General features: G+C 42.8%; 52 protein-coding genes and 1 riboswitch (1 of these 53 only partly in view). Of the genes, 20 read left to right on the top strand and 32 right to left on the bottom strand.

Annotation, left to right across the window (positions count from 1 at the left end; all coding sequences use genetic code 11):
* Positions 1 to 70: 70 nt before the first annotated feature.
* The 7 genes from ACI882_RS06125 (at position 71) to thiE (ending at position 9,478) form a co-directional block, all read left to right on the top strand.
* Positions 71 to 475, top strand: a complete 405-nt coding sequence (locus ACI882_RS06125; protein ID WP_411743927.1) for a CBS domain-containing protein — start codon at positions 71 to 73, stop codon at positions 473 to 475.
* Positions 476 to 644: 169 nt separating this feature from the next.
* On the top strand, positions 645 to 3,680 hold the full coding sequence (locus ACI882_RS06130; RefSeq protein ID WP_411743928.1) for an FAD-binding and (Fe-S)-binding domain-containing protein: 3,036 nt from the start codon (positions 645 to 647) through the stop codon (positions 3,678 to 3,680).
* Positions 3,681 to 3,866: 186 nt separating this feature from the next.
* Positions 3,867 to 3,969, top strand: a riboswitch (TPP riboswitch).
* 98 nt (positions 3,970 to 4,067) lie between these two features.
* Entirely contained in the window at positions 4,068 to 5,984 is a 1,917-nt protein-coding gene (thiC, locus tag ACI882_RS06135; RefSeq protein WP_411743929.1) for a phosphomethylpyrimidine synthase ThiC, read from the top strand.
* The gene (locus ACI882_RS06140) at positions 5,981 to 7,045 is read left to right on the top strand and encodes an FAD-dependent oxidoreductase (protein ID WP_411743930.1); all 1,065 of its coding nucleotides are present in this window, start codon (positions 5,981 to 5,983) and stop codon (positions 7,043 to 7,045) included. The genes thiC and ACI882_RS06140 overlap by 4 nt, the downstream gene beginning before the upstream one ends.
* Positions 7,029 to 7,223, top strand: coding sequence for a sulfur carrier protein ThiS (gene thiS, locus ACI882_RS06145; RefSeq protein WP_411743931.1), 195 nt, complete (start codon positions 7,029 to 7,031; stop codon positions 7,221 to 7,223). Before ACI882_RS06140 ends, thiS begins: the two co-directional genes overlap by 17 nt.
* Position 7,224: 1 nt before the next feature.
* Positions 7,225 to 8,010, top strand: coding sequence for a thiazole synthase (locus ACI882_RS06150; RefSeq protein WP_411743932.1), 786 nt, complete (start codon positions 7,225 to 7,227; stop codon positions 8,008 to 8,010).
* Positions 7,997 to 9,478: a thiamine phosphate synthase gene (gene thiE, locus ACI882_RS06155; RefSeq protein ID WP_411743933.1), complete on the top strand. Its 1,482-nt coding sequence runs from the start codon at positions 7,997 to 7,999 to the stop codon at positions 9,476 to 9,478. The genes ACI882_RS06150 and thiE overlap by 14 nt, the downstream gene beginning before the upstream one ends.
* Before the next feature lie 3 nt (positions 9,479 to 9,481).
* Here the strand turns inward: thiE and ACI882_RS06160 are convergent, their stop codons facing one another.
* Together ACI882_RS06160 and ACI882_RS06165 are read right to left on the bottom strand one after the other, a co-directional pair.
* Complete coding sequence (locus tag ACI882_RS06160; protein ID WP_411743934.1) at positions 9,482 to 9,679, bottom strand: hypothetical protein; 198 nt, start codon at positions 9,677 to 9,679, stop codon at positions 9,482 to 9,484.
* Positions 9,680 to 9,709: 30 nt separating this feature from the next.
* On the bottom strand, positions 9,710 to 10,147 hold the full coding sequence (locus ACI882_RS06165; protein ID WP_411743935.1) for a YqaA family protein: 438 nt from the start codon (positions 10,145 to 10,147) through the stop codon (positions 9,710 to 9,712).
* Between the two features lie 267 nt (positions 10,148 to 10,414).
* Here ACI882_RS06165 and ACI882_RS06170 point away from each other — a divergent pair, with 267 nt between their 5' ends.
* The gene (locus ACI882_RS06170) at positions 10,415 to 10,684 is read left to right on the top strand and encodes a DUF3461 family protein (RefSeq protein ID WP_411743936.1); all 270 of its coding nucleotides are present in this window, start codon (positions 10,415 to 10,417) and stop codon (positions 10,682 to 10,684) included.
* Positions 10,685 to 10,794: 110 nt separating this feature from the next.
* Entirely contained in the window at positions 10,795 to 11,412 is a 618-nt protein-coding gene (gene yfbR, locus ACI882_RS06175; protein WP_411743937.1) for a 5'-deoxynucleotidase, read from the top strand.
* Here yfbR and ACI882_RS06180 read toward each other — a convergent pair.
* From ACI882_RS06180 to ACI882_RS06190, 3 genes are all read right to left on the bottom strand, one after another.
* Complete coding sequence (locus tag ACI882_RS06180) at positions 11,409 to 12,071, bottom strand: TetR/AcrR family transcriptional regulator (RefSeq protein ID WP_411743938.1); 663 nt, start codon at positions 12,069 to 12,071, stop codon at positions 11,409 to 11,411. The two genes, yfbR and ACI882_RS06180, sit on opposite strands and share 4 nt — an antisense overlap.
* Positions 12,072 to 12,145: 74 nt before the next feature.
* Positions 12,146 to 12,820 carry a sensor histidine kinase gene (locus ACI882_RS06185; RefSeq protein WP_411743939.1) on the bottom strand — a complete coding sequence of 225 codons (675 nt, stop codon included), beginning with the start codon at positions 12,818 to 12,820 and terminating at the stop codon, positions 12,146 to 12,148.
* The gene (locus tag ACI882_RS06190) at positions 12,820 to 14,487 is read right to left on the bottom strand and encodes a response regulator (protein ID WP_411743940.1); all 1,668 of its coding nucleotides are present in this window, start codon (positions 14,485 to 14,487) and stop codon (positions 12,820 to 12,822) included. Before ACI882_RS06190 ends, ACI882_RS06185 begins: the two co-directional genes overlap by 1 nt.
* A gap of 306 nt (positions 14,488 to 14,793) precedes the next feature.
* On the opposite strand from ACI882_RS06190, the gene ACI882_RS06195 reads away from it, so the two are divergent.
* The 4 genes from ACI882_RS06195 to ACI882_RS06210 all read left to right on the top strand — a co-directional run bounded on the left by ACI882_RS06195 (position 14,794) and on the right by ACI882_RS06210 (position 18,784).
* Positions 14,794 to 16,191, top strand: coding sequence for a tetratricopeptide repeat protein (locus tag ACI882_RS06195; RefSeq protein ID WP_411743941.1), 1,398 nt, complete (start codon positions 14,794 to 14,796; stop codon positions 16,189 to 16,191).
* A 181-nt stretch (positions 16,192 to 16,372) separates the two neighbouring features.
* A complete protein-coding gene (fabA, locus tag ACI882_RS06200; RefSeq protein ID WP_411746028.1) occupies positions 16,373 to 16,891 on the top strand; it encodes a bifunctional 3-hydroxydecanoyl-ACP dehydratase/trans-2-decenoyl-ACP isomerase in 519 nt (172 codons plus the stop codon).
* A 9-nt stretch (positions 16,892 to 16,900) separates the two neighbouring features.
* Positions 16,901 to 18,118, top strand: coding sequence for a beta-ketoacyl-ACP synthase I (gene fabB, locus ACI882_RS06205; RefSeq protein ID WP_411746027.1), 1,218 nt, complete (start codon positions 16,901 to 16,903; stop codon positions 18,116 to 18,118).
* A gap of 156 nt (positions 18,119 to 18,274) precedes the next feature.
* Positions 18,275 to 18,784, top strand: coding sequence for a VOC family protein (locus ACI882_RS06210; RefSeq protein WP_411746026.1), 510 nt, complete (start codon positions 18,275 to 18,277; stop codon positions 18,782 to 18,784).
* An 8-nt stretch (positions 18,785 to 18,792) separates the two neighbouring features.
* Here the strand turns inward: ACI882_RS06210 and ACI882_RS06215 are convergent, their stop codons facing one another.
* The 4 genes from ACI882_RS06215 to ACI882_RS06230 are packed head-to-tail and all read right to left on the bottom strand — an operon-like array spanning position 18,793 to position 21,999.
* On the bottom strand, positions 18,793 to 19,182 hold the full coding sequence (locus ACI882_RS06215) for a DUF3224 domain-containing protein (RefSeq protein WP_411746025.1): 390 nt from the start codon (positions 19,180 to 19,182) through the stop codon (positions 18,793 to 18,795).
* Between the two features lie 23 nt (positions 19,183 to 19,205).
* Positions 19,206 to 19,745, bottom strand: a complete 540-nt coding sequence (locus tag ACI882_RS06220; protein ID WP_411746024.1) for a DUF924 family protein — start codon at positions 19,743 to 19,745, stop codon at positions 19,206 to 19,208.
* Positions 19,746 to 19,789: 44 nt separating this feature from the next.
* Positions 19,790 to 20,815 (bottom strand): L-threonine 3-dehydrogenase, encoded by a 1,026-nt coding sequence (gene tdh / locus ACI882_RS06225; protein WP_411746689.1) that lies wholly within the window; start codon positions 20,813 to 20,815, stop codon positions 19,790 to 19,792.
* Positions 20,812 to 21,999 carry a glycine C-acetyltransferase gene (locus ACI882_RS06230; protein WP_411746690.1) on the bottom strand — a complete coding sequence of 396 codons (1,188 nt, stop codon included), beginning with the start codon at positions 21,997 to 21,999 and terminating at the stop codon, positions 20,812 to 20,814. The genes tdh and ACI882_RS06230 overlap by 4 nt, the downstream gene beginning before the upstream one ends.
* 393 nt (positions 22,000 to 22,392) lie before the next feature.
* On the opposite strand from ACI882_RS06230, the gene ACI882_RS06235 reads away from it, so the two are divergent.
* Positions 22,393 to 22,578: a hypothetical protein gene (locus tag ACI882_RS06235; RefSeq protein ID WP_411746691.1), complete on the top strand. Its 186-nt coding sequence runs from the start codon at positions 22,393 to 22,395 to the stop codon at positions 22,576 to 22,578.
* Positions 22,579 to 22,640: 62 nt separating this feature from the next.
* Here ACI882_RS06235 and ACI882_RS06240 read toward each other — a convergent pair whose 3' ends face one another.
* The 5 genes from ACI882_RS06240 to ACI882_RS06260 all read right to left on the bottom strand — a co-directional run bounded on the left by ACI882_RS06240 (position 22,641) and on the right by ACI882_RS06260 (position 28,844).
* On the bottom strand, positions 22,641 to 23,063 hold the full coding sequence (locus tag ACI882_RS06240) for a hypothetical protein (RefSeq protein ID WP_411746692.1): 423 nt from the start codon (positions 23,061 to 23,063) through the stop codon (positions 22,641 to 22,643).
* A gap of 69 nt (positions 23,064 to 23,132) precedes the next feature.
* Positions 23,133 to 23,720: a lysophospholipid acyltransferase family protein gene (locus tag ACI882_RS06245; protein WP_411744531.1), complete on the bottom strand. Its 588-nt coding sequence runs from the start codon at positions 23,718 to 23,720 to the stop codon at positions 23,133 to 23,135.
* A gap of 242 nt (positions 23,721 to 23,962) precedes the next feature.
* Positions 23,963 to 26,626 (bottom strand): TRAP transporter large permease subunit, encoded by a 2,664-nt coding sequence (locus ACI882_RS06250; protein ID WP_411744532.1) that lies wholly within the window; start codon positions 26,624 to 26,626, stop codon positions 23,963 to 23,965.
* A gap of 12 nt (positions 26,627 to 26,638) precedes the next feature.
* Positions 26,639 to 27,652: a TRAP transporter small permease subunit gene (locus ACI882_RS06255; RefSeq protein WP_411744533.1), complete on the bottom strand. Its 1,014-nt coding sequence runs from the start codon at positions 27,650 to 27,652 to the stop codon at positions 26,639 to 26,641.
* 97 nt (positions 27,653 to 27,749) lie between these two features.
* On the bottom strand, positions 27,750 to 28,844 hold the full coding sequence (locus tag ACI882_RS06260; RefSeq protein WP_411744534.1) for a TRAP transporter substrate-binding protein: 1,095 nt from the start codon (positions 28,842 to 28,844) through the stop codon (positions 27,750 to 27,752).
* Positions 28,845 to 29,232: 388 nt separating this feature from the next.
* Between ACI882_RS06260 and ACI882_RS06265 the strand changes: the two genes are divergently transcribed.
* Positions 29,233 to 30,780, top strand: a complete 1,548-nt coding sequence (locus tag ACI882_RS06265; protein ID WP_411744535.1) for a Re/Si-specific NAD(P)(+) transhydrogenase subunit alpha — start codon at positions 29,233 to 29,235, stop codon at positions 30,778 to 30,780.
* Positions 30,780 to 32,168, top strand: coding sequence for a Re/Si-specific NAD(P)(+) transhydrogenase subunit beta (pntB, locus tag ACI882_RS06270; RefSeq protein ID WP_411744536.1), 1,389 nt, complete (start codon positions 30,780 to 30,782; stop codon positions 32,166 to 32,168). The genes ACI882_RS06265 and pntB overlap by 1 nt, the downstream gene beginning before the upstream one ends.
* An 82-nt stretch (positions 32,169 to 32,250) precedes the next feature.
* Here pntB and ACI882_RS06275 read toward each other — a convergent pair whose 3' ends face one another.
* The 6 genes from ACI882_RS06275 to ACI882_RS06300 form a co-directional block, all read right to left on the bottom strand.
* Positions 32,251 to 33,663, bottom strand: a complete 1,413-nt coding sequence (locus tag ACI882_RS06275; RefSeq protein WP_411744537.1) for a hypothetical protein — start codon at positions 33,661 to 33,663, stop codon at positions 32,251 to 32,253.
* Positions 33,664 to 33,869: 206 nt separating this feature from the next.
* Positions 33,870 to 34,199 carry a DMT family transporter gene (locus ACI882_RS06280; RefSeq protein ID WP_411744538.1) on the bottom strand — a complete coding sequence of 110 codons (330 nt, stop codon included), beginning with the start codon at positions 34,197 to 34,199 and terminating at the stop codon, positions 33,870 to 33,872.
* 196 nt (positions 34,200 to 34,395) lie between these two features.
* A complete protein-coding gene (locus ACI882_RS06285) occupies positions 34,396 to 35,250 on the bottom strand; it encodes an ABC transporter permease (RefSeq protein ID WP_411744539.1) in 855 nt (284 codons plus the stop codon).
* A gap of 5 nt (positions 35,251 to 35,255) precedes the next feature.
* Positions 35,256 to 36,812 (bottom strand): ABC transporter permease, encoded by a 1,557-nt coding sequence (locus ACI882_RS06290; protein ID WP_411744540.1) that lies wholly within the window; start codon positions 36,810 to 36,812, stop codon positions 35,256 to 35,258.
* 65 nt (positions 36,813 to 36,877) lie between these two features.
* The gene (locus ACI882_RS06295) at positions 36,878 to 37,972 is read right to left on the bottom strand and encodes an extracellular solute-binding protein (RefSeq protein ID WP_411744541.1); all 1,095 of its coding nucleotides are present in this window, start codon (positions 37,970 to 37,972) and stop codon (positions 36,878 to 36,880) included.
* Between the two features lie 108 nt (positions 37,973 to 38,080).
* Positions 38,081 to 39,172 (bottom strand): ABC transporter ATP-binding protein, encoded by a 1,092-nt coding sequence (locus ACI882_RS06300; protein ID WP_411746699.1) that lies wholly within the window; start codon positions 39,170 to 39,172, stop codon positions 38,081 to 38,083.
* Positions 39,173 to 39,507: 335 nt separating this feature from the next.
* Here ACI882_RS06300 and ACI882_RS06305 point away from each other — a divergent pair, with 335 nt between their 5' ends.
* Together ACI882_RS06305 and ACI882_RS06310 are read left to right on the top strand one after the other, a co-directional pair.
* Positions 39,508 to 40,887 (top strand): FAD-binding oxidoreductase, encoded by a 1,380-nt coding sequence (locus tag ACI882_RS06305; protein ID WP_411745461.1) that lies wholly within the window; start codon positions 39,508 to 39,510, stop codon positions 40,885 to 40,887.
* A 48-nt stretch (positions 40,888 to 40,935) separates the two neighbouring features.
* The gene (locus tag ACI882_RS06310) at positions 40,936 to 41,643 is read left to right on the top strand and encodes a gamma-glutamylcyclotransferase (protein ID WP_411745462.1); all 708 of its coding nucleotides are present in this window, start codon (positions 40,936 to 40,938) and stop codon (positions 41,641 to 41,643) included.
* Between the two features lie 46 nt (positions 41,644 to 41,689).
* Here the strand turns inward: ACI882_RS06310 and ACI882_RS06315 are convergent, their stop codons facing one another.
* Positions 41,690 to 42,136, bottom strand: coding sequence for an MbcA/ParS/Xre antitoxin family protein (locus tag ACI882_RS06315; protein WP_411745463.1), 447 nt, complete (start codon positions 42,134 to 42,136; stop codon positions 41,690 to 41,692).
* Positions 42,137 to 42,263: 127 nt separating this feature from the next.
* Here ACI882_RS06315 and ACI882_RS06320 point away from each other — a divergent pair, with 127 nt between their 5' ends.
* A complete protein-coding gene (locus ACI882_RS06320; protein WP_411745464.1) occupies positions 42,264 to 43,406 on the top strand; it encodes a beta-ketoacyl-ACP synthase III in 1,143 nt (380 codons plus the stop codon).
* Here ACI882_RS06320 and mazG read toward each other — a convergent pair whose 3' ends face one another.
* From mazG to cysM, 4 genes are read right to left on the bottom strand one after another with little or no spacing between them, the layout of a single operon-like run.
* Positions 43,407 to 44,219, bottom strand: a complete 813-nt coding sequence (gene mazG / locus ACI882_RS06325; protein WP_411745465.1) for a nucleoside triphosphate pyrophosphohydrolase — start codon at positions 44,217 to 44,219, stop codon at positions 43,407 to 43,409.
* The gene (relA, locus tag ACI882_RS06330) at positions 44,212 to 46,458 is read right to left on the bottom strand and encodes a GTP diphosphokinase (protein ID WP_411745466.1); all 2,247 of its coding nucleotides are present in this window, start codon (positions 46,456 to 46,458) and stop codon (positions 44,212 to 44,214) included. Before relA ends, mazG begins: the two co-directional genes overlap by 8 nt.
* Entirely contained in the window at positions 46,458 to 47,723 is a 1,266-nt protein-coding gene (locus ACI882_RS06335) for a class I SAM-dependent RNA methyltransferase (protein WP_411748451.1), read from the bottom strand. The genes relA and ACI882_RS06335 overlap by 1 nt, the downstream gene beginning before the upstream one ends.
* Positions 47,720 to 48,613 carry a cysteine synthase CysM gene (cysM, locus tag ACI882_RS06340; protein WP_411745080.1) on the bottom strand — a complete coding sequence of 298 codons (894 nt, stop codon included), beginning with the start codon at positions 48,611 to 48,613 and terminating at the stop codon, positions 47,720 to 47,722. Before cysM ends, ACI882_RS06335 begins: the two co-directional genes overlap by 4 nt.
* Before the next feature lie 193 nt (positions 48,614 to 48,806).
* Between cysM and ACI882_RS06345 the strand changes: the two genes are divergently transcribed.
* Positions 48,807 to 51,671 (top strand): response regulator, encoded by a 2,865-nt coding sequence (locus ACI882_RS06345; protein ID WP_411745079.1) that lies wholly within the window; start codon positions 48,807 to 48,809, stop codon positions 51,669 to 51,671.
* Between the two features lie 9 nt (positions 51,672 to 51,680).
* Here ACI882_RS06345 and acpS read toward each other — a convergent pair whose 3' ends face one another.
* The 7 genes from acpS to lepA form a co-directional block, all read right to left on the bottom strand.
* Positions 51,681 to 52,052 carry a holo-ACP synthase gene (gene acpS / locus ACI882_RS06350; RefSeq protein ID WP_411745078.1) on the bottom strand — a complete coding sequence of 124 codons (372 nt, stop codon included), beginning with the start codon at positions 52,050 to 52,052 and terminating at the stop codon, positions 51,681 to 51,683.
* On the bottom strand, positions 52,049 to 52,735 hold the full coding sequence (recO, locus tag ACI882_RS06355) for a DNA repair protein RecO (protein ID WP_411745077.1): 687 nt from the start codon (positions 52,733 to 52,735) through the stop codon (positions 52,049 to 52,051). Before recO ends, acpS begins: the two co-directional genes overlap by 4 nt.
* Positions 52,736 to 52,743: 8 nt before the next feature.
* Positions 52,744 to 53,652, bottom strand: a complete 909-nt coding sequence (gene era / locus ACI882_RS06360; protein WP_411745076.1) for a GTPase Era — start codon at positions 53,650 to 53,652, stop codon at positions 52,744 to 52,746.
* Positions 53,649 to 54,335 carry a ribonuclease III gene (gene rnc / locus ACI882_RS06365; protein WP_411745075.1) on the bottom strand — a complete coding sequence of 229 codons (687 nt, stop codon included), beginning with the start codon at positions 54,333 to 54,335 and terminating at the stop codon, positions 53,649 to 53,651. Before rnc ends, era begins: the two co-directional genes overlap by 4 nt.
* A gap of 2 nt (positions 54,336 to 54,337) precedes the next feature.
* The gene (locus ACI882_RS06370; RefSeq protein WP_411745074.1) at positions 54,338 to 54,703 is read right to left on the bottom strand and encodes a DUF4845 domain-containing protein; all 366 of its coding nucleotides are present in this window, start codon (positions 54,701 to 54,703) and stop codon (positions 54,338 to 54,340) included.
* A gap of 21 nt (positions 54,704 to 54,724) precedes the next feature.
* Positions 54,725 to 55,828, bottom strand: a complete 1,104-nt coding sequence (gene lepB, locus ACI882_RS06375) for a signal peptidase I (protein WP_411745073.1) — start codon at positions 55,826 to 55,828, stop codon at positions 54,725 to 54,727.
* A 92-nt stretch (positions 55,829 to 55,920) separates the two neighbouring features.
* Positions 55,921 to 57,671, bottom strand: the 3' portion of a protein-coding gene (gene lepA, locus ACI882_RS06380) for a translation elongation factor 4 (protein ID WP_411745072.1). 52 nt of this gene lie beyond the right edge of the window; the window shows 1,751 of its 1,803 coding nt (coding positions 53-1,803); its start codon lies off the right edge, out of view — the gene reads right to left on this strand; it ends in the stop codon at positions 55,921 to 55,923.

Here is a 57,671-nt window from a genome sequence, read left to right on the forward strand (position 1 = left end):
TCCAGTCTACTATTTCGATATCACCTGAATTAGCTCAGGTCAGCAAAATAAAAAAAGAAGGATACACATTATGAGCAAAATCGCGATGACAGTGGCCGATTGCATGGTGCCGGCACGTTTAACGCTAACTCCGCAAACGACGATCCGTAAAGCCGTTGAAGAGATGCTAAGAACACAGCTCATTAGTGCGCCAGTCCTGGATGAGGATGGCCGAGTTGTTGGCTATCTTTCAGAACAAGATTGTCTACGCCACATGATTAGTGGCACCTATTACAACGAAGAAAGCGGATTCGTCAGTGACGTCATGCAGCATGATGTACTTTTTGCCGAAGCTACCATGGACATCCTAGATTTAGCACACCTTATGTGCGGTGCTAAACCCAAAAAATACCCTGTTTGCAAAGATGGCAAGCTAATCGGCGTGATCAACCGTTCGCACATTATGAAAGCCTTGATTGAAACCAGCAATTCTTAAATTAGAATAGCCGTCCAATGCAACATGGGCGGCTTTGAACTTCTTATACAATCCCTTCTCTACAAGCGACATTGTCAAAGAAAACCCACTTAGACCTGTATCAACTCGTAATCGACTCGAATATCATTAGAATACCTTTCAGTTTATGAATTCTCGGAGTTTGCCGTCGATGTTGCCTCGTTTGCACCAACTTACAGCTGTTCAAAGCATGTACTTAGATTACCTCAGCGCTGTTGCAGCCGCCGGATTTATCGGTGACTTAGCACCTGACTATGCAAACAGAACGGTACTGTCAACTGACAACTCAATCTATCAGGTATTGCCACAAGCGGTGGTTTATCCAAAAAATACCGCTGATATTCAAATACTGACTCAATTAGTTCAGCAAGATCAATGGTTTGAAATTGTATTGTCCCCTCGTGGCGGAGGTACTGGAACCAATGGTCAATCTTTAACCGATGGTATCGTGGTCGATTTATCGAAACACATGAATAACATCTTAGAAATAAATGTCGACCAAGGTTGGGCGCGCGTCCAAACCGGCGTAGTTAAAGATCAGCTAAATAAAGAATTGAAAAAACACGGTTTATTCTTTGCCCCTGAACTCTCTACGAGCAATAGAGCAACCATTGGTGGAATGATCAATACTGACGCAAGTGGCCAAGGTTCTGTGCTTTATGGTAAAACACGCGACCATGTACTTGAACTATCAACGGTCCTCGTCGGTGGAGACGTCATCGATACTCAATCGATATCAAAACCTAGCATGCCGACCAGCGGTGTTGAAGCAAAACTATATGAAACCGCCAGCGACATTGTAGCCCGCCGCAAAGAAGACATATTGGCCAAATTTCCACCCCTAAACCGGTGTTTAACAGGTTATGACTTAGCCCATATAGAAGACAACCAAGGCAATATCAACTTAAATAATATTCTGTGTGGCTCAGAAGGAACCTTAGGTTTTATTGTCGAAGCAAAAATAGCAGTCTTGCCTATTCCTAAATACGCGGCCCTGGTTAATGTTTTTTACGACAGTTTTGAATCATCTTTACGTGATGCTCAACACCTTATGTCGGCAACCCCCTCTTCGATAGAAACCATCGATAGCACGGTCTTAAAGCTTGCTCGCGAAGACACTAGCTGGGCAACAGTCGAAAGCTATTTTGATGCGCAAGGTGCACAAGTTGAAGGTATTAACTTAGTTGAATATACCGCAGACAGCGAAGCAGACCTTAAAGCAGGCGTTGCTCGCTTAACCGCCATTCTTGATGATGCTAGCTCTGCAAAATCTGTTGGCTATTCTACCGCTTGGGGAGAGGATGCCGTTGAGAAAATTTGGGCCATGCGCAAAAAGGCCGTCGGTTTATTAGGTAATGCTAAAGGCGAAGCACGCCCAATCCCCTTTGTTGAAGACACGGCAGTACCACCTGAAAACTTAGCCGATTTCATCATGGAGTTTCGTGCTGTACTTGATGCGGGCAACCTACGTTATGGCATGTTTGGTCATGTTGATGCTGGAGTTTTGCACGTACGGCCCGCTCTAGATCTAAAAGACAAGCAACAAGAGCTTGAGGTACGGAAAATTACTGACCAAGTAGTCGAGCTGGTTAAAAAGTATAATGGTCTGTTATGGGGCGAACATGGCAAAGGTGTCCGCTCTGAATTTTCACCAAAATTCTTTGGTGATCTATATCCTGAATTACAATTAATTAAGCGTACCTTTGATCCAAACAACCAGCTTAACCCAGGTAAAATAGCAACCCATAGCGAAGACGTTCAACTGTTAAAAATAGACGAAGTGACTACTCGCGGATCGCTCGATAGAACGATTCCCCATGAAAGTTGGGTGCAGTTTAAAGACGGTATGTTTTGTAACGGAAATGGGGCATGCTTCAATTTCGACCCAAACGATGCCATGTGTCCTTCTTGGAAAGTGACTCACGATCGTCGGTATTCACCCAAAGGCAGAGCATCATTAGTTAGAGAATGGACACGTTTACTGGGCAACCAAGGTTACAACACTGAACAGCTCGCGAATCAGGAAAAAGCTAAACTTCCACTTTGGCATTTTATTCCGCGGGCATGGAATACCCTAGCAAAACGCCGTGGTGAATATGATTTCAGCCATGAAGTTGCCGAATCTATGGAAGCTTGCTTGTCCTGTAAATCCTGTACTGGACAATGCCCTATCAAAGTCGATGTGCCTGAGTTTCGCGCTCGCTTTTTACAAATATATTATGGCCGTTATTTACGCCCGCTTAAAGACTATGTTGTTGGTTTACTCGAATTCATCATACCAATCATTACGCTAGCCCCCATCAAAGCGCTTTATAACTTTTTCATGGGCAACGGTTTCGTCACCAAACTGCTAAAAAATGTTGTCGGCATGGTTGACAGCCCTTTGCTACATAAGCTCAACATTCGCAAAGAACTGCGTAAGCGAAAAGTCATGTATGCTGATGCGAGCATGTTAAATGGTCTTAGTGAGGCTGAAAAACTACGCTCGGTTGTAATCGTTCAAGATGCATTCACAAGTTTCTTTGAAACCAATATGGTGGTAGAAACAGTTGAGCTTTTACAAAGCTTAGGCTTCCGTGTTTGGATGATGCCTTATCAAGCCAACGGTAAACCACTGCATGTTCACGGTTTTCTGCACACATTTAAATGGGTAGCAACTCGCAATCAACGCAAATTAGCTGCCATAGCATCAAGCGGTGTCAAGTTAATGGGTATAGACCCAGCAATGACATTGGCTTACCGTGCTGAATATGCCAAATATGTTGAAGCAAGTATGCCTGAGGTGTTACTAATTCAAGAGTTTTTAGTTAAACATCTTGATAAATTATCGGCGCAAAAAGATAATTTCAAGGTCGGCAATGCAAAAATGCTTGGCCATTGCACAGAAAAAACCAATGCACCTGCCTTCGCCAGCCAGTGGTCACAGGTTTTTAGCGCACTAAACCAAACGCTAACGCAAGAAGCTGTTGGCTGCTGCGGCATGGCGGGGACCTTTGGTCATGAAACAAAAAACCGCGAATATTCCGTCGGAATTTATGACCTATCGTGGCGCGATGTCATTGCAACTCAACCCGTTGAGTCTCTCGTCGCCACTGGCTATTCCTGCCGCAGCCAAGTTAAACGTTTAGATCAGGAGCAAGTCAAGCACCCGCTGCAATTTTTACATGCACAGTTAGTAAAAAGATAACCTTTTGGTTAAATAATATTTTCTATTTTCAACTAAAAAATATTCAGTCGCATTAATTTTTTCCAATTGACAACTGAGCGCAAAGCCTCAATTACCGGAGGCTTTGTCAGTTTTTGCGCATCGAAATAAATTCAAATAAAAAAATACTACTTGCTTAACTCTAATTGGCACCGCTATACTTTTTCCATCGTCTTGTCGGAGTGCCCTTATTTGGGGCTGAGACTGCTAAGCAGAATCCGCGGAACCTGATCCAGTTAATACTGGCGTAGGAATCAAGATCAAGCATTGTTGTTACCCTATAATAGGGTAATTTTTTGCTATATCCCCTTCGCAGTTAATTGCATCTTCCCTTCGGCAGACACTCACTTAATCTCAGTGGTGGCCATAATGTCGAAAATAGAAAATCTATCTGAACTTGTTAGTTTTAGTCAGTCTTTTATATCAAAGCTAAATGATCAGCCCTTCCCTGCATCAACAAAAGTCTTCTTTGGCTGTTCCCCAGATGTACAAGTACCTATGCGAAGGATCAGCCAAAGCGATACGCTTATTGAATCTTCATTAGGAGAACTTAGCTATGAAAAAAATGAAGATATTTTCGTTTATGATACCACTGGACCCATAACCGACGACAATATTCAGGTCGACATTGAGGTAGGACTTCCACAACTGCGACAAGCATGGATAGAAGAACGAAATGATAACGTGCTAATTTTTAAAACTTCTGATCAAACAAAACCTAAGACACTTCGTGAGACTAAAAGCGGTTACTTACGCGCACAACAAGGCAAATCTGTGACTCAAATGGCCTATGCACGAGCCGGTATTGTAACGAAAGAAATGGAGTTTGTGGCTATTCGAGAGAACTTAAATCGGCAAGCCTACCAATCTGAAGTACTGAAAAACCAACACGCAGGAAATGCATGGGGCGCCCATACACCTGAAGATATCACGCCTGAATTTGTGCGTGAAGAAATAGCCAACGGACGAGCAATAATACCTGCCAACCTAAACCACCCAGAACTAGAGCCAATGATTATTGGCCGAAATTTTTTAGTGAAAGTTAACGCCAATATCGGCAACTCTCCAGTACTCTCCAACATTGAAGATGAGGTTGAAAAGCTGGTTTGGTCAACTCGTTGGGGAGCTGACACCTTGATGGATTTATCAACTGGCGACAATATCCATCAAACTCGCGAATGGATTATTCGCAATGCACCCATTCCAGTTGGAACAGTACCTATCTACCAAGCCTTAGAAAAAGTAAATGGCATTGCTGAAAACCTAAGCTGGGAAATATTTCGCGATACAATTATTGAACAGGCCATTCAAGGCGTCGATTACATAACGCTTCATGCCGGTGTTCTATTGCGTTTTATACCGATGACCGTCAACCGTTTAACCGGCATCGTTTCTCGTGGTGGTGCCATCATGGCAAAGTGGTGTTTAGCACATCATCAAGAGAATTTCATCTATAGTCACTTTGAAGAACTGTGCCAAATATTAAAACAATATGACGTGTCAATTTCATTAGGCGATGGCTTACGTCCTGGCTCAGTTTACGACGCCAATGACGAAGCCCAGTTTGCTGAACTACGCACCTTAGGTGAGCTCACCCAAATAGCCTGGCAACACGATGTGCAGGTTATGATCGAAGGGCCTGGTCACGTGCCATTGCAACTAATCAAAGAAAACATGGATGAGCAACTGCGCCATTGTTATGAGGCACCATTTTATACATTAGGCCCGCTGACCACCGACATTGCTCCGGGTTATGACCATATAACCTCAGCACTTGGAGCGGCAAATATTGGTTGGTACGGCTGCGCAATGCTTTGCTATGTCACTCCCAAAGAACACCTAGGCTTGCCCAATAAAGAAGATGTTAAGCAAGGGCTGATCGCCTATAAAATTGCCGCACATGCAGCCGATTTAGCGAAAGGCCATCCTGGTGCTCAAATACGAGACAATGCTTTATCGAAAGCTCGCTTTGAATTCCGCTGGGAGGACCAATTTAACTTATCAATGGATCCAATGACTGCCCGCGATTTTCACGATGCGACATTACCTAAAGCGTCTGCAAAAAAGGCCCACTTTTGTTCTATGTGCGGACCTAAATTTTGCTCCATGAAATTAAGTCAAGATTTAAAAAGAGACCACAATAAAAAACAAGTCACATTAGAAACGGTCAACGGTACTGACATTAAGCTCAACCAAAGCCCTAAGAACCTAGGCTTACAATCCATGTCAGAAAAATTCAAAGCACAAGGGTCGGAGTTATATATTAATGCGGACAGTGAATCATGAAAGTAGCCATTGTCGGTGCTGGCATCGTTGGGCGTTTAACTGCCTTACAACTTATTAATGTTGGCGTTAAAGTCACTTTATTTGAAAAGCATCCCCTCATTGCGCCCGTTAACGCTGCGCATGTGTCTGCAGGAATGCTGTGCCCACTCGGTGAAATAATTCACGCACCGCAGTCCATCATAGACATGGGCATGTGGGGTTTGTCGCAATGGCCAAAGCTATTAAGCCTATTAAAATCACTAGACCCTGAGCATCAATCTGTTTTTTTTCAAGCTAATGGAAGTTTGGTGGTCGCGTTTGAATCAGACCAACAATGCTTTGAACAGTTTCGATATGACCTCAAACACAAAGCAAGCGCCTATGCAGATAATATTCATTGGTTATCTCAAGATAACCTACATGCACTTGAACCGTGCTTAACAAATTTCAAACAAGCTAGTTTAATAGATTTAGAAGCACAGCTGTGTAACCGATCTTTTTTATCTTCCTCAGCCCGAGCATTAACTGTTCACAGTGAAATATTTGATGATGAAGAGCTAAGCGTCAAAAAAATAAGTAGTTTAAGCCATTCTTATGATTGGGTTGTCGATGCACGCGGTGCTATGGCGGTTGGAAAAGAGCACCACAGTTCAAAAAGCAATCCACTGCGAGGTGTTCGAGGCGAAGTCATTCGTATTGAATGTCCTGAAGTAAAGCTATCTCGACCTATTCGAGTATTGCATCCGCGCCATCCAATCTACATTGTACCAAAACCCAATGGTGAATTTGTAATTGGCGCCACTGAGATCGAGTCGAACAGTGAGCATAATATTACCGTACGCAGCACCCTTGAATTGCTCAATACCCTTTACAGTGTTAACCCCGCATTTTCTGAGGCTCGTATTCTCGAAGCAAACATTGGAATCAGAGCCGCTTATTTTGATAACGAACCAAGAATGTCCATTAAAAACAACATCATTGTTGCAAATGGTCTTTATCGACACGGTTGGTTAGTCGGCCCAGCCCTTGTAGAACAAGTATTAACTTCAATTTTAGGAACCCCTAATGACCATATTCATTAACGGTGAATGTCACCCTCTAGTGTCGAATAATTTATTGGACATACTAAACCAGCATAATTTTAAATCACCTTATGCGATTGCCATCAATAAAGTCTTTGTACCAAACCATCAATATTCAACTACACGTCTGGAAGTTGGTGATGCACTCGATGTCGTCTCTCCCATTCAAGGGGGCTAAAATGGAAAAGTTGCGAATTTATGATCGAGTCTATAATTCAAGGTTGATATTGGGTACTTCACGCTTTCCTTCTCCGGCGATTCTTAGGTCGGCCATTATTGCATCGGGCACGGAGCTGGTGACCGTTTCATTACGTCGGCAACAATCTAACCCAGATGCTGCACAACAATTTTTGACGCTCATTAATGAATCTTTAGTCGATGTATTACCCAATACTGCAGGTTGTGAAAGCGAGCAAGAAGCGCTGATGCTAGCAAGGATGAGTCGTGAAATATTCAAGACTAATTTAATTAAATTAGAAGTCATTGGTGACAACTATACTTTGCAACCCGATATGGAAGAAACGCTGTTGTGCGCGAAGAAACTGATAGATGAAGGCTTTCAAGTTTTGCCTTACTGCACTGACGATTTAGTGATATGTAAAAAGCTAGTCGATCTAGGTTGCCAAGTGATAATGCCTTGGGGTTCACCAATCGGCAGTGGTAAAGGGTTAAACAACCCTTACCAATTATCTATTTTACGCCAGCGACTGCCTGAGACAACCCTTATAGTTGACGCAGGTTTAGGTAAGCCCTCTCATGCCGTTCAAGCTATGGAGCTGGGTTTCGATGGCATTCTGCTGAATACCGCCATAGCCAAAGCACATGAACCCGTATTAATGGCAGAAGCCTTTTACCATGCTGTCAAATCTGGGCGCTCCGGCTACCACGCCGGTTCTATACAAACACAGGAATTTGCTAGCCCAAGCACTCCGGTGATAGGAATGCCATTTCGTGTTAACGATTAAGAAAAAGTTGCTGATTATTTCAGGGTTTGAAGCAAATGGTTTTGCTGGCGCAGTCCGTGACGTTCAAGTCGCTTCGGCACTAGGCGTTAGTGCATCCATGTTGATCACCACCTTAACGGCACAGAATTCAAACCACATGTCGGCTAATCACGCTGTTCCTGCAGATGTAATAACCAAACAACTTAATAGTTTACTTATTGCACCGCAGGTTTTAAAAATTGGTGTGCTGCCCAATAGAGAAGTATCCATCTCGATTGCGACCTGGCTTAACAAATTCAGTGACAAAAAACCTTATGTGATTCTCGACCCAGTCAGGCTCAATAGTGGCGATCATTTAGCCTTCGCTTCTGAAAATTTATTATCTGTTATTGAACCGCTACTGCCCTTTGTTGATTTACTCACACCAAATTTAGCTGAACTAGGAACTTTGGTATCTCAAGTTGACCATAGTTTGTCTGCTGAAGAAGTTATAAGTCAATTTTTTAAAATGCAGCCCGTATTTCAAGGCAAGCTATTGGTTAAAGGTGTTATGGAAACTTTACCTTTAGCGCATTCAATTGATATTTTGGGCACAGCATTAGGCACTGATAATTTTACTTATTTTTCACAACGAAAACATAGCCTAAACATGCGAGGGACCGGCTGCCTTTTATCTACCGCTATCGGTTGTGCGCTTTGTGAAGACCATCCTGTGGAGAGTGCTATCGCGTTAGCCAGTGCTTACTTAGCTCAAGAGTTTAAAGCTCATGAAGATTCAGTCCACCCTTCTAACTTGCTGCCCAAAACCGACTGGCCTGACAACATTCACTATTTCCCAAAAGTAAATCATAATATCTCAGTACCCATACAAGACAGCCCATTCCAGCCGTTAACAATAACTCAAGGGCTTTACCCCATTGTTGATTCCAGTACTTGGGTAGCAAAACTGGCTGCGCTAGGTGTAAAAACCATTCAGTTACGTATCAAGAATGAATCTATGAAAGAGATTACTACAGAAATTCGGCGGGCCATTGAAATCAGCCGCCAATATTCACTGCAATTGTTTATTAACGATTACTGGCAGATCGCTATTGAGCATGGTGCCTATGGCGTTCACCTCGGACAAGAAGACTTACAATCGGCGAACTTAGCTTCGATACAGGCCGCCGGCATTCGGTTAGGCGTGAGCACCCATGGAGACTATGAATTTTTGATCGCTCACCAATTACGACCATCATATATTGCCGTAGGCGCAATTTATCCCACCCAAACCAAAGACATGAGTGGTAAAATACAAGGGTTACAGCGCTTAAAGCGATATTGCCAAATGACAGGAACTACTCCCATTGTTGCCATCGGTGGAATAAACCTGAGCAATGTAGAAGACGTATTGAAAGCAAAGCCGAGTTTTATAGCAGTGGTGTCAGCGATTACGAAATCGCCAACACCTTCTGACACTACTCAGAATTTCCTGCACGTATTAAGATGATGCTCATTTCTTCTTTTTTAGGGCTCTACTGTCACTTTCTTTATCTTGTTTACTGCCAACGACCTTAAGAACTAACAACAAGACTAGAAACCCGCCCACTATGTACAAGAGTTGCATAAGCTCTGTGGAGGAGCCTTCAGAGTTCATAAACTGTGTCATGCCTTGTACTCGATCTCGTTGATCTAAGGTTGGTAAAAACATATTTCATCCTATTATTAAGCCATGAATAGGCTAGTTGTTACTTTGTATTGCCTGCAATACCGATAAAGTACCCCATATCACTACGCCATAGCGAACTGCTTTACCGAGTAATAACCAACAATATACTTTAATACGCTGAAAATTAAGGGCACCAGCGACTAATGGCAAAATGTCGCCGATTATGGGTAGCCAAGCAAAGGCCAATATCGGCGCGCCGTAGCGCTGTAAAGATGCTTGCAGCTTTACCCAACGGTGACCAATTCGTAACTTCTTTTTTTCTAACCACTTTGTCGAAAATTTGGCAAGTTCATACATAGTGATTGAACCCAGTGTATTGGCTATGCTCGCTACAACCCAAATTTCAACAAATAAACTAGGCGTGTCTGTTATTAGGTAACTGACGTAGGCTTCTGATGCCATAGGCCAAATTGTTGCAGCGATAAAAGCGACCATGAATAACGAAAACATTTAGACACCTTTTTGAGCTAGAAAATTGGTAGATTCCGCGAACCATCAAGCAATAGAGGCTGCAATATTGAGCTAGCTCAATATTACCTAGGTTAGTTCAGGTATATTTAGCTTCATTCAATTAAAGAACATTCTTGGGTTGAACTAAAGGTTCGGTTTTCACAGACACTCATGAAAAATGCCAAAAGCATTCTAACAGGGTCTCTTTGAAAGCCCCATGAAAATGAGGGTCACTGATTAAAATTAAATGTGATTCGGAGAACGATTATGTACAACAATATTCTTGCATTAGGTATTGATGACCTTGAAAACATAAAAGGATACAGTCTAAATTCAGAAAAAGATCGTGATATTTTAAAAGTACGCTTTCACCCTAGCAAGGGTCATTTTATTTCTCGTTCTCAACGTTATATTTACCCTCGACAGCATAAGGTTATTACTGTTGACAGTGGCCGGCGGGAAAAAGTCCACATGACTGAAATTAGCCCAACTTTACGCTATGTCATCGAAGAGTTAGACCGAATCGCTCGTCATTAGGTCTCCTAAATATAATCCGCCACTGATAAGAACCCAGAATGTGGCGGACATTCACACTATTCCTATATATACTATTTGAATAGTTTTGAATATTTGAAGACAAATAATACATGGCAACCTTTCGATTCTTTGCCCTACTAGACCGTCTAAGATGGATCAAGCGTTGGGGCTTAAAACGTAACGTAATCGAAGAAAACGTGATGGAACACAGCTGGCAAGTCGCCACCATTGCCCATTCACTCGCGATTATTCGCTTTGAAGTTTTTCATAAGCCAAGTGAAGCATATACACCCGAGCAAGTAGCGACGACCGCGCTCTATCACGATTGCAGTGAAGTGATCACTGGCGATCTCCCGACGCCAATAAAATATCATTCCGAGATTATTCGCCAAGCCTATCAACAAATTGAAGATGAGGCAGAGGTAGAGTTGTATATGCAACTGCCAGAAGCATTAAAGGCTTCGTTAAAAGGCCATATTTTGCATCAGTACATACACCCTGAGGTAGCTCAGTTAGTAAAGTTCGCTGATCGAATTAGTGCTTTTTTGAAGTGTCAGGCAGAATTGCAAGCTGGCAATAGTGAATTCAAACAGGCTGCACTAAGTATTGAGCAAGACATTAGAGAAATGGCCAGCCCTGAAGTTGACTACTTTATGTCCAACTTTGTTGATTCGTATCGGCTGACCTTTGATGAACTGCTCAGCCAACACGATTCAAATTTAGACTAGTTTGGGTCTAAACCTAGACCGCCTAAAATAATTGTTTTGATGGTCTTAGTGGCTTTAGCAAAATCTTCATCTTGCAACTCTTCACGCCCCAAAACCCACTTTATTTGTGTCGCAAAATCAGCATAGTGCTGTGTAGAACCCCAAAGCATAAAAATAAGGTGATAAGGGTCTATATCGTTTATTTTTCCTGCGCTGATCCAACCTCGAAAAACATCCGCTCGGTCATCTACCCATGCGTGAAGATCTACTGCTAGGTATTGCTCTAAATACGGCGCGCCTTGAATAATTTCTATGGCAAAAATTTTTGAAGCCAGTGGGTTGGTCTGCGAATATTTCATTTTTTCATCAATATAGCCCGACAATACTTCTTTAGGGTCATCTGAGACCGAAGCTTCGCTAAAGACATGATTCCAAAGTTCTAAAATATCGGCTAAAACGACGCCATACAACCCTAGTTTGCTCTTAAAGTAGTACAAAATGTTCGATTTTGGTAAATCAGCTCGATCCGCGACGGCGTTTAATGATGTCCCCTTATAACCGTTGAGTGCAAACTCCACTTCGGCTGCTTTAAGGATTTTGGCTTCATTTTGCTGACGAATACGCCCTGCTTTCTTTTGCGAGCGGAAAACACTATTCAGTTGTTTTTGTGCAGAATTCACGGGGATTTTCCTGTAGTGACAGTCTCGATTTAGGTTACTTTACCACATTATTTTGACTATTAGGACAGGGATATTTAAGGTAACCATAAATCAAATGACGCTCCGCCCTCTTCGTTATTACTTAATGCTATATAGCCAATTCGGTCGCCATGTGTATGCATTCCCGCGATCTGCTGGCAAAAGTATAACCCTAAGCCCGTGCTCCCAGTTTGAAAATCGATCACTTCAGGCTCTTTTACAAACGCCACTAGCGATTCGGGGTAACCCTGGCCATCGTCCGTAATTTTGATATTTAGCCAGCCATCGATCTCTTCAACATCAAATTGCAATCTCGAGTGGGTATAGCGAATAGTATTGGTCATTACATTGGCTAACAACCCATCTATTAAGATGGCATCCATGAACCAAACACTGTCAGGGGTCTTGTCATTAATTTCAAGGCTAATATCCATTGATTTTAACAGCTCACGATAACGCGCGGTGGTATCGGCAATGACATCGCTAACCAATACGTCATCAAAGCTTGGTGCAAAACGCCCTTTTTGCATTTTATACAAGCCCAACATATGTACTAAGCCATTATTAATTCGACCACACTCGAGCTGGATACGACGAATTTCTTGCGCCGACTGACTGTCTACTTCTCCAATTCGCTGCGCCACTTCATTTAGTTGACCATCGATTAACCCCAGAGAGTTTTTAACATCATGTACTGTTGCCGCCAGTATCATTTGCGTTTCTAAATCCATTAGGCCTCCTGACTTAGCTTTGTGACTGTTTTTTTAAGTTTAGAAAATCGTTCAAACTGGTAATGCTGCTCTGGCAAATAATCTAGCCGTTGTAATAGTTCTGAACAAACTTTCAACTCATCTTTTGAGTTAGGCATGTGCTTTAAATTTTGTAACTTGGATTGTACAAAGTTCAGAATCATACCAGGATGACTGGGCGAAATAGCTAACGCTTGTAAGAAAAGTTCAATAGAACGAGAGTATTCCTTAAGTTTGTAATGTTCTATGCCTTTTGAGTTTAAATCATGCGCTTCTTTTCGCTTTGCATGTGAAATTGGTTCGCTCTGCAAAGTGTCTAACTTCATTAAAAACTCTGGATTATCTTTAAACCGTTCGCGCAAGCGCTTAACTACTTCATCACCGTCATCTAGTCGACCAGTAAAGTAAAATGTTTCCGTGACATAATAGGCAGTCTCAGGGATCACTTCTTCAATATTAGCAAACATTTCACTAAATAATTGATTCAATTTTGGATGATGAGGATTTACTTTGGCCGTATTTTCTTTTCTTAATTTCAAGGCGTCATTAAACAGCTTGGCATTAATACTGCCTTGAAAACGATCCGTGATTTTTTTGCTGACGAATGATAAGTCTTTTTGAATATCTCGTCGACGGTTCTCACTGAGATCATCGAGTTGCACCTCTACCTCCAACCCATCAACTAGCTTTTGGTAGGTTCCTAGCGATTCATGCATCGTGCCTTCTGATAGAGAAATTGCGTCTTTATAGGCCTTATTTGACCGAGTAAAATCTAGATTTCTTTGAGCAACTTTTGCCAATTCTCGATGTCGATGAATACTACGAGGCGCTCTTGATATTGCCTGCTCCAGTAAATTTTGTACTTCAGAATATTGCTCTGTCTTCTTATATAGCGTAACTAAAAGGTCATAAGCACCCATTGCACTAGGCTCTTTAAGTAACACCTGCTTCAAGCCGACCTCAGCGACACTTAGTTTGTCTTGCAGAATTTCTATTTCATGAATGGCAACCTGTACCCAGCCCTGATAACGCTTTTCTAGCAAGCCATATAAAAAATTTTCGGCTTCTGTGTACTTGTTTTGTTTTATCAGTGCCTCGGCATACATTTTCTGGGCGAATGCGCGATAACGTGGATGCAATTCCATTATACTTCTCGCTAACTGCGATAATGTTGACCAATCTTCCTTCTCTGCACAAATAAACATCGGCAATAGAACTCGTCTGCGGTCAAACCATCGCTCTAATCGGCCTGCTAAAACATCCATAGCAAAAGGTTTGGCGAGGTAATCATCAGGTTGAAACTCTAACGAACTAATGACCACCTCGCGCGAGGTGTCGGCCGTTATCATCACAAATACGGTTTCTTGGCTAATTAGTTTTTTGGTACGCCACTCTTCAAGTAAGCGCGCACCATCACGCCCTTTACCTAAGTTAAAGTCACATAAAATCAAAGAAAATCTCATTTCCTTCACGGCCTTAGTTGCCGAGTTACCCTCGCCTGCTTCAAAGACCGAGTCGTAACCCAGTTCGTTCAGCATGCTTTTAATAGATTTTCTCACATTGGCAAAGTCATCAACGATCAAAATCTTTTGATTCTTAGTTTCAGGAGGGGCTGCATTATCGCCCAGTAAAGCAGATTTTGTATTCAATAAGACCTCTATTAACGGTTTTATAACGAGTTTGATTTTTAAACTAAATGCTATGTCACTGTAGCTTAAAATAGATGCTATCGCTGTACTTCGCAAAAAAGACTAACATAGCTGCATCAAAATAAATGAACAAGTTTGTAAAATCCTCCTTTCGGCAAATCACAGCAAATTAGACTATTCTTAAAGTGGTAGGATCCGATGGTTCTGCAAGTTCAGTTTTTAACACCAAGTGACTATTTTCTTAGCACAGAAACTATACATTTAGCGTTAAGAATAACTGTCCTGACAATTTTTAGAGGTAAAGTAATGAACGCTCGTTGGTTTTTCGTAGGAATCTTTACCTTCAGTACCAGCTTTGCACAAGATGACATTCGAGCTTTAGCAGTCCCTCTGCATAGTGAAATTAATTCCACTAGCGAGGGTATCTTCATAGATCGCGATGCACCATTGTTAATGTTCGTTGACTTCGTCCAGCAACAAGACTGGGACCGAGCCCGTATTTTAGCAAATGAACTACTTGAGGTGTTTGAAGGCGTACCAACATTCGATATGCATTACGGCTTGTTGCTAATGCACGAACAGAACTACGAAGCAGCTATTAGGTATTTTGAAGCGGTTTTACCTCTTGAGTCTAACCAATTTTTCATACGCTATGAGCTCGGTCGCGCCTATTTTTTAACTGTCCAATATGAACGCGCCGAAAGTGAGTTGCTTAAAGTTCTCGCTTTTAACCCAGCGCCAAGCCTTAAAGCTAAGATAAATACAATGTTGTCAGCAATAGAGAAACAACGCCGGAGCCTTGATATTACCAATCGCCTAAAGTTGAGCCTTTTAACTGGCTGGGACAGCCATAGTGTTGGCAATGCAACATCGCAAATTGACCTAGCAACTAATGTACTGGGTACAGCAATAAGCAGTTCAAACAAGGCCCCTTTTAGGGCACTTTACGGTCAATGGTCTGTTAATTACGCACTTATAAAACCCACTGCCAATATGGGGAGCCAGGAATTACAAGTTGATTACAGCACCAAAGTATATGCCAACACAGATCACCCTAATCTGCACACTTTTGGCATAGGCGGCCATCTATTCAATCAGCATGTAAATAAACGCTTTACGCTGCCTATTTTGGCTCAGCTAGAGGTCTCTGATCGCAGATTATCGCAGCTGACCCTTTCAGCCAGCTATCAAGTTGATCTTCTGACTTGGGGCCCATTATGGGTTGGCGCTAACATTGGCACCCAACCAACTATTTCATTCACTGATGAAGCAACCAATATGGTTAAAGACACGGTCGGTGTTAGGTTAAGCGCCACAGAACGTGGACTTGACCATATTTTCCAAAGCCAATATATGCAAATAACACTGGCTGGAGATGAAAACACAGCCGATGAATGGCGGGCCATGGTCAATCGTTATCAATTAAGCTGGGAGCCACAACCAACTCTCGTGGTGGCTAGCCAACTAGAGCATCAATGGCGTATTTATAAGGCCGTAACTGAAGTACCTTCAGGCAGTAGCTCCTCAACCGTGTTACTGCGCAGACAAGACCAAGTTATTAGGCTCAACAATCAACTCAATTGGCAATTAAATGATTGGTTTCACAGCACGACCAATGTATTGATAGAGTGGCAAGATAGTAATATGAATGCTTACGAGCATAATCGGTTTGCTGTTAGTCAGGCCTTCGGTGCGCGCTTTTAGCAAGTGTGTAAACCAAGTTTGAGAAGACATTTGGGCGAACTTTGCCTCGTAAATCCCTAATATCCATCGATTAAGCGCCTTATATACCTGAATAATCAATGATCTTTTTCCTACTAAGCATGAATACAAGGGTGGTTTTTTGGTATGGTAATGGCTGAATTTACTTAATATGGGTTTTACCATGTCTGAACGTCCTTCTTCATTAGATAAAAACGACCTCATTGAGTGCGGCCATGGCCGTATGTTTGGCCCGGGCAATGCACAACTACCTGTCGACAACATGTTGATGATGGATCGTATTACTATGATCACGAACGAAGGTGGCGAATTTGGCAAAGGCTATATTCGCGCTGAACTCGATGTAAACCCAGATCTCTGGTTCTTTAAATGCCACTTCCCTGGTGACCCGGTCATGCCTGGGTGCCTAGGCCTAGACGCCATGTGGCAATTAGTTGGCTTTTACTTAGGCTGGCGCGGTAACCCTGGTAAGGGTCGTGCATTAGGCGTTGGTGAGCTAGCTTTTAAAGGTCAGATAATGCCAGATGCCAAGAAAGTTGTTTACAAGCTAGAAATAAAACGCGTCATCGAACGCCGATTAATTATGGGTATAGCTGACGGCATTGTAGAATGTGATGGTAAAGAAATTTATTTTGCAAAAGACCTTAAAGTAGGCCTTTTCAAACCTGAAGATGTTAAGTGAGACAATGATATGAAACGCGTTGTAGTAACAGGTATGGGTATTGTGTCTTGCATTGGTAACGATGTTGCCGCAGTCACAGAATCTCTCAAGGCCGGCAAGTCGGGCATTTCTTTCAATGAGAAGTACGCTGAACTCGGTATGCGTAGCCATATTAGTGGCACGCCAAGCATCGATCTAAAAGAACATATTGACCGTAAATCTATCCGCTTCATGGGTGAAGCTGCCGGTTATGCCTATGTTGCCATGCAACAAGCCATTGCCGATGCTGGCCTAAGTGAAGACCAATATTCAAACCCTCGTGTGGGTTTGGTAGCAGGTTCTGGCGGGGCAGACTCTGCCAGCCAAACTGAATCGGCTAATATTTTATTAGAAAAAGGCTTAAAGCGAGTCGGCCCTTACCGTGTGACCCAAACCATGGGCTCAACAGTATCTGCTTGTTTAGCGACGCCGTTTAAAATCAAAGGCGTTAACTATTCAATTACCTCTGCGTGTGCAACCAGTGCGCATTGTATTGGTAATGGCATGGAGCTAATTCAACTAGGCAAACAAGACATTGTGTTTGCTGGCGGCGGCGAAGCCGAACATTGGACCATGAGCTGCTTATTCGATGCCATGGGCGCCCTGTCAACCAAATATAACGACGCACCTGAAAGCGCGAGCCGTGCCTACGATACAGATCGAGACGGTTTTGTTATTGCCGGCGGTGGCGGTATGTTGGTACTAGAAGAGTACGAACACGCCAAAGCTCGTGGCGCAAAAATATACGGTGAATTAGTCGGTTATGGCGCAACCAGTGATGGTTACAACATGGTTGCACCAAGCGGCGAAGGCGCTGTGCGTTGCATGAAGATGGCCATGGAGAATGTAGACGGCGAAATCGACTACATTAACGCCCACGGCACAAGTACACCAGCTGGTGACGTTACTGAGTTAAAAGCCGTTCGCGAAGTATTTGGAGACAAGATGCCACCTATTGCTTCAACTAAATCGCTGACCGGTCACAGCCTAGGTGCAACGGGTGTTCAAGAGGCCATTTACAGCTTGATAATGATGAACGATAACTTCATAGCAGCCAGCAAAAACGTTGAAAACATCGACCCAGAAGCCGGTGAAAACGTCAATATTGTTACCGAGCGCCAAGATGGCGTTACGCTTAATAATGTAATGTCGAACAGCTTTGGGTTTGGCGGTACCAACGCTACGTTGGTGTTCTCTCGACTGAAGTAATAATCAAGAACTTTCAATTAAGGCGCTATCGTTAAGATAAGCGCCTTTTTTGATTAGGTATAACCCCTATGGTTCCTATGGTGGCTACAACTGGTCTAGTCTTAAACAAGAATGTGGAGTACGGTTAGTAATAAAACAAACGCATAGGAGTCTGCAATGAAACAGAATAGTTTCCGCATGGGGCGTCTCGATCATGTTCATATACGTGTACCGAATCGAGACATCGCGGCGCAATGGTATTCAGACTATCTGGGCTTCGAGGTCGTCAAGAAATATGATTTTTGGGCAAAAGGCTTTAGCGGTGGTCCTCTTCAAATATCAGCAGATGGCGGAAACACAATGCTCGCGCTATTTGAAGCCAGTGAAGGACACCCTTTGGCACCGCAACTTACGGGTGTTGCCTTTAGCGTCGACTCAGACACATTCATTTCTTTCTCGCGGTCACTACCAAATGGTATTGAATCGCCTGCTGGCCAGCAACTTAAAGCAAATGACATTGTTGACTTTGATTTGTGCTGGGTTTACAACTTTGTTGATCCTTGGGGCAATCATTTCGAACTTAATTGCTATGAATATAAGCAAATAAAGCAAGACTTGATTGCCGCAGACAATTTAACCCCTGTGCGCTATTGGCCCAGCGAGCTAATTGATGAGTATCAAAAATGACTATACAGCTACAGCTGATACTCGAAATCATAATAGTGCTGGCCTGCTTCAATATTAATTTTCATACTGCCTGTTAAGCCGATCAGTTCACCCGTTCCGGAATCAGCAACGACTTCAATCACTAAACGATCACTGCCTTTATCCATAGCCCCGAAGTGTTGCAAAACAAAGCTGCCCGTTTTTCCAGCTAATGCACCTTCTACTTGTTCAATGGCAACATAGCCGGCAGAACCTTGGGTGGCTGTCATAGCACTGAGCATTTCGCCTTGGCTTTGAGCTTGTAAATCACCCTTGAAGGTTTTATCGATCGACATGCGACCAAGGTTAACGCCATGTTTGCCTTGGGCGTATGAATCAATTGGGTTGAGCTTTACTTCGAATGTTCCTCTAGCTTTCATGTTTATTCCCTTTCATTAGTTAACTAGAATGAGGAGCCCGGTTGCTTAAGAAATTCTATTTCTTCTGCTGTCGACTCTCGTCCTAATATGTCATTGCGATGCGGGTACCGACCGTACTGTTCGATAATATCTTTATGTCGAATTTCGAAGCCGAGTACCTTTTCATTGCCAAGTTGTTCAAATAGTTTCACGGCTTCTTCATGAATAATAAGCGATTCACTGTGCATGTGCGGCATATAAACGAACCGCCGTTGCGCTTCTGAGAGCTCCTTGTCTTGCCCTAGACTGATCATCTCTTGCGCTAAGGTGAGTGCGAGTACATCAGAGGCAAAGGCTTTTGAAGAGCCTCTAAACATATTCCTTGAGAATTGATCGAGTAGTATAATTTCAGCTAGGCGACCTTGAGCAGAAGTACGCCACGTGAAGAGTTCACAGCGATTAGCTTGTTCATGCAGTGTTAAAAACCGCTCTCTGATTTTCTGGTCAAAGCCTTCATCTTTTTTCCACCACAGTGATTCATCAACTTCTTCAAACCAAAACGATAAAACATCGCTGTAACTCATATTGGGCTCCGAATAGTAAGTTTACATTTTAATAGATGAAAGAATTAGCTCCAATCTAGAATAACCTTGCCCGATTGCCCACTGCGCATTATGTCGAAACCCTTTTGGAACTCATCAATGGGTAAATGATGCGTGATAATCGGCTTTAAATCTAAACCCGATTGAATTAGCCCGGCCATTTTGTACCAGGTTTCAAACATTTCACGACCATAAATCCCCTTGATTTCTAACCCCTTAAAAATAATTTGAGTCCAATCGATACCCATTTGTTCTGGGGGTATGCCCAGCATGGCAATTTTGCCGCCATTGTTCATAGACTCAAGCATTGATCGAAATGCACTGGGTACGCCCGACATCTCTAAGCCAACATCAAACCCTTCTGTCATGCCTAGCTGCTGCATAACATCGGTTAAGGTTTCTTGAGCAACGTTAACGGTTTTGGTCGCGCCCATTTGTTGGGCTAACGATAGTCGATAATCGTTAATATCGGTGACAACAATATTACGAGCACCCACATGCTTTGCGACCGCTGCGGCCATTATACCTATAGGTCCTGCGCCTGTTATTAACACATCTTCAGCGACTAAGTTAAAACTTAAGGCGGTGTGCACGGCGTTACCAAAAGGATCAAAGATAGCCGCCATGTCATCGGTGACATCAGCCGGTAACTTAAAAGCATTAAAGGCAGGAATGACCAAATACTCTGCAAATGCACCGGCTCGATTAACGCCCACGCCTTGAGTATTACGGCATAAATGTCGACGACCAGCGCGACAATTACGACAGTAGCCGCACGTAATATGGCCTTCACCACTGACACGGTCACCAATAGTAAAGCCACTTACTTCCTGCCCTATTCCGACAACTTCGCCAACATATTCATGGCCGGTCACCAAACCCAATGGAACGTTTTCTTGTGACCAATGGTCCCAGTTATAAATATGAACATCGGTTCCACAAATAGCCGTTTTATGAATTTTAATCAATAAATCATTATGGCCGACTTCCGGTTCGGGTACGTCGGTCATCCAAATTCCTGGCTCAGCTTTTAGTTTTGCTAATGCTTTCATTGAATAACTCCGTGTAATTTACCTACCTCTATAAAGGCATCAATGGCTTTATCAAGTTGCTCGCGAGTTAAAGCTGCGTTCATTTGAGTACGAATACGAGCTTGGCCATTCGGCACCACAGGAAAACTAAAGCTAACAACATAAATACCACGGCTGAGCATATCCTCAGCAAATTTACCGGCAACCACTGCATCGCCAATCATCACCGGAATAATTGCATGGTCTTTACCGGCTAAGGTAAAGCCCACTGCTTCCATTCGAGTTCTAAAGTAGTCGGCATGCTGCCAAAGTTGGCTGCGCAATTCACTACCCTGCTCCACCAGTTTGAGTGCTTTTAAGGTTGCAAAGGCAATAGCTGGTGCTAGAGAGTTGGAAAACAAATAAGGTCTTGAGCGCTGCCTTAACCAATCGACTATGGGTTGGCGTGCTGCAGTATAACCACCACTTGCGCCGCCTAATGCCTTACCCAATGTGCCGGTGATAATATCAACCCGTGACAAAACATCGCAATATTCGTGACTGCCTCGGCCGTTTTCACCTAAAAAACCGACTGCGTGACTGTCGTCGACCATAACTAGAGCATCGTACTTATCAGCTAGGTCACAAATTGTTTTTAAATCGGCTATTACGCCGTCCATGGAAAAAACACCGTCGGTCACAATTAGCCGAGTTTTGGCATCTTGGCTTTGCTGTAAAATAGATTCAAGCTCAGCCATGTCATTATTTGCATAGCGATAACGTTTTGCCTTGCAGAGCCTTACGCCATCAATAATAGATGCGTGGTTTAACGCATCAGAGATGACTGCGTCTTGGTCATCTAATAAGGTTTCAAACAAACCACCGTTGGCGTCGAAGCAACTTGAATACAAGATGGTATCTTCCATGCCCAAAAACTCGCTCAGCGCTTGTTCTAGCTGTTTGTGTATTTGCTGTGTACCACAAATAAATCGAACCGATGCTGCTCCAAAGCCAAATTGCTCCATGCCGTTTTTAGCCGCTTCAATTAGTTCCGGTGAATTCGCTAAGCCTAAGTAGTTATTTGCGCACAAATTTAGGACTTCACCTTGAATAGTTGATATCTCGGCACCTTGAGGGCCTAATAATTCGCGCTCATATTTGTATAAACCTTCAACTTTCAACTGATCTAACTGCTTTGGTAAGCGCTGTAACAATGTTTTTGACATAATAGGCTCCTTGTTTAGGTGATAGAATCGGTTGGTTTTCAGTGAAAATCAACAGAGCTTACGAATGGTTTTAACTTTTAGCTGTCAGGCCGTGCTGACAGCTCTTAAATGGTCACATTGGGTCATTGGCCCCCATAAATACTCGACTAAATAGTCAATATGAAAGGAAGACCAGCGATATAAGGGTTTTTGAATCAATATTGGCTTATAGAGTAGAAGAGTTAGTACTTATTTGACACAATACTAAATTAAAGTTTCATGATGAATCAAACAACGGTTATAAGAGCTGAATTAAGGCTTTTCATCGTCTAAACTTATTAGTAGTGCCGTAATAAACGTCGGCGGGAAGCCCGTTTAAGCTATTATGGTTTTTAACACCTAGAGGGATGCAAAATGGATCCACAATTAATAGAACTTGAAAATGCAATTGAAGAGGCTGAAATCGCAAAGCGAGCCTTTGTAAAAGAAAACCCAAATGGTGCTGGAGATAAGAACGAACGTATGCGTTTGTACACCAATGTAGAAATGTCTCGAAAAGCACTTAGAGAATATAAAAAGTTAAACCCTCACCTCTTATAACTTCTTAATATGGCATAGGTGCCAATTGTATTGGGCCTATGCCAACGTCGGAAACTATGCGATCAGTATGAATCGCCTACACAAGATGCTTCACCATAACGAGAGGCAGACATAGAGTAAGCACCCGCTTCTGATGCTATTAACGAAAGTGCTTCGTAATCTGCATCGAATTGAATATTAATAGAGACGTTAACGTCTAATATTTCGGCACTGTAACCATAGCCAGAATTACTAACCGAGACGTCTTGAGATGTCATTTGGTAGTTTTTCCAACCCGCTTTTTTGGCCATATTATTGATCAGGTCTATCTTTTCCTGATAATAATCGCCGATTTTATCGTCATTGGTTTTAAGCGCCATGTAATACAACGACACGGTTTCTGTTTGCACTAGCTCACATTCTGTTTCTGTTTCATCTGCATAGATGGTTGTAAGGCCAGATGAAACAAAAATGGCTAAGCTGATGGCGGTTTTTTTAACGTTCACAGGTAATATTCCTTATTACTGGGTTAGTTTAGATCTTAAACTTGATAAGTCTTCTAAAAGAACACCATCTTAATAGTTTTCAGGTACTTTGCCAGTGAACTGGCCGAAAAACTCGTAACAATCTTTGGCATCTTGCTCTAAATTGCCCGTTGGATAATATAATCCACAAAAAATAATTGTTTTGGTTTTGTATTCAAACGTCACCCGAAAAACAGGTACCTCGGCTGCTTGCGCAATACGTAGAAAGCCAGTTTTAAAGTGGCCAATTTTCTTACGAGTACCTTCTGGAGCGATAGTGATTAACATGGTTTCATGTGATCTAAATTGGTCTGCAATCTGCTCTGCCAAACCTCTCGGGGCATGTCGGTATACTGGGATGCCACCCCATTTAGTCATGATACCTTTAAAGGGCCATTTAAAGAGCGTGTGCTTGCCCATCCAATAAACTTTAAAATCCATGGCAAACATAAGCATAACGCCAAGTGGAAAATCCCAGTTACTGGTATGAGGCGCAACCGTAAACATGGCTTTAGGGATATCGGGTATGTCACCTTCGACCTTCCAACCCCAAATTTTTAACACGGTTTTACCTAGCCAGCGCGTAAAGCCATTACCAAACCGATCCCAACTATCGGGTATTTTAGGAAAATCAGACACACTAGCCTCCATTAACTATACAACTGTCTATTAACGACAGTGTAGCTGTTTTCAAACCATTAATTAATGAATTTAGTGCATGTTTCTATGAAACAAAAAGCTGTAAACAAGCTTTATAATTGTAATTTGCCGATTTTTGCAAGCATTGGTAGCGCAATAGTCAATAACATAAACCATCAGACATAAAAAAGCCGAAACAGGTATCACCCCGTCTCGGCTTTTATAATTTACTCAATTACACATTAGAAACTAAGCGAAACATCTCTATGGTGTGACAAACATGACGCAATTGATAAGGCTAGAGACTCGCCTAGCTTAGGCTGCTGACGCACGCCTATATTGTCAGCTAACGCTGCATCTAAAACCAACAACTCCGGCAATACTGCTTCGGTGGCTTGCTCTAACCAGGCCAACTCTTGTATTAGTTGCGCAACAGCTTGATTCATATACAGAACAGCTTCAACCGTATTTGGTGAATCGCCTCGTAACGAACGGCGAGCCTTCGTTACTAACCGTGCAACGTCATAAGAACCTGGAACGTTTGCCACCTTATCTTCAAACGACTTAACCCATTCCATGGCTTCATTTGCACCATCATTCTTAATGCGACCTTCAATCGATTCAATACCTGGTCGTAGAGCAGCAAGCTTATCTTTTGCACGAATCACACTGATCAGCTCTTGAATGGGCGTATAAGTGTTATCTACGTGATTACGATAACCGAAACGGCTGGTCTTAAGGGTTTGCTCTAATGCTTGATATGTTGCTTTAGTTTCATCCCAAGTAGCTGGAATTGTTCCATCGAGTCGAGCAATTTCTGCTTCTAACAGAACGATTTCTTTTTCGGCATCCCGAATATCTTCTTCGGTCGTGGAATCGTTATAACGAGCATCATCAATAAAGCTAGTCAACTCTTCTATTTCCACCACATGCCGAGCCTTTAATCGCTCTATATTGCGTACATTACTGTGTAAGGGCCGATATAAGTCAGCGGCTTCTGTAATCGCTAATTCAGCACTTTGTACAACACGAACTTTCTCGAAGGTTTGCGTGGCTTGCCGCAATGAGTCAGTTAAAGATTGTTGATATTGATCTGGTAACATTGAAACATCAATACGTTGCATTGCCTCAATCGCAGACAATATTTTATCTTCATCACGCCCATAGGTTCGGAAGACTTCTTCTTCTAAACATTGCTGTAGCTTTGGGTTGATCGGTGGCGGTGAATTTTCAGATGTCAAAAATGTTTTATTTGGCAAATAATTCACCAAAAATGGCATGAAACCAACTATCGTCAGTGCCAATAATTGCAAACCGATAAAAGGAATCACGCCTTTATAAATATCAACAGTTTTAACGGCTTTCGAAGCTACACCACGTAAATAGAATAGGGCAAATCCGAAAGGAGGCGTTAGGAATGAAGTCTGCATATTTAGGCCTATCATGACACCTAACCAAACTGCGGTTATGTTTGCATCTGGTGCCGCCAATAAAATTGGCGCAACCAATGGCACAACTACCACTGCAATTTCAATAAAGTCTAAGAAGAAACCAAGAATAAAAATAACCAGCATGACAACAAAAAACTGAGTCCAGAAACCACCAGGTAAACTCGTGAGTGCATGACGTACTAACTCCTCACCACCAAAAGCTCTGAATGCTGCGGTCAACATGGCAGCACCGAGTAGGATTACAAAAACCATACTGGTTGTTTTTACTGTTTCAATCATAACCGCGTGCATAGTGTCTTCAGCACGGTGTACTCGAATAATGCTCCAAGCAATACCCACAACAAGAATGCTTACAAGAATAAACGCTAAGATGATACCAACCGTTTGACCGGTGGTTTCGATGTTTTTAATGTTGATATCCCAAATTGAAAGCACAATGCCTAAGCCAATAACCGCCCCAAGAGCAATCATTGAAGGAGTATAAACATGCTTCTCGCCTTTATGAATGCGATAGCCGCCCATTAAAATTGCGCCTACTGCACCAATTGCACCCGCTTGGTTTACGGTGGCAACTCCCGAAAGAATTGAACCCAATACCGCAATAATAAGTGCCAAAGGCGGAATAAGTGCTTTTAAGACATTTGCTAAGAAACTGCGATCATATTCACCATCGTAGGGCACTGGCGGTGCTGATTTAGGTCGGAAAATCGCGTTGGCAAGAATATACAAAATATACAAAGCCACTAACAACAGACCAGGAATAATTGCACCCATAAACATATCGCCGGCACTTGCCGAAACAACATCTAAATGAGATGGCATTGAAAATTCACCCGTCGCTGCCCGATAAGCTGCAGCACGCATTGTCGATGCTTGATCGGCAGCGGAAGAAAGCTGATCCGCTAGGATAATCAATACGATAGAAGGAGGAATAATTTGCCCCAGCGTACCCGAGGCACAAATGGTCCCGGTCGCTAGAGATTTACTGTAGTTATTTCGCAGCATTGCGGGTAGAGAAATCATCCCCATAGCTACCACGGTTGCACCTACAATGCCTGTGGTGGCGGCTAACAAGGCGCCAACTAATACCACTGAAATACCTAGGCCACCGGGCACTGGACCAAACAATTGTGCCATTGCGACTAATAAATCTTCGGCAATGCGTGAACGCTGTAACATGATGCCCATAAAGATAAACAATGGGATTGCAATTAGCGTATCGCGTTCAACTTCCCAATAGATACTACGGAAGTTGGTTACCCCTGCTGTTAACCATTGAACAGGTCCACCATCGGCAAAATATGCGCCGGTATCACCAGCGAACATCCAACCACATAAGGCGGCTAATGAAATAGCAATAATGGCTGAGCCTGGCAATGCAAAGGCTACAGGGAAACCGGAAACTAATGCTCCGATCATCAAACAAACTAGTAAAGCTAGAAAAAACAGTTCCATGATATTCCTTACCTATGCGCCAACGTCTTCATGCTCTTCTTCGCTAACGTTTACTTCGCCAACTAGAATTGCAATATGTTTAAGAAAATAACTCGAAAACTGCATGATCATGGTCAATGCAAAGACTACGAGGTACGCGGCTAACAAATATTTAATGTACAAACCATAACTGGCTTGTGATATTTCGAAAGTTGCAATTGGGCTATTAAGTACACTGGTGCTTTCCCACATGCCTACGCCTAAAATTGTCCAGCACAATGGTAAACCTAGCAATAGGATACCCATAATATTGACCCAGGCTTTAAAACGAATAGACTTGCCCGCATATAGGACATCAACACGCACATGACCTTCTGATTTTAGTGTGTAGGCTGCCGCCAACAGAAATAATCCGGCATACCAAAAACGCACTAAATCACCCATAAACGTCTGTTCATAAGAGAACACAAATCGGGTAATAACAATAAGTAGCTCTGACAACACAACCATAAGTGCCAGCCAAGCCACTGAATACTTCTTAACAAAAAAGGCAATAATAAAACTGAGCGCAATTATCGGATAATGAACGTACATCCCTCTAAATGTAGCTATTCCAAGGTTTCGTTCTAAGCCTTCGCTTACGAACAGTCCGAGAAAACCTTCAATTCTAAGGAATGATATTACACTATCGACAATTCCTATGAGGAGAACAGACCAAAACACTGCCCTTACGACATAAGAAGTCCAACGAGAAAGCTTATCACTGTCTGCTATTAACAAAGTGGATTCGTTTTTCTTGCTCCAGAAGTAGGCGCAAGGGAAAACCAACAGGTAAAATAGAAGCTGCAACCAACTCAAGGGTGTCGCTTCATTCGCATCGGACCATAAGGCGACGATACCAGGCCAATCATGACCGACAATAAGAAAATTATTAAACAGAAAGACAAACGTAAAAAACACCATACCCAGAGCAAAAGTTCGAGCATAAAGGTTTATCGATTTGTAACTAGGGGTCGAGGGTTGCTCATGAACAGCGACAATATCCACTGGATCACCACATTAAAATAGAAGGGAAGAAAATCAAACACCTACCCACTTGTCTGGGTAAGTGTTTTCTTAGTTTTTAAGTAGCCAAATATTACAACTACAGACCAAGTACGCGGTTACGTTGCTGCACATAAGCGGAGTCAGAAATGTTATTCCAACCACCAATCTCTTTACGTGCTTTGATCATGCTCTGGTGAATCTCTTTCGCTAATGGAGAGTGATCTTGAACATCATCAAATACTTCATCTGAAGCTTCACCGAATGCATCATAAATATCATCAGAGAAGTTACGAAGCTTAACACCTTGCTGAGAAATTAGGCGCTCAAGTGCGGCACCGTTCTTTGCGTTAAACTCAGCAAACATTACATCGTTTTCCATTGCTGCTGCTGCTTCAATGATTAACTGATCAGAGCTTGATAAACCATCCCACCACTTCTTATTCATTTGTACGCTTAAAGAAGCACCTGGCTCATGGTAACCTGGGTAGTAATAAAACTTAGCCGCTTCATAGAACTTCATGATTTCATCGTTCCAAGGGCCTACCCACTCTGTTGCATCAATTGCGCCAGAGATTAAGTTTTCATATATCTGTCCACCTGGTAAAGATACCGGTGAAGCACCCATTTTAGCTAATACATCTCCGCCAAGGCCTGGCATACGCATTTTCAAGCCTTTAAAGTCTGCAGCAGAACGCATTTCTTTACGGAACCAACCGCCCATTTGCACGCCTGTGTTCCCACAAGGAATACCCTTTAGTCCGAAGTCGGCTGAAAGCTTGTCATATAATTCTTGACCACCTGAAAAACGCATCCAAGCGGTAAATTCACTAGCCGTTAAACCAAACGGAACCGCCGTAAAATAACCGAAGCCTGGGTGCTTGCCAGTAAAGTAGTAGTCAGCACCGTGGTACATTTGAGCGTTGCCTGAGGCTACTTCATCAAATACATCGAATGCACCGACACGTTCGCCAGCGGCAAAGTATTTAACCGTCATACGGCCATCAGTCATATCAGATAAACGCTGTGCGAAGCGCTGTGCGCCCGTTCCCAACCCAGGAAAATCACGTCCCCAAGTAGATACCATGCTAATTTCAATACGCTCAGAAGCGATCGCAGGTGCAGAAATAGTTGCAGCAGCTGCTACAGAACCAGCACCAATCAAACCCTTCTTTATGACGTCACGTCTTTTCATTATTTTCTCCTGGTTGGTCACTAATATGTCAGATTCGACATATTAGCTTTCTTTATAATTGTTTTTGAACTGCATTCGCAGTGAACCATTCTTTGGAGCGATTTTGCTCACCCTCTTGCGTGTTTAATTATTTTTTTAAACGCTCACTGAATTTAACCAATGAAGCATGGTTTGGATAGCGTTTATTTTCGAGTTACTACTATTTTACGACCTTTGACTAATTATCACTCAGACTAAAGTCGTAGTTTTTCTCAAGACACTATTGCAAAATTAGCGCTTAACTGTGGTTTTCTTTTATTGATCTATCTCAGTATGGAATGCATTCTAACAGGGTTTACTATGATCTTGATTTAAGGTCTACATTACTATGGTTAGGAGAAATTACCCCATGCCGTTAATAATTGCTGTACCACGAGACAGTGCACCGGGCGAAGCCCGAGTACCCGTCAGCCCGGTCACAACTAAAAAGTTGGTCGATCTCGGCTTTAAAGTTGTTATTGAAACGAATGCTGGCAATGCGTCGTTATTCTCAGATGAAGACTATATAAGCGCCGGAGCAAGCATTGAAACAGATCCCAAAACGCTTCTAAACACTGCTAATGTAATCTTAAAAATAAATGCGCCTTCCCAAACAAGTGAGATAGATTCACTTAACCCTGGGCAAACTTGGATTTCATTCTTAGCACCTGCTCAAAATAATGAGTACTTAGAAGCATTCCAGAAAAATGGCGTCTCAGCCATAGCACTTGAATCTATCCCACGAATTTCACGCGCACAAAAAATGGATATTCTAAGCTCCATGGCCAACATTGCTGGGTATCGGGCAGTTGTTGAAGCAGCGACGAACTTTGGCCGATTCTTTACCGGTCAGGTCACAGCAGCAGGCAAAATCCCTCCTGCCAAAGTATTGGTAATTGGTGCGGGCGTTGCTGGATTAGCGGCAATAGGTGCAGCAAAGAGCATGGGGGCGATAGTTCGCGCTTTCGATACGCGACCAGAAGTAAAAGAACAAGTTGAATCAATGGGCGGCGCATTTTTAACCGTTGAAATTGAAGAAGATGGTTCTGGAACCGGTGGCTATGCCAAAGAGATGTCCAAAGAATTTATTGAAGCAGAAATGGCCTTGTTCATGGAGCAAGCTAAAGACGTCGACATTATTATCACCACGGCGCTTATACCTGGCCGCCCTGCTCCTAAGTTGATAACAGAAGAGATGGTAAAAGCCATGAAGCCCGGCTCCGTCGTGGTTGACCTTGCTGCACCCAATGGTGGTAACTGTGCTTGTACCGTTAAGGATGAAGTTGTTACGGCTCACGGTGTGAAAATTGTTGGCTATACCAACATGGCTTCTCGCGCGGCAAATCAATCGAGTATTCTACTTAGCAATAACGTATTCAGTTTAATAGAGCATTTAAGCCCTGAGAAAAACGGCGAAATTGTATTTGATTTAGAAGATGAAATTACTCGTGGTTGCACTGTTGTACACGACAAGGAAATCCTCTGGCCACCACCACCGCCAAAATTATCTGCGGCGCCAAAAACAGTTGAAAAGCCTGCTGAAGTTGTTGCACCCATTGTCAAAAAAGCCAAACCTGTTGCTCTTTATTGGGTTATTGCGGCCGCACTCATGTTTGGCTTAGGCAAAGTAGCCCCTGCTGATTTCATGGGTCATTTTACTGTCTTTGTATTATCTGTATTTATCGGTTGGCAAGTCGTTTGGAACGTCAGCCACTCTTTGCATACGCCATTAATGAGTGTCACTAACGCTATTTCAGGTATTGTCATTGTCGGTAGTCTGTTACAAATCACCTCGGAAGGCTCAACCATTGTCACTATTTTAGCAACGATCGGTATTTTGGTGACAAGTATCAACATTGCTGGCGGTTTTTATGTAACTCGTCGTATGCTCAATATGTTCCGTAAGGAGGGTCAATAATGACTGGTGTAATTTCAATGGCTTATTTACTGGCTGGCGTCTTTTTTATCTTATCGTTAAGCGGCTTAAGCTCGCAAGAAACCGCACGTCGTGGTAATTACTACGGCATGACCGGTATGGCAATAGCCATTTTAGCAACGATCGCTGCACCAGAAGTCTCTAACTACGGTTTACTTATTACAGCCATGGTTATTGGCGGGGCTATCGGTCTTTGGTTAGCCGTGCGAGTAGAAATGACGGCCATGCCGCAGTTAGTTGCCATGTTGCATAGCTTTGTTGGTTTAGCAGCTGTATTAATTGGCTGGGGCGGATACTTAGACCCTTCTATTCACCTTGAAGGTGCAGAAGCAGCAATCCACAACACTGAGCTCTATTTGGGTATATTCATTGGTGCAGTAACCTTAACAGGCTCCTGGGTGGCTTATGGCAAGCTTCAGGGCTCTATTCCCGGCAGCCCGATGACTTTACCATTTCGCCATGGACTCAATATAATTGCATTAGCCGCGTCTATTGTCATGTTGGTGTTGTTTGTCATGGACGCCCACAGCACAGCTTCACTTTACATGTTGATTGCAATGACTGTTATCGCTGGCTTGTTAGGTATTCACTTAGTTGCAGCCATTGGCGGTGCCGATATGCCTGTCGTTGTGTCTATGCTAAACAGCTATTCAGGCTGGGCTGCTGCTGCAACAGGCTTTATGCTCGGTAACGACCTACTCATTGTCACGGGTGCCTTAGTGGGCTCGAGTGGTGCAATTTTAAGTTACATCATGTGTAAAGCCATGAACCGCTCGTTTATCAGTGTAATTCTAGGTGGTTTTGGCAACGATGGTGGTGCGGCGGCCGATGACGACACTGAATACGGCGAAGCCGTTAGTGTTTCTCCAGAAGAAGCTGGCCAATGGCTTAAAGATGCTGAGCGCATTATCATTACTCCAGGTTTTGGTATGGCTGTGGCTCATGCGCAACAGGCGGTTGCTGAGCTGACTGACAAGCTTCGCAAACAAGGCAAAGAAGTTCGCTTTGCGATCCACCCTGTCGCAGGTCGCTTACCGGGCCACATGAACGTGCTGTTAGCCGAAGCAAACGTACCCTATGATTTAGTTTTAGAAATGGATGAAATCAATGCAGATTTTCCAAGTACCGATGTTGTTATGGTCATTGGTGCGAACGACATTGTGAATCCAGACGCCATTGAAAAGCCAAACTCTCCTATTGCAGGCATGCCTGTATTGGAGGTTTGGAAGGCCTCCAAAGTCATTGTACTTAAGCGCTCTATGGCAACAGGCTATGCTGGTGTTCAAAACCCACTGTTCTTTAAAGACAATAGCGCCATGTTATTTGGAGATGCGAAAGACAGCGTCCAAGCACTGGTTGCTAATACCTAGTGGCATGATTTAGACGCTAGAAGATTAAAATTCGAATAAAAAAATACCCGCAATAGCGGGTATTTTATCGACTAACTTTTAATTAGCCCCGATAACCGAACAACTTATGCTTAATGATCTCATCCGCCACACCTTCTGGTAACGCTTCTTGCCACTTGCCCTTACCTCGGCCAAGTTGCTGTAAAATATCTCTTGAGAATATGTCAAATAGCCTAGGGTCACTTGAATCAATGCCCTTAATAAAGCCATTTTCAACAAGATGCAGATATAAATACCTTAGATGCTGCGCTATATGTACATTGTCCATACTATTAAGCTCACCATCGTCTGCTTTTTCAGGGTAGACAAATAGACGAGTATTATCAGGAAATAACTTGCCGAAACCTTCTAAGATTCCACCTTCAACACCTTGGTAAAAATCTTCATTGAAAATTTGTTTAAGATTGATCATACCAACAACAATACCTATTTGTAGGTTCGTGAACTGCCGGAAGTAAGCTCGCAACGAGAAGTAGCGGGTGTAGTCTGAAATCATAACATTATAACCCAGCAGGTTTAGCAGCCTCACTCGTTCAATTAAGTCTTTTTCAGATACGTTCAGGTCCTTACCAAAAGGATCGTTTAAAGATATTTCCGCTATCAGAACCGTATTACTAGCGTCGACACCCTGCAACTCTGAGAATGCCTTTTGACCTTGCTCGATCATATCGACATTCAAGTTTGTGACTGGCTTAAATGATCCGCGTATGGTGAGTACATTCTTTTTATAGAGCATATCTGCAGGAACAGCCACCGAGCCATCTGGACGAAACATGACTGCTCGGGTTTTCCAACTGCGAATTAATTGGATATTTTGAGCGCAGTTATCCACATCTTCAAAGTATGGGCCCTGAAATTCAATCGAATCAATTTCAATACGATTCGATCTTAGGTTATCGGTTAGCGAATTAATAATTTTATTTGGGTTTTCAAAGTAATAGTAGGCGGCGTAGATCAAATTCACGCCCAAGATGCCTAAGGCTTGTTGTTGATCTTCAGCGTTATCATCGAACATCCGCACATGCACAACAATATTAGAGGGAATTGCCCCTGGGTACATTTGAATAGCTACGCCACACCAAGCATGACATTCATTATCTCGGTTAAAGCTCTTAGCAGCGACAGTTGCGGCGTAGCTAAAATAACGAGACCCTTTCGAACGTACGTTGCCGACTCGCTCTACGACTAATTCGAATTCTTGCTCCATCATTGCAAGTACGCGTTGCTTACTCACATAACGGCCGTTTTCTTGAACACCGTAAATAGCATCTGAAAATTTCATGTCATAGGCGGACATGGTTTTAGCAATGGTCCCTGCAGCTGCGCCGGCAACAAAAAAGTTTCGTGCAACTTCTTGGCCTGCACCAATTTCTACGATAGTACCGTACTTTTTCTCATCTAAATTTAAACGAAGTGCTTTGTCTTTTGTACTGCGCGAGCTAACTTGCTTATCCATACTGTATCCAACTAAATTAACTAATTTGATTGTAGATTTTTTGATTTTAAGCGAATTTAGCGCTTATGTCAGCTTTATAGCTATGATCACTGTTGTCCCATAAAAACCTCAGCCTTTAGTTAGGGTTTAGCGGCACATTGCTTGAAATTTCGATCGCTCAGGATGCCGCCCAGTAAACCCTTCCATGGGGGCTTGAATATTGCCTTTTAGTGGCTAACCGTTTTCGAAAAGACGTTAATGACAATAACGCCCGTTATAATTAGGAACATACCAATGACGGCCGCTAAATCTGGTATTTGTTTGTACAATACTGCACTTATTGATGCAATTAAAACAATGCCCATCCCCGCCCAAATGGCATAAGCAACACCAACAGGCACTGTTTTAAGGACTAAAGACAGAAAGTAAAATGCAATTGCATAGCCTATTGCACACATTGTACTTGGCACCGCGTGAGAGAAACCATCAGATGCTTTTAAAGCCAGCGTTGCAATAACTTCCGCACCAATCGCTACCGCCAGATACCAATACCCCATGCTTATTCCTCTATCAAATGCTTTTTATACATTGAAAACAGCCGCTATAACCGCCTGCTATCTAAAACGAGGGTATCTTAACTGACTACAGACTAAAACGCAGACTTCTAAACCAAAAAACTCACGCCAAGCATGAGTTTTTGTTGTTTTTTCTCTTATCCCGCAGCCAAAAGCCCGCAGCTCGTAGCCGTTCCAATCAACCCGGACTAAGTCCACGCAAACGCTCTGTACGACGACGTAACAATTCAACTACCGTCAATAACAAGATAGAAAGCGCAACTAATATGGTTGCGACCGCAAGAATCGTTGGACTAATTTGCTCACGTAAGCCAATAAACATTTGCCATGGCAATGTTTTCTGCGCAGAAGAGCCAACAAATAATACAACAACGACTTCATCGAACGAGGTGATAAACGCAAACAAGCCACCTGAAACAACGCCGGGCAGTATCAGCGGCATCTGTACCTTCCAAAAAGTAACCACTGGATTTGCGCCCAAGTTCGCTGCAGCACGGGTGAGAGAGTGGTCAAAGCCAACCAACGTTGCGGTGACTGTAATGATGACAAACGGAATACCTAAAACGGCATGCGCCAATACAACCCCCCAGTAGGTACCTTGGAGCCCAATTCGACTAAAGAAAAAGTACATACCTGCGGCAGAAATAACCAAAGGAACAATCATCGGAGAAATTAAAATCGCCATGATTAAACGTTTAAAAGGAACATGTGGTTGACTCAAACCAATGGCAGCCAATGTGCCAAAACTAACCGATATTAATGTAGCCATTGGCGCAATCCGAATTGAGTTCCATATTGCACTGGTCCAATCTTTATTGGTAAAAAAGTCTTGATAGTGCTTTAACGAATAGCCCGCTGGGTCTAACGCTAACATTTCTTTGGTAAAGGTAAAGAAGTCTTGAGCGTTAAAAGACAGCGGAATAATGACAATAATTGGCGCAATCAAAAAGAAAAATATGACACCGCAAATTACTCGAAAGCTGTAAAACCAGAGTCGCTCACCTGGTGAAGCATAAGATGGAAGTTTCATCATAATAGTTACCCTAGTTTCAAGTTGTCGATGCCGACGTATTTATCGTAAAGCCAATACAGCACCAACACGACGATTAATAAAATAGCGCCTAACGCCGAAGCTAAACCCCAGTTCAGAGAACTTGAAATATGATACGCAATACGATTTGAAATAAAGATACCTGTTGTACCGCCTACAATGGCCGGCGTAATGTAGTAACCAATCGACATAATAAAAACAAGTATCGAGCCAGCGCCGATACCGGGTACTGACTGAGGAAAGTAGACTTTCCAAAAAGCCGTCCAGTTGGTTGCGCCTAGAGATTTCGCCGCTCGAACATAGCTGATCGGAATTGTTCTCATGACTGAATACATGGGTAAAATCATAAAGGGTAATAAAATATGAGTCATGGCGATGATGGTACCCACTTGGTTATTCATCATAATCAACCTATTGGCATCATCAACTAACCCTACCCAGACTAACAAGTCGTTGATAACGCCTTGTTGTTGAAGCAATACTTTCCAAGCCGAGGTACGAACTAATAGCGAAGTCCAAAATGGCAATAACACCAGGATTAAGATCAGATTCGCTTTACGCATAGGCAAGTGAGATAGCAAATACGCTATCGGGTAGGACAATAAAATACAGGCGGCCATAATCGCCATAGAAAGAACCAGAGTTCTAACGAACAGTAACTTATAAACCTGTAAGTTTTCTGGTTGCGCTTCAATGCCATCGACAGTTTTGTGCATGTCTAATGCATTAAGGAAATAGCCATCGGTTAATGCTGGAGAGAAGCGTTTTAATGCGCCCCAAATTTCGATTGATGTCCAGTCTTTGTCTGCTGCTTGAAATTCATTGATAATATCAATTGTTGCGAAGTTTTCGACCGTAGCCACAGTGTCAGACCACCATGAGTATTGGGTGTTTAAAGTCTTCGCTTTTGGATTCGTTAAGTCTAAGTAAAGTGCGTAGTACACTAAATCTTCAGGCACTTCTTTGGTTACGTCTTTTTCATCGTGTAGTAATAGTGCTTGCCAATCTTTCCAGACAGATGCAGTTGTTGGCAGAGCGGTAGCAAAGCTCGTGTTTTGACTCAAGGTGAGCCAGAACGCAGGGCTTTCCCATTGTGAATTAAGGGCATTAAACTGGTCAGTAATCTCATCAGTGCTAAAGCGGCTTATGCTACGCCCTGTTTTTCGAAATAATGATGAAACACCTGTTTGCTGATAATTTAGACGCGAGCCTAAACGGGTATGTATTTTGTATTCAGCTGCAAAAAATAAATCAAAGTACAATGCATTAAAAACTTCTGTACTAGGAGCAATACCTGACTCTTCTTGCCAGTCAGATAACATGACAACGGTTCTTGGTAGTGTCTCTGAGACAATTTTATTATCGATTGAACGATACAGCATGTCGGCAATTGGCGCGATAAAGGTTAGGAGAACGAAAAGCAACAACGGTGATATAAGCATCAAGGCACGTAATTTTTGCCTACGTAGCGCGCGTTGCAAACTTTGCTCCAACGGGCGACCGTCGGCGGCAAGGGGTATTGTTGGCGTTTCTGTTTCAGTCATATCTATTATCACAAGGCAGGTTAAAAAATATAGGGCACGCTAAGGTGCCCTTTTGTATAGTGAACTTAGTTACGAACTAACCAAGCTTGGAATTTGGCATCGATATCATCGCGATAATCAGCCCAAAATTCATAGTTATACAAGAATGTATTTTTAGCATTGTTAGGATCGGTTGGCATATGTGGTGCCATGTCGATTCCTAACTCAGCATGCTTACTGACAAGCGGTGCTGAACTTAGACGCGCAGGACCATACGAAATATATTTAGCTTGATCTGCTAAACGCTGTGTATCTGTAGCAAAATATAAGTATTTCTTAACAGCTTCTAAGCGATCTGCAGGTAAACCGGCCGGGATAATCCACCCATCTAGGTCAAATACCTGAGCATCCCAAAGCATAGCAACTGGTTGGTTTTGCTCTTCGATAACTGAAAATAAGCGTCCGTTATAAGTCGAGCCCATAACAACTTCACCGTCAGCTAAAAGCTGTGGCGTATCAGCCCCAGCGGACCACCAAATAACCTCATCTTTAATGGTGGCCAGTTTAGCTAATGCCCGCTCTTGGCCTTTTGCTGTTTCTAGCACATCATAAACGTCGTCTTTATCAACGCCATCACACATCAGAGCCCATTCCATATTGTTAATTGGACGCTTTTCTAATGAACGCTTACCTGGGTAAGTTTTGGTATCGAATAACGCACAAATATCTGTAGGAGGTTTGCTACCAACAAGGTCGGTACGATAGCCAACCGTTGTGGAGTAAACAATTTGCGGGATATAGCACTCAGAGATTAACAAATCTCCAAAATCATCAGACGCCTTTGTACCGTCTGGTGCAGGTGCTAACACCTCATCGTGATCTAGCTCCATTGCTAAGCCTTCATCGCATAAACGCAAAGCGTCGGATGCCACAACGTCGACGAGATCCCACGTTACATTTCCGGCTTCGTTCATAGCACGTAGCTTTGCAACGGCTTCTGCTGAGCTTTCGTCGTTAATGATATTTATGTCTGGGTTTTTCGCCATATAAGGATCATGGTAAGCTTTTTGTTGAGAGTTTGAGTAAGCCCCACCCCATGAAACAATAGTTAAATCTTGTGCAATAGCTGCAGTCGCTGTAAATAAGGTTAAAGCGCCTGTCACCAATAGAGATTTTGACATTTCCATATATTCCTCACTTCAATTACCCCATCTTATTATTTACAACCGCTTCAATTGGGGTGTATGAAAGCGGATTATTCGAAACTTGTTTACGCGGATCTATTCTAATTATTTAGCATTTAGTGCTCGACAATCTTTAGCGGCCCAACCAATATTTACATCTTGGCCTACATGCACTCGCTGGCTTTCCGGCGAATTGGGGATCTTGGCAATAAATTGATCATCACCATGTACATTCATACGACAACGAATATGATCACCTAGATAAATGAGCTCGAGTACTTTAGCTTGAGTGATATTTTCTGTGGCTTGCTCTCCAATACGAATTCGTTCTGGGCGGATAGATAATAAAGTTCGAGAGCCCGCTTCTCCGCAATTGACCGCTAAAGCGCTGCTCTGCTCGCCACTGTCTAAAGTTACAATACTGCTATCACCATCCAGTTTATCTACACGGCCCATGAGACGGTTATTTTCACCAATAAACTGCGCCACAAACGAGTTTTGTGGTCGCTCATATAGCTCTTCTGGGGAGGCCAGTTGTTGAATTCTGCCATCATCGAATACCGCAACCCGGTCTGACATTGTTAGGGCTTCAGATTGGTCATGGGTGACATAAACCACGGTTACGCCTAACTGTTCATGCAGATGCTTAATTTCAAATTGCATGTGTTCACGCAACTGCTTATCTAAAGCACCTAGTGGCTCATCCATTAACACAAGTTCAGGTTCAAACACCAATGCACGTGCTAGAGCGATACGCTGTTGCTGCCCACCGGATAACTGTGCTGGGCGGCGATTAGCAAACTCGCCCATTTGGATCATTTCTAACGCGCGCTTTACTTTTTCATCGCGTTCAGATTTACCCATGTTGCGAACAGACAACGGAAACGCCAAATTTTCACCCACGGTCATATGAGGAAACAATGCATAGTTTTGAAAAACCATGCCTATGCCGCGCTTATAGGGAGGAATATTATTAATAGGTTGACCATCTAATAAGATGTCACCATGTGTTGCTGTTTCGAAACCCGCCAACATCATTAAGCAAGTTGTCTTACCAGATCCGGAGGGCCCTAGCATAGTGAGGAATTCGCCTTTAGCAATTTCCAAGTTCAAGTCTTTCACAACCAGATTTCGACCGTCATAGCTTTTTTGCACACGATCAAATACTACAAACCGATCATCGTTAGCACTTGTCACTGACTCACTCCTTGATAGTGTTTTTATTTGTTTTGTATTGTTTTACCCTAACCCTATAGTTTTTTGCTTTCAAGCCTAAAGATTATTTTTTTTCAATTAATCGAGAAAATGCTCTAAAACAGGGCAAATATCGAGTTTTATATAGACAAATGATCAAATATGAATCATTTATCAAGCAGTTCATTAGACCAACCTTACTGGATTAATTAGAGGCCTATACTTTAACTATAAGAAGCGTATAAATTCCTGCCTACTAAGACGAATTGTGCAATGATTCAAGCTACAGAAATATGCTAACGTTTCAATATTACCATCGAGACACATAAGGCAGAGATATGACCATTTTATCGAGTTTGGCAGATATCGTCGGGCAAACAAATGTATTAACGGGTGACGATGTTGTATCGCGCACGGTCGGCTGGTTTGACAACTCTCCAAGATGTGCAAAAGCCATTGTTCGGCCAAAAAGCACTAAGGAAGTCAGTAAAGTTATGGCCCTGTGCCACCAAAATCAAATCTCAATTGTCACCTTAGGTGGCGCGACCGGCTTTGTTGACGGCGCCACAAGCCAAGAAGATCAAATTGTTTTATCTATGGAAAGAATGACTGACATAGAATCAATTGATGTCGATAATCGAAGTATCATTGTACAGGCAGGTGTACCACTGCAAAAATTGCATGAATTCGCTCAAGAACATGACCTGCACTACCCTGTTGACCTTGGCTCCCGTGGCAGCTGCACCTTAGGTGGCATGGCCTCGACAAACGCAGGTGGTAATGAAGTATTGCGATACGGCATGAGTCGTGAGCAAATACTCGGCTTAGAGGTCGTCTTAGCTGATGGTCAGGTCGTCAGCAACTTAAGAGCATTACTTAAAAACAATACCGGCTACGATCTAAAACAGCTATTCATTGGCAGCGAAGGCACGCTAGGTATTGTCACTAAACTTGCGTTACGCCTAAGGCCATTGCATTCTAGTTTGTCTACCGCTCTAGTTGCGGTTGATAGCTTTAAAAAGGTGGTTACTTTATTACGCACCTTAGATCGAAATTTAGGCGGTAGGCTGTCAGCGTATGAAGTGATGTGGCAAGACCACTTTAAGTTTGTCATTGATGATGAACAGAAACATAAAGCCCCGCTTCCACTTGATCATGCTTTTTACGTCCTTGTTCAGGCAGCAAACTATCATGAATTAGAAGCTGAAATTTTCATGTCGTCTTTAGAGCAATGCATGGAAAACAAGTTAATTGCTGATGCAGCAATCGCATCCTCTAAAGCACAACAACAAGCACTATGGGCTATACGAGATGATATTGAATGCTTAACAGTAGGCCTAGCCCCATACATCGGCTATGACGTCAGCCTGCCAATTAATGCAATGGAGAGCTATATAGAATCTCTAAAAGGAAACATAAAGAAAAAGTGGGCAGATGCTAAAGTCATTGTTTTCGGCCATCTCGGCGACGGTAATTTACATCTATTTATTCACATTGGTCCAACCTTAAGCGCGGCTGACAAAGCCGAAGTAAATCGCTTAGTTTATGCACCGCTAAAATTTGTAGACGGCAGCATCTCAGCAGAGCATGGCATTGGCTTACAAAAGAAAGCTTACTTAAAATATAGTCGAACCGCAGCGGAAGTAGATTTAATGAGGCAGTTAAAAAATATGCTTGATCCAAATAAAACTTTGAATCCCGGCATTATTTTCGATTAAGAAAAAAACCAAGAGTAGAACCAAAATAACTAAAAGGATGGCAATAGCGTGGCGCATATAGATCGCGATGCAATTAAAAATGGCTTCTTTCAAAACATGGCCAAAGAAGCTCACGAAAAGGGACTAATAGAATTAACCTCAGCAGAAGCACGTGAACGATGCTGGCGCAAAATGTTAGCAACGAACCCAAACACTGATGGCAGCGTTTGGGTTTTTGCCTATGGCTCCTTACTTTGGAACCCTGCCTTCCACTTGGTAGATCAAACAGATGCTAAACTCTATGGCTATCATCGAGATTTCTGCTTACGTACTTATATTGGTCGCGGCAGTGAAGAGCAGCCTGGCTTAGTTTTAGGTTTAGAAGCAGGTGGCCATTGCCAAGGGCGGGCATTAAGGGTTGACCCTTGCTGTATTGAAGAGGAGATTGATTTACTTTGGTCTCGCGAGATGCTCTCCAGCGCTTATCAACCACATTGGTTAACGATAACAACCGATAAAGAACAACCTATTTTTGCAATCGCCTTTGTCATGGATCGCCAAAGCCGCCAATACGCAGGTGCATTAAGCTTCGCAGAACGTTGCCATGACTTAGCGCACGGTAAAGGCGCCTTAGGCAGTGCCGCTGACTACCTATTTGAAACGGTTTCAGCTTTAAATACGATGGGTATCGAGGATAGTTTACTAAATCGATATAAAGACAAAGTAAATAGAATTACTGCACAGACAACCGAGTCTAATGATGCTGAGGGCAGTTAAAGAAGCGCACCGAATTGGCATACACTTCTCTGTTTTAAGTTAGCCTTTAACTCTTGGAATGCTCTCGCAATGCCCTAGCCACTGCTGTCCGGCCTTCTGCTTCGACCATTAGAATTTTAGGAATCTGCCCACCCAATGATTCTTGGGGCTTGCTTAACCAAGCGTGAGCTAAGTCGGCATCGCCAAATTCCAGACACGCTTTTACCACCAGCTTAGTAATATCATCGACCACGCCAAGCATAGGCGGCTCTTCTGACATATCCATCGATACAAGTTCAGCACTCGGAACCGCTGAAATAACCTGCTGTTTCGCAAATTCGAGTAAATCTGCGGCATGCTGTCCTTCACGCATAAAATGGACACTGAATTCACCGCCATTATAGGCTTGCGATTCAACTTGAAAATCGCTACCAGATATCTGACTGGCTACTTCTTGAACATTAATAGGCTGGTGTTCGGCCATTCTAAAGGTCAAGGTGAAATGATGTCTCATAGGAACCCTAAATAAAAAAACTACTGTATGAATATAACGAATGATCACCGATTTCGCTACTTAACTTATCGACCCTAAGCGCATTTTTTTTGCTAAACTGACTACAAACTAGAAAAGGCACACTAAAATGTCACAATTCCAATTCCCAACGGTCACCATCAGTGGCACTGGCCTCTGGCACCCAGAAAACAGCATTTCTAATGAAGAATTAGTACAAGTATTAAATGAGAACGCTGATCGTTTCAACGCTGATCATGCTCAAGCAATAGAATCCGGTGAAATTCAGCCATTGGCTAAGTCTGATGCCGACTTTATAACCAAAGCGAGCGGTATAAAGCAGCGCTACGTATATGAAAAAGAAGGCATTCTCGATATAAACAGAATGCGCCCTAACTTGCCGCCGCGCTCTGAAAATGAGTTGTCTTATCAGGCTGAAATGGCTGTCAAGGCAGCCAAAGCGGCTCTCGCAGATGCCCATAAAACTGGAGCTGACATTGATGCTGTTATTGTAAGCTGTGCCTATACCGAGCGAGCATACCCAGCAATTGCCATAGAGGTGCAAGAGCAACTTGGTATTACAGGCTTTGGTTTTGATATGCTCGTCGCTTGCTCTGCGGCTACCTTTGGCTTACACCGCGCCTATGAGATGATTCGTTCGGGCAGCGCTAAAGCGGTTCTCGTTGTTAACCCTGAGTTAGTCACGCCGCAGTTAAACTATGCTGATCGTGACAGTCACTTTATTTTTGGCGATGTAGCCACCGCGGTCATCGTTGAAGCTGAAGATACCGTCACGGCGCCACAATACTTTAAAATTCTAAGTACTAAAGCAGTCACTCAGTTTTCTAATAACATTCGTTCAAACTTTGGTCATTTGTCACGCGCAAATGATACCGATGTGTTTGCAGCAAACAATTTATTCCACCAAGAAGGCCGTAAGGTCTTTAAAGAAGTTTGCCCTATGGCCGCACAACACATGACCGAACACTTAGCCGCTCATGAGATCGATAACCAACAGGTTAAACGTTGGTTTTTGCATCAGGCTAATTTAAATATGAACTTGTTGATTGCGAAAAAGCTTTTAGGTCGTCTTGCAACAAATGAAGAAGCACCCACTATTTTAGACGAATTTGGTAACACTGCATCAGCGGGTTCTATCATTGCATTTAATCGTCACAACAAAGATTTTAATAATGGTGATATAGGAATGATCTGTTCCTTTGGTGCAGGTTATTCAATCGGCTCTTTGGTTGTTGAATGCGTATATAAATAATTATTCTTTGAGTTTGGCTTGTTGCCAATAGGCTTCAAGCTCATCCAAACTATACTCTGACCAAGCTCGACCACTTTGGTTGACTTGGTCTTCTATAAAGTCAAAGCGTGCTTCAAACTTAGCATTGGTTTTCCGAACACACAGCTCAGGATCTACTTTTAAGTGATTGGTTAAGTGCGCTAATGAAAAAAACACATCACCCAGCTCTGCTTCCATCTCATTCACAACGCCAGACTCTATCGCCTCTTCTAATTCATCTAACTCTTCACGAATTTTAGCTAAAACACCCTTACTACTAGGCCAGTCAAAGCCTACCGAAGATGCGCGTTTTTGGATTTTCTTAGCTCGCAGCAATCCAGGCATGGCCTTAGGAATATCATCCAATAACTTAGTGGCTCTATTTTTTTGCTGTTTTTCTAATTGCTTTATTTTTTCCCACTGCCCTTTTACACCTTCGCCGTCTATCTCTGACTTTTGACTGCGACTGTCTAATGTACCCTGCGGAAAAACGTGCGGATGACGGTGAATCAACTTGGCGACCAAAGCATGAATGACATCATCGAGTTCAAAGTGCGACTCATCTTTAGCTATTTGCGCGTAGAATACGATCTGAAATAATAGATCGCCTAATTCTTCTTGCAAGTGATTAATGTCATTACGTTCAATGGTATCGATAACCTCGTACACTTCTTCAAGTGTATGAGGCACGATGGTTTGATAGGTTTGCTGTATATCCCAAGGGCAACCGTCTACAGGGTTGCGTAAACGAGCCATAAGCGTTTTTAGGTCTTCATAGCCGTACTGCTTAGTCACTTTGCTTACCTACATATACCCGACGAACATCTGAAATATTCTGAACTTTGGTAAGCAACGCCATAATACGCCCTAACGAACTAATGTTTTCAACTTCAACGGTAACGCGCATTTCTGCAGAGTTATCCGACTTATCCGAAAGTGTTTGCATTCCCGTGACATTGATACCTATATTGGCTAGCGTCGTCATAATATCAGCCAACAAACCGGTACGATCGTATGCGGTAATATGCAGTTCAACTGGGTATGTTGTGCGAACTTCTTTACCCCATGAAACATCAATAATTCGCTCTTGTTCTTTACTACGCAATTGCAACAAGTTAACACAATCGTCACGGTGAATAGAAACTCCTCGACCTAGGGTAATATAACCAGCAACAGAGTCACCTGGTACAGGCTTACAACAATTAGCAATAGTCGTTAGCATATTGCCAACGCCTCGAATCATTAAATCGCCTGAGTGGTTTTGCTCTTTACGTTCGCGAACTTGAATCTCTTTCGGTTGCGCCGGATTCATAATTTCTTCAGCGTGTCGAACCACATTCATCAAACGAATATCATTAGCACCTATAGCGGCATAAAGATCATCTTCCGTGGTTAAACTTACCGATTCAGCCAGCTGCAACATTTCAACTTTATTGATATTGAAACGACGTAATTCGCGATTCAGCATATCTTTACCATCACGAATATTGACATCTCGATCTTGCGATTTAAACCAATGTTTAATTTTAGCGCGCGTTCGAGGTGAGCGCACAAAACCTAAGTCAGAATTTAGCCAGTCTCGACTAGGGCCTGCTTCGCTACCGGTTAAAATTTCGACTTGATCGCCAACAATAAGCCGCGTATTTAATGGCGCTATTCGGCCGTTTACTTTCGCACCACGGCAGCGGTGGCCAACATCGGTGTGAACTTTATAGGCAAAATCTATCGGTGTGGCATCCGAGGATAAGTCGACCACGTGCCCTTCAGGTGTGAGTACATAAATACGATCTACAGTAACATCAGAACCGAGTTCGTCGACCATCTCATCAACACCGCCCAACTCGTCATGCCATTCAAGCACTTGACGCAACCATGCAACTTTTTCTTCATAGCCACGAGACTGCGAGGCTTTTTTCGCATCAGTGCCTTTGTATAACCAGTGGGCACAAACACCTAACTCTGCATCATCGTGCATTTCTTTAGTGCGGATTTGAATTTCAACAACTTTGCCTTCAGGGCCTATCACAGCCGTATGCAAAGACCGGTAGCCATTTGATTTAGGCGAAGCAATATAGTCATCAAATTCACGAGGAATGTGTCGCCATAGAGAATGCACGATACCTAATACTGAATAACAATCACGTACCTCGGGTACCAATATTCGGAACGCTCGAATGTCGTAGACTTGGCTAAAGCTGATATTCTTTCGCTTCATTTTGCGCCAAATAGAATAGATATGTTTGGCTCGACCTTGAATTTGAGCTTGTATGTCAGCCTGCTCTATTTCACTAGAAATAATGTCTTCGACTTTTTTGATATACTCTTGGCGGTCTAAGCGCTTTTCATCAAGTAATTTCGCAATTTTTTTGTAGTCTTGTGGCTCAATATAGCGGAAAGCTAAGTCTTCTAACTCCCATTTTAAGTGACCGACGCCTAAGCGATGCGCTAAGGGGGCATATATATCAAAAACTTCGCGCGCTACCTTATACTTACGAGCCGCCGGAGCGTTTTTTACCGCTCGGATAGCACAGGTGCGTTCAGCTAATTTAATTAGAGCAACACGCACGTCATCGATCATTGAGACGAGCATTTTACGAATGGCTTCACCTTGGGTTTCATTTTGCCCAAAGACACTGACTTTCGTCGACTTATACTTGGTATGAATAGCGGCCATCTGCATGACACCGCGAATCAAGTTAGCGACTTTAGGACCAAATTGATCTTTTACAGTATCGAGTTCAAGCTCTTCCTCTCTAACCGAGCGATAAAGCACAGCGGCCACAAGCGCGTCTTGGTCTAACCCTAAATCGGCCAAAATTTCGACCATTTCCAAACCAGTCAGAAAGGTGGACTCGCCCTCGCCCCATTGATTAGCTCGGTGGTCAGTTTCTTGTTCAGCAGTACGCGCAATACGACAGGCCCGCATTAATTCTTCCGGGTCTACGATGGGCGTTTTACCTTCTAACCGATCCAACCATGCTTCTAAATCGACAGAGCCGTCTCGAAAGACTGGTTGATCTTCACGTACTTTCACTACTTTTGATGTCCTATTTTCTTTTTCTCAAGCAATGCCATGCTTTCAATATGACGAGTATGAGGAAACATATCCATTATGCCAACCTTTCTCAAGTGCCATTTATCACTGACTAAACTGGATAAATCGCGCGCAAATGTCGCTGGATCACATGAAATGTACAGGATTTTCTGTACCGAAGGCAGCGCATTCAAATTATTTACGGCCAGCTCGGCACCCGCTCTAGGTGGGTCTAATATTACACAGGTTGGCTCAAAATCAACGACATTAGGTAAATCTTGTAACTTAGTATTAATTAAGTTTGCCACCTGGTATTGACTGTTTTCCTGCCTACTAGGGCTTTGCATTGCCAGCTCAATCGCCTTATCACTGGCTTCTAGGCCTAAGATACTGTGAACTTCATTTGAAAACGGCAAGCTAACATTCCCGTTACCACAGAATAAATCTAACAGGCGATCTGACTCGTTAACTAACAACCAATTTTTAGCTTGCTCGATCATGGCGGTGTTTACGCCTCGATTTACTTGGGTGAAATTGCCGGGCAAAGCCAATGTATCGGCTCCTGCAGCCGTATACTGCAATGCTTCAACGGCTACCCAGCCCTGTTCCATGCCCCATTGTTCAATAGCTGTTTTGGCAACACCTGAGCCTTCGATTACTGCAATACCCAGTTGTTTGTGATCATCTATAACAATTTCAACCTGCTTAACACCCTCTAGCGGGGCGTTGGCTTGAAGTACCTTCAAAGCGCTGTTTATTTCGTCTTGCACAACCGCACAATGATCTATCGTTACAATTCGATTACCTTTGATATTATAAAAACCCACTTCGCCTTTCTTTGAGACTTGAAAACGAGCTCGATGCCGATATGACTTAGTAACTGATGTTATCGGCTCTGCCCATTCCTTAACGTTGACATCATTGCGGCGTAAATGGTCTGCAAGTGCCTTTTGTTTAAGCTCGCGCTGATCTTGTTGAGGTACATGCTGCAAAACACAGCCACCGCATTCACCATAAAAGCCACAAATAGGCGTCTGCCTTACTTCACTTTTTTGCAAATGCTCAATAGCTTTACCTTGCCATAACTTAGTATTTGCTTGCTCTATTTTTACTTTTACCCGTTCGGTCGGCATAGCATTCGCGACCATGACCACTCGCCCCTGGTATAAGCCAATACCGCGGCCATCATGACTATATCGCTCTATTTCGAGCTCGATAGGCTCTGGCAACCTTTGTGACTTCTGCGTTGGCCGTCTTTTTCTCACTTGTTGTACACTCCTGTAGACAAATAGCGGTCACCACGATCACAGATGATCGCGACAATGACAGCATTATTTACCTGCTCCGATAACAATAGTGCGCCAGCTACAGCGCCTCCGGAACTAACACCCGCAAAAATACCTTCTTCTTGAGCTAATCGACGCATGGTCATCTCAGCCGTGTTTTGATCCATATCGATCACCGAATCTACGCGCGCTTGTTGATATATTTCAGGTAAGTAAGCCACTGGCCAGCGTCGAATACCTGGAATCGACGAACCATCGGTTGGCTGCAAGCCGATAATTTGAATGTCGGGGTTTTGTCCTTTCAAATACTCTGAACAGCCCATTATAGTCCCCGTCGTGCCCATTGCTGAAATAAAATGAGTAATCTGGCCATGGCTATCTTGCCAAATTTCTGGCCCGGTGGTTAAGTTATGTGCCGCAGGGTTATCAGGGTTACTAAATTGGTCTAATACTTTGCCTTCACCTTTTAACTGCATTTCCAGTGCTAAATCTCGGGCATATTCCATGCCTTGCTCAGGTGTTACCGAGATAATTTCAGCCCCATAGGCTAGCATACTGGCACGACGCTCTTCTGATAGATTAGAGGGCATGATTAAGGTCATTTTATAGCCTTTAATCGCTGCCGCCATGGCCAAAGCTATACCGGTATTACCACTTGTGGCCTCAATTAGGCGTTCGCCTGGCGTAATGTCGCCTCTCAACTCGGCCTGGACAATCATATTCATCGCGGGTCGGTCTTTAACGGAACCAGCAGGGTTATTCCCTTCGAGCTTTACAAGTACCGTATTGCTTGGGTTTGGATTAATTCGCTGTAAGCGCACTAAAGGTGTTCGGCCAATAAACGCCTCAATCGTTGGAAACTCACTCATGTACGCTCCTGATCATTCAATATTATGCTTTGGAATCAATTATGGGGGCCATTGTACCGTTTTATAACCGTGTTAAATAATAATCTTCTCATCTAATTCGATTAACTTTAGTCATGAGGCCGATAAACTGTGAACTTGGTTCATTTTTAGTCATAATGAGGTTTATTGTTGTTTATTCACTAATAGGCTAGCTATGAATTCCTCCGGATTACAGAATCGACTGCTATTTATATCGCTTATCCCAGTCTTTATTCTAGGTGCACTCACCTTTTCATGGTTTACCTATAATGATCTGACCCAGCAACAGCTGGCCTTTAGTGAACGCTCAAAAAGCATATCAAACCAATTAGCTGATACCCTTTCTGGACCCGTATCATCAAAATCTAAAGATTTGAGTGAAGCTTTAATGCGTAGAGCATTAAACGAAAGAGATGCCCGCTCGGTAAGAGTTTACGATTCTTTTGCTTCGCTTTGGTTGTCATCTGGCCCTAACCCGATAGGCCCAAGGTACCCTGCGTCAATTACCGATACAATCTCATTAACGCTCTATGAAAGTCAGGAGACCTATCGTTACTTAGTGCCTATTTTCCACCCTGATGATTTTATTTTAAATGCCACCTTATCAAACCCTATTGCTTGGGTTGAGCTAGAATTTGACAACGCCAATACTCGCGTAACGCAATATCAAACGATTCTCTTTAACCTGCTCATATTATTATTTATCTTTGCCATCATTACTGTAATTGCGCTGTATTTAAACCGTACTGTTATAGACCCAGTTCACAATATGATCAGAGCTGTTGGTGAAATTCGTGAGGGCAATTTAGAAGTTCGTGTGCCGACCCAATCAAAAGGTGAACTTCGCGAGCTAGAAGAAGGCATCAATGCAATGGCAGAGACGATCAAAGATGCTTACAACGAAATGCAAACCAGTGTTGACCAAGCAACCTTTGATTTACGCGAAACCTTAGAAACCATTGAGATTCAGAATATTGAATTAGATATGGCGCGCAGAGATGCTCAACAAGCCAACCAAGTTAAAACCGAATTCTTAGCCAATATGAGCCATGAGATCCGTACCCCACTTAACGGCATTATTGGCTTCGCACGCCTATTAACGCGCTCAAATCTGACAAAAAAACAAGAAGACTACATCAGCACTATTTTATCGTCTTCTCAAGTGCTACTGACCATCATCAACGATGTTCTTGATTTCTGTAAAATTGAAGCAGGAAAGTTAATGCTCGATCAACGCAGCACTAACCTGCGAGTTGCGATCGAAGAAGTCTGCACTATGTTGGCACCCACTTCACAACCTAAGACATTAGAAATTGTGTCACTTTTTTATGACGATGTTCCGGAGCAGCTGGTGTTCGATCCGCTACGCGTTAAGCAAGTTCTCACTAACTTAATTAGCAATGCTATCAAGTTTACGCCCGAAGGCAGCATTGTCATTCGTACAATGATTGAGCAACAAAAAGGCAACAAAGTTATTGTTCGAGTCAGTATAACGGATACCGGGATTGGCTTGACCAAGAAACAACAAAAAGCATTGTTTCAAGCTTTTGCTCAAGCCGATTCTTCTACCGCTCGTGAATTTGGTGGCACTGGCTTAGGGCTAGTTATTTCAAAACGCTTAGTTGAACAAATGGGTGGCGACATCGGTCTAGAAAGTGAAAAAGATAAAGGGTCAACTTTTTGGTTTAATATTAAATCAGAGGTGGCTCCTGCCGCTCAACAACCACCAAAGCACCGAGGACTAGAAGGCTGTAGCGTAGGCGTCATAGAACCGCGAGAAATGAGCCGCCTAGCCCTAAACCACCAAATTGCCGGTTGGGGAGGAGAGGTTCAAGAATACGCATCCACTAAAGAGATGCTTATTCAGTGGACTAAAAATAAGCTGCCGGCGAATAATTTAGTTATCATCGATATTGCAGGAATGACAGATACGAACGACGTCTATAAACATATCATCCACATGAAAACAAAATTTCATTGCAAGGTGTTAGTACTCACTTCCTCTTCAGATGATGACAACATTAATACTAAGTTACTTGAGAAAGGTGCTGACTATTCTTTAACGAAACCCATTAGAAACGCTGTTTTATATCAAACACTGATTCAAATTCTCAAACCGGAATCGACTGAAGCTATCGAAGGAACTAACCTAAAGCTCGGTACGAATCGAAGCGAAGTCTCTGTGTTGGCCGTTGATGACAACAGTGCAAACCTCAAACTCATTGCAGCATTGTTAGAGTCGCTAGGCATCTTAGTCACATCAACAAATAATGGTGAAGACGCCGTAGGTTTAGCAATAGAAAATGACTATGATCTGATATTTATGGACATCCAAATGCCTAATATGGATGGCCTTGAAGCAACAAGACAAATTCGACGGCTTGAAGCAACAGATAAGCATGTGCCGATCATCGCCCTTACTGCACATGCCTTAGCGGAAGAACGAGATGCTATGATGGCAGCAGGGATGGATGATTATTTAGCAAAACCTATTGATGAAGATCAGCTACAACGCACCTTATTTAAATGGACAGGGGCATTGTTAGGTTCCAATGTTAAACCAACGACCCTTGAACACGAGTCAGAAGCAGACAGTTTTCCACCGGTAGACTCTGATGCTTTAACGGAGTATGAAGTCGTTGACTTAGTCAGTGGCTTAGAAAAAGCCAATGGTAAACTGAGCCTTGCCAAAGATATGTTCGCCATGCTGATTGATACGCTTGCAAAAGACCAAGAACAAATCAACAATCAATACCAACAAGGCGATTATAAAGCGTTACTAGAATTGGTTCATCGACTCCACGGCGCCAGCGCTTACTGCGGTGTGCCACGTTTAAAAATGGCCTCATATAATGCAGAGACTATTCTAAAGCAGGGCTTTTACGCACAACTGGAAGATGCATTATTTGTACTAAATGATGAAATAAATAATATTGTACATTGGTCTGAAGATAACGAAATTGACAGCATTTTCGATAAGGCTCTAAAAGTTTATGCGCATAATCAACAACAAAAGAAAACGGTGCTGACTCTGCAATGATATTTAATTTTAACTCAAGACTACAAAAGCAACGGCGTAGTCTCGTTCATCGGACAAACTAATATCTGCTCGACAGCCACCTTTTTCCTCAAGTAGTTGCTTGGCATATCCATGTAGACTCACTTTTGGTGCTCCGAATGGGTCAGGTAAAACTTCTAGGTCTATAAAATTCACACCTTTAGCGATACCCGTCCCTAATGCTTTGGCAATTGCTTCCTTTGCTGCATATCGATTGGCTAAAAATGCGATTGATTGTTGCCGTTGATGAAAAACTTCTTGCTCCGCTTTCGTTAAAATTCGGTTTACAAATCGCTCGCCTTGTTTTTCATATACTTTAGCAATTCGATCTATTTGAACAATATCAGTACCAATACCTATCATTTAACAACCTCTCTATTTGGCGCTAAAAATTTCAACCATTCTCGGCTATTGATCGGCCTGTTTTCTAACAGAATCAATAACTGCTGATATTGGCAGTGCCGAGCAATTGCCAAGGCACCCTTCACCTCATAGTTATTTTCAGCGTTAGCTAAAATAGGTTTACCTAAACAGGCTCCTAGTGCACTTTGTACAAAACCCAACCCAGCTTGATAGTGATAATGTGACTCTGGATCAATAGAAAATCCATCGACACTTCGTTGGTAATCTATCCCAGATCCAAGCAACGTTAATAACTGTTTTTCATAAAAACGAAGGCTGGGTAATAGGTTTTTACCCGCTTGAATCTGAACCAAAGAACTTACGTAAGTTCCGTAAAATGGTCCTGTTTCTATTTGTCTAGGGAGTAAACGAAAAGCCAACTCATTTATATATAAACCATATAAACGCGCTGGTGAATCATGAATACATAATGGCTCTAAATAGCGAAAGTCATGACACGAATAAAAGTTGTTTTTGGAAGTGAGTTTAATTTCAAACTGGCGGAAAAATTCAGGACGATTACCATTAAACTTACAACGAAGGAGTCCATTTTCGTGCGTAAACACATCGCATAAAAAATGACGCTCTTCTATAGCTTGCGCATGCAAAAGAAAACCACGAACAATCGTTGCACGCGCTACCATTTTCGTTTCTACTCGTCAAAGTAGCCTAAGCTTTTCAAGGCTCTTTCGTCATCTGCCCAACCACCTTTGACTTTAACCCAAAGATTTAACATCACTTTGGTTTCAAAAAGCGACTCCATATCTAAACGGGCTTCTTGACCCACTTGTTTAAGTCGAGCGCCTTTATCGCCAATGACGATACGCTTTTGCCCTGAACGCTCTACTAAGATTAAACCATGTAGATGTAAGACACGGTCTTCAAATTTAAATTGTTCAATTTCAACCGCTGTTGAGTAGGGTAGTTCTGCACCCAACTGGCGCATTAGCTTCTCACGAATAATTTCCGAGGCCATAAAACGTTGACTGCGATCGGTTACTTGATCTTCTGGGTAATAATAGAGGCTTCGAGGCATTTGCGAAGACAATATTTCGATCAATCGATCTAAATTATGGCCTCGCAATGCTGAAATTGGTAACACCTCTTTAAAATCAAATTTTTCTGAGACTTTTTCAATATGCGGCAACAAAGACTCTTTGTTTTCTAGATGATCTATTTTATTGATAACTAGATAAACGGGTGCTTTCACATGCTTCAGCTTATCTAATACCCACTGATCTTCATCGGCCCAAACAGTGCGATCGACGACCATTAATACGGCGTCTACATCGGCTAGTGCAGAATCTGCCGCACGGTTCATCACCTTATTTATCGCTTTTTCTTGGCCGCGGTGCATACCCGGTGTATCAACGAAAATAACTTGAGTTTTATCTTCGGTATATATGCCTACTATTTGGTGGCGTGTGGTTTGAGGTTTACGCGAAGTAATTGATATTTTCTGACCTAAAATGTGGTTCATTAATGTCGATTTGCCGACATTAGGACGGCCAACAATGGCGACATAGCCGCAGAATGTATCTAATTTTTGATCTTCAATCATGATTTTTCTACCTCACCTAATAGCGTCAATGCTTGCCGAGCAGCTTCTTGTTCCGCTATGCGACGGCTGTTACCAATACCTTCTATCACGTGAGAATAACCTTCAATAGTGCAATGCACTGTAAATTCTTGTTGATGTGCTTCACCAGAGATATTTACAACATCGTAAATTGGTAAAGCTAAGCGGCGTGCTTGCAAGTATTCTTGTAAGCGCGTTTTAGAGTCTTTAATGTTTTCTTTTAAGTTTAAACCAGCTAAACGCTCTTCGTACCAGCTTAATAATACTTTTTGTGACGTTGCTAGATCGGCATCTTTACTTATTGCACCGATAATTGCTTCAACAGCGTCAGCTAAAATACTATCGCGGCGGTAGCCTCCACTTTTTAATTCGCCACTGCCCAACTTAAGGAAATCACCTAGGTCAAATTCACGACCAAGCTCAGCCAAGGTTTCACCCTTAACGAGATGCGCTCGCAGGCGAGACATTTGTCCTTCTTTAGCTTTAGGGAACTGCTCATACAATGCTTGCGCAATGGTACAATTCAATATTGCATCGCCTAGAAATTCAAGTCGCTCATTATTGGTACGGGAAAAGCTTCTATGCGACAAAGCCTGCTCGAGCAGGCTTTGGTTACTAAACTGGTATTGAATTGATTTTGTTAATCGAAAATATTTGTCAGCCAATGCTATAACTCGTATGTTTCTTTAAAAGACAATAACACATCTACATTACCCATTAGATGTATGCGTTTTTCATAGTCCAGCTCTATTACAATAGGCTGTTTACGCTTGTTTACGATAAGTTCTTTTTTCAAATCAATTCGAATGTTATTGATTTGCATATTCTTTTGCAGGCGATCTTTAAAAACCGCTTCATCGAACCGACCCGCACTGAAGTCGCCGAGGCTAGTCTTGATCATTTTGTTGACGGTCATATGATCATAATAAGGGCCACTTAACTTCACGAACAGTAAGCCAAAAAATATAATCAAGAACGCTAAGAAGGCTGCGCCAAATAAACTCAACCCTTGTTGCTTACGAAATCCAGCCATCAAATTTGCTCCATATTTATATTATTGAATACTGCCCGTACGTGAAAAGCTTGGATAAAAGCCCTTCCAATGCATCCAGACAGCAAAAGCCTTACCTAAAACGGCGTCTTCGTCAACAAAGCCCCATGCATTATTGCCCTTGTTGCTTGCATCACCTTGATATAAACGTCGTGTGCCTTCCCAATAACGAGCATCATGACTGTTGTCACGGTTGTCGCCCATAACAAAATACTTACCTTCAGGTACCACAACGCCTTGGCTTGGTAGCCATTCATCTCGACGTCGGCTTGCAGGAGCCTGATTGGTATATATTGCATGCTCCCGTTCAAACAAATGCTCGGTATACAGGTTAAAACGTTCACCTTCGATATTAACTTTATCGACCAGTGTTTTCTCTATTATTTCACCGTTTACACGAAGCTGCTTAGTCGCATAATCATATTGAACTGTATCACCGGGCACTGCTATTACACGTTTAATAAAGTTCTTTTCTGGTTCATGCGGTGGCTTAAAAACAATAACCTCACCACGTTGAGGTTGATCAACAGGTATCAAGATTTTGTTTGTGATAGGCATTCTAATACCGTAAGCAAAACGATTAACGAGAATGAAGTCACGAATTTCTAATGTAGGCCGCATTGAACCCGATGGAATTTGAAATGGCTCGATTAAAAAACTGCGCAAAACGAACACAAACACCAAAATAGGGAAAAACGCTTTGCTGTTTTCAATTAACCCTGGCTCTAACGCAGTGCGATCAACTTTGTCATCAAAATCGTTGATAGACTCTTCAGCACGAGCTAATAATGCATCACGAGACTTTTTGGTTAAGAAACGATCGATACCCCAAACTACACCAGCAAACACAGTGGCGCCGAGCATCAAAACAGCAAAATCAAAACCCTGTTTAATAGTCTGAAGGATCAAATAGCCTAAAACCGCGATCAAAGCGTAACCTAAGCTTCGCTCGATCGGAGTTGATTTAAACACAGTTTCAATTTGCTCAACGCTTAACGATTGGCCAGAATCTATACTATTTAAACGCTTTCGATAACTCCAAAAAACGAGACCCGTTTGAGCCAGAGCAAATAGCAATATAGCGGCAGATAAAGCATACAAACTCATTTAATTTCCTTGTTATTGATGTTCGAGCCTATTAAGAAACACTTTTAATCTTGGATATAGGGTCGTCGGTCATATCGACACTAAATTTACGTTTAGCTATCGATTTTCAAAACTGCAAGGAACGCTTCTTGCGGGATAGAGACAGAGCCCACCTGCTTCATACGTTTCTTACCATCTTTCTGCTTTTGCAGTAATTTCTTCTTACGAGATACGTCACCACCATAACATTTGGCCGTTACGTTCTTTCGTAAAGCTTTTACTGTCGTTCTAGCCACGACATTCGACCCATGTGCTGCCTGAATAGCCACATCAAACATTTGACGAGGAATTAGTTCTTTCATCTTTTCGCATAAAGAACGCCCTCGACGCTGGATTAAATCTGCATGCATGATAATGGCTAAGGCATCGACTCGCTCACCGTTTACCAAAACATCGAGTCGAGTTAACTTTGCGGCTTCAAAACGGTCAAAACTGAAATCTAGTGACGCAAAGCCTCGACTAACTGACTTCAAACGATCAAAGAAGTCTAAAACGACCTCTGCCATCGGAAGGTCATAAGTTAGCGAAACCTGCCCACCTAAGAACTGCATATCTTGCTGGATACCACGTTTCTCAACACACAAAGTAATGACGTTACCAACGTGCTCTTGAGGCACCAATATATGTGCTTTAACAATAGGTTCGCGGAACTCTTCTATGTTATTAACGGCAGGTAACTTAGATGGGTTGTCAACATAGATCACTGAGCCATCAGACTTTAAAATTTCGTAAACTACGGTTGGTGCCGTAGTGATCAAGTCAAGATCATACTCACGCTCTAGTCGCTCTTGAATGATTTCCATGTGCAGCATACCTAAAAAGCCGCAACGGAAACCAAAGCCCAACGCATCAGAGCTTTCTGGCTCGTAGAATAAGGATGCATCATTCAAGCTGAGTTTGCCTAATGCTTCACGGAATGCTTCATAATCGTCAGAGCTAACAGGGAATAAACCGGCATAAACTTGCGGTTTTACCTTTTTAAAACCAGGTAGCTGAGCAACATCGGGCGTTGACGCATGGGTAACGGTATCACCTACGGGCGCGCCTTTAATTTCTTTAATAGATGCGCAAATAAACCCAACTTCACCAGCCTTGAGCTCTTTTAGCTCATTCATTTTAGGGGTAAAGAAACCCAAACGATCTACGATGTGAGTACGGCCGGTACTTTTCACCGAGATTTTATCGCCTTTTCTCAAAATACCGTTCTTTACACGCACTAATGAGACAACGCCCAAATAGTTATCGAACCAAGAGTCGATAATAAGCGCTTGTAAGTCGCCGTTTAAATCACCGACTGGCGGTGGCACAGCTCGAACAATTTCTTCAAGTGTTTCTTCAATACCAATACCGCTTTTAGCCGAAGCACGAACGGCGTCATGCGCCTCGATACCAATAATTTCTTCAATTTCAGCAGCAACTCGCTCAGGCTCAGCCTGCGGCAAGTCCATCTTATTCAAGATTGGGACGACTTCAAGGCCTTGTTCAATAGCGGTATAGCAGTTGGCTACCGATTGAGCTTCTACACCCTGTGCTGCATCAACAACCAATAATGCCCCTTCACAGGCCGATAGTGAACGCGAGACCTCGTAAGAAAAGTCGACGTGCCCAGGTGTATCAATAAAGTTTAGCTGGTAGGTTTTACCATCTTTCGCATTGTAGTTTAGCGTCACACTTTGCGCTTTGATGGTAATGCCGCGCTCACGCTCAATATCCATTGAGTCGAGTACTTGAGCGGCCATTTCACGGTCTTCAAGCCCTCCGCAGAATTGAATAAAACGGTCAGCCAATGTCGACTTGCCGTGGT

Origin of the sequence: Reinekea sp., from assembly GCF_046710285.1 — a bacterium.
Lineage (GTDB): Bacteria > Pseudomonadota > Gammaproteobacteria > Pseudomonadales > Natronospirillaceae > Reinekea.

Excerpts from the sequence above, each read along its gene's own strand:
- ACI882_RS06285 (WP_411744539.1), bottom strand. The coding sequence starts at position 35,250 with ATGATGAAACTTCCATCTTATGCTTCACCAGGTGAGCGACTCTGGTTT.
- lepB (WP_411745073.1), bottom strand. The coding sequence starts at position 55,828 with ATGAGTTTGTATGCTTTATCTGCCGCTATATTGCTATTTGCTCTGGCT.
- ACI882_RS06345 (WP_411745079.1), top strand. The coding sequence starts at position 48,807 with ATGAATTCCTCCGGATTACAGAATCGACTGCTATTTATATCGCTTATC.
- ACI882_RS06140 (WP_411743930.1), top strand. The coding sequence starts at position 5,981 with ATGAAAGTAGCCATTGTCGGTGCTGGCATCGTTGGGCGTTTAACTGCC.
- ACI882_RS06150 (WP_411743932.1), top strand. The coding sequence starts at position 7,225 with ATGGAAAAGTTGCGAATTTATGATCGAGTCTATAATTCAAGGTTGATA.
- ACI882_RS06165 (WP_411743935.1), bottom strand. The coding sequence starts at position 10,147 with ATGTTTTCGTTATTCATGGTCGCTTTTATCGCTGCAACAATTTGGCCT.
- acpS (WP_411745078.1), bottom strand. The coding sequence starts at position 52,052 with ATGATAGGTATTGGTACTGATATTGTTCAAATAGATCGAATTGCTAAA.
- ACI882_RS06185 (WP_411743939.1), bottom strand. The coding sequence starts at position 12,820 with ATGGATTTAGAAACGCAAATGATACTGGCGGCAACAGTACATGATGTT.
- ACI882_RS06370 (WP_411745074.1), bottom strand. The coding sequence starts at position 54,703 with ATGGCTGGATTTCGTAAGCAACAAGGGTTGAGTTTATTTGGCGCAGCC.
- thiS (WP_411743931.1), top strand. The coding sequence starts at position 7,029 with ATGACCATATTCATTAACGGTGAATGTCACCCTCTAGTGTCGAATAAT.
- ACI882_RS06215 (WP_411746025.1), bottom strand. The coding sequence starts at position 19,182 with ATGAAAGCTAGAGGAACATTCGAAGTAAAGCTCAACCCAATTGATTCA.
- ACI882_RS06260 (WP_411744534.1), bottom strand. The coding sequence starts at position 28,844 with ATGAAAAGACGTGACGTCATAAAGAAGGGTTTGATTGGTGCTGGTTCT.
- ACI882_RS06195 (WP_411743941.1), top strand. The coding sequence starts at position 14,794 with ATGAACGCTCGTTGGTTTTTCGTAGGAATCTTTACCTTCAGTACCAGC.
- ACI882_RS06280 (WP_411744538.1), bottom strand. The coding sequence starts at position 34,199 with ATGGGGTATTGGTATCTGGCGGTAGCGATTGGTGCGGAAGTTATTGCA.
- ACI882_RS06265 (WP_411744535.1), top strand. The coding sequence starts at position 29,233 with ATGCCGTTAATAATTGCTGTACCACGAGACAGTGCACCGGGCGAAGCC.
- ACI882_RS06290 (WP_411744540.1), bottom strand. The coding sequence starts at position 36,812 with ATGACTGAAACAGAAACGCCAACAATACCCCTTGCCGCCGACGGTCGC.
- ACI882_RS06210 (WP_411746026.1), top strand. The coding sequence starts at position 18,275 with ATGAAACAGAATAGTTTCCGCATGGGGCGTCTCGATCATGTTCATATA.
- ACI882_RS06160 (WP_411743934.1), bottom strand. The coding sequence starts at position 9,679 with ATGTTTTTACCAACCTTAGATCAACGAGATCGAGTACAAGGCATGACA.
- fabA (WP_411746028.1), top strand. The coding sequence starts at position 16,373 with ATGTCTGAACGTCCTTCTTCATTAGATAAAAACGACCTCATTGAGTGC.
- ACI882_RS06320 (WP_411745464.1), top strand. The coding sequence starts at position 42,264 with ATGTCACAATTCCAATTCCCAACGGTCACCATCAGTGGCACTGGCCTC.
- tdh (WP_411746689.1), bottom strand. The coding sequence starts at position 20,815 with ATGAAAGCATTAGCAAAACTAAAAGCTGAGCCAGGAATTTGGATGACC.
- recO (WP_411745077.1), bottom strand. The coding sequence starts at position 52,735 with ATGGTAGCGCGTGCAACGATTGTTCGTGGTTTTCTTTTGCATGCGCAA.
- pntB (WP_411744536.1), top strand. The coding sequence starts at position 30,780 with ATGACTGGTGTAATTTCAATGGCTTATTTACTGGCTGGCGTCTTTTTT.
- ACI882_RS06230 (WP_411746690.1), bottom strand. The coding sequence starts at position 21,999 with ATGTCAAAAACATTGTTACAGCGCTTACCAAAGCAGTTAGATCAGTTG.
- ACI882_RS06305 (WP_411745461.1), top strand. The coding sequence starts at position 39,508 with ATGACCATTTTATCGAGTTTGGCAGATATCGTCGGGCAAACAAATGTA.
- era (WP_411745076.1), bottom strand. The coding sequence starts at position 53,652 with ATGATTGAAGATCAAAAATTAGATACATTCTGCGGCTATGTCGCCATT.
- yfbR (WP_411743937.1), top strand. The coding sequence starts at position 10,795 with ATGGCAACCTTTCGATTCTTTGCCCTACTAGACCGTCTAAGATGGATC.
- ACI882_RS06125 (WP_411743927.1), top strand. The coding sequence starts at position 71 with ATGAGCAAAATCGCGATGACAGTGGCCGATTGCATGGTGCCGGCACGT.
- cysM (WP_411745080.1), bottom strand. The coding sequence starts at position 48,613 with ATGAGTGAGTTTCCAACGATTGAGGCGTTTATTGGCCGAACACCTTTA.
- ACI882_RS06315 (WP_411745463.1), bottom strand. The coding sequence starts at position 42,136 with ATGAGACATCATTTCACCTTGACCTTTAGAATGGCCGAACACCAGCCT.
- ACI882_RS06295 (WP_411744541.1), bottom strand. The coding sequence starts at position 37,972 with ATGTCAAAATCTCTATTGGTGACAGGCGCTTTAACCTTATTTACAGCG.
- ACI882_RS06220 (WP_411746024.1), bottom strand. The coding sequence starts at position 19,745 with ATGAGTTACAGCGATGTTTTATCGTTTTGGTTTGAAGAAGTTGATGAA.
- ACI882_RS06275 (WP_411744537.1), bottom strand. The coding sequence starts at position 33,663 with ATGGATAAGCAAGTTAGCTCGCGCAGTACAAAAGACAAAGCACTTCGT.
- thiC (WP_411743929.1), top strand. The coding sequence starts at position 4,068 with ATGTCGAAAATAGAAAATCTATCTGAACTTGTTAGTTTTAGTCAGTCT.
- fabB (WP_411746027.1), top strand. The coding sequence starts at position 16,901 with ATGAAACGCGTTGTAGTAACAGGTATGGGTATTGTGTCTTGCATTGGT.
- ACI882_RS06250 (WP_411744532.1), bottom strand. The coding sequence starts at position 26,626 with ATGGAACTGTTTTTTCTAGCTTTACTAGTTTGTTTGATGATCGGAGCA.
- ACI882_RS06130 (WP_411743928.1), top strand. The coding sequence starts at position 645 with ATGTTGCCTCGTTTGCACCAACTTACAGCTGTTCAAAGCATGTACTTA.
- ACI882_RS06235 (WP_411746691.1), top strand. The coding sequence starts at position 22,393 with ATGGATCCACAATTAATAGAACTTGAAAATGCAATTGAAGAGGCTGAA.
- ACI882_RS06170 (WP_411743936.1), top strand. The coding sequence starts at position 10,415 with ATGTACAACAATATTCTTGCATTAGGTATTGATGACCTTGAAAACATA.